This is a genomic window from Leisingera caerulea DSM 24564 (assembly GCF_000473325.1).
Taxonomy (GTDB): domain Bacteria; phylum Pseudomonadota; class Alphaproteobacteria; order Rhodobacterales; family Rhodobacteraceae; genus Leisingera; species Leisingera caerulea.
In genome coordinates this window covers 1-55,777 of record NZ_AXBI01000001.1, presented here as the reverse complement: position 1 = coordinate 55,777, position 55,777 = coordinate 1, and the positions used below count along the sequence as shown (strand labels likewise).

The 55,777-nt window shown below is 59.5% G+C and carries 55 protein-coding genes and 3 pseudogenes (1 of these 58 cut by a window edge); 21 read left to right on the top strand and 37 right to left on the bottom strand.

Translation table 11 applies throughout. The annotated features are described in order from the left end of the window. From CAER_RS30395 to CAER_RS29045, 4 genes and pseudogenes are all read right to left on the bottom strand, one after another. Nucleotides 1-60, bottom strand: a pseudogene (locus CAER_RS30395) (ferritin-like domain-containing protein) (its annotated part extends 111 nt beyond the left edge of the window); the annotation flags it as partial. Between the two features lie 156 nt (nucleotides 61-216). Beyond that, nucleotides 217-384 carry a hypothetical protein gene (locus tag CAER_RS30390; protein WP_245597299.1) on the bottom strand — a complete coding sequence of 56 codons (168 nt, stop codon included), beginning with the start codon at nucleotides 382-384 and terminating at the stop codon, nucleotides 217-219. Next, nucleotides 374-1,342, bottom strand: a complete 969-nt coding sequence (locus tag CAER_RS0100300; RefSeq protein ID WP_027233555.1) for a universal stress protein — start codon at nucleotides 1,340-1,342, stop codon at nucleotides 374-376. The genes CAER_RS30390 and CAER_RS0100300 overlap by 11 nt, the downstream gene beginning before the upstream one ends. Nucleotides 1,343-1,700: 358 nt before the next feature. Further along, nucleotides 1,701-2,117: a DUF1127 domain-containing protein gene (locus CAER_RS29045; protein WP_084299292.1), complete on the bottom strand. Its 417-nt coding sequence runs from the start codon at nucleotides 2,115-2,117 to the stop codon at nucleotides 1,701-1,703. Nucleotides 2,118-2,344: 227 nt separating this feature from the next. On the opposite strand from CAER_RS29045, the gene CAER_RS29440 reads away from it, so the two are divergent. From CAER_RS29440 to CAER_RS29040, 4 genes are all read left to right on the top strand, one after another. Beyond that, complete coding sequence (locus tag CAER_RS29440; RefSeq protein ID WP_154667597.1) at nucleotides 2,345-2,482, top strand: hypothetical protein; 138 nt, start codon at nucleotides 2,345-2,347, stop codon at nucleotides 2,480-2,482. A 345-nt stretch (nucleotides 2,483-2,827) separates the two neighbouring features. Further along, on the top strand, nucleotides 2,828-3,268 hold the full coding sequence (gene rnk, locus CAER_RS0100280; protein WP_051357611.1) for a nucleoside diphosphate kinase regulator: 441 nt from the start codon (nucleotides 2,828-2,830) through the stop codon (nucleotides 3,266-3,268). Nucleotides 3,269-3,510: 242 nt separating this feature from the next. Continuing rightward, a complete protein-coding gene (locus CAER_RS26985; protein ID WP_051357610.1) occupies nucleotides 3,511-4,404 on the top strand; it encodes a mechanosensitive ion channel family protein in 894 nt (297 codons plus the stop codon). A 381-nt stretch (nucleotides 4,405-4,785) separates the two neighbouring features. Continuing rightward, nucleotides 4,786-5,238, top strand: a complete 453-nt coding sequence (locus tag CAER_RS29040) for a hypothetical protein (protein ID WP_084299290.1) — start codon at nucleotides 4,786-4,788, stop codon at nucleotides 5,236-5,238. Nucleotides 5,239-5,589: 351 nt separating this feature from the next. Here CAER_RS29040 and CAER_RS26980 read toward each other — a convergent pair. Further along, nucleotides 5,590-6,748, bottom strand: a pseudogene (locus CAER_RS26980) (IS3 family transposase). 321 nt (nucleotides 6,749-7,069) lie between these two features. Between CAER_RS26980 and CAER_RS26975 the strand changes: the two are divergent. The 3 genes from CAER_RS26975 to CAER_RS0100235 all read left to right on the top strand — a co-directional run bounded on the left by CAER_RS26975 (nucleotide 7,070) and on the right by CAER_RS0100235 (nucleotide 9,113). Further along, nucleotides 7,070-7,498: a hypothetical protein gene (locus CAER_RS26975; protein WP_154667596.1), complete on the top strand. Its 429-nt coding sequence runs from the start codon at nucleotides 7,070-7,072 to the stop codon at nucleotides 7,496-7,498. Nucleotides 7,499-7,585: 87 nt separating this feature from the next. Then, the gene (gene rnk, locus CAER_RS0100240; protein WP_036796613.1) at nucleotides 7,586-8,005 is read left to right on the top strand and encodes a nucleoside diphosphate kinase regulator; all 420 of its coding nucleotides are present in this window, start codon (nucleotides 7,586-7,588) and stop codon (nucleotides 8,003-8,005) included. Between the two features lie 397 nt (nucleotides 8,006-8,402). Next, on the top strand, nucleotides 8,403-9,113 hold the full coding sequence (locus tag CAER_RS0100235) for an IS6 family transposase (RefSeq protein ID WP_008335478.1): 711 nt from the start codon (nucleotides 8,403-8,405) through the stop codon (nucleotides 9,111-9,113). Nucleotides 9,114-9,184: 71 nt separating this feature from the next. Here the strand turns inward: CAER_RS0100235 and CAER_RS0100230 are convergent, their stop codons facing one another. From CAER_RS0100230 to CAER_RS0100200, 7 genes are all read right to left on the bottom strand, one after another. Continuing rightward, complete coding sequence (locus tag CAER_RS0100230; RefSeq protein WP_051357608.1) at nucleotides 9,185-10,633, bottom strand: NAD-dependent succinate-semialdehyde dehydrogenase; 1,449 nt, start codon at nucleotides 10,631-10,633, stop codon at nucleotides 9,185-9,187. 74 nt (nucleotides 10,634-10,707) lie between these two features. After that, nucleotides 10,708-12,378 (bottom strand): BCCT family transporter, encoded by a 1,671-nt coding sequence (locus tag CAER_RS0100225; protein ID WP_027233549.1) that lies wholly within the window; start codon nucleotides 12,376-12,378, stop codon nucleotides 10,708-10,710. A 91-nt stretch (nucleotides 12,379-12,469) separates the two neighbouring features. Beyond that, a complete protein-coding gene (locus tag CAER_RS0100220) occupies nucleotides 12,470-13,933 on the bottom strand; it encodes an aldehyde dehydrogenase (protein WP_027233548.1) in 1,464 nt (487 codons plus the stop codon). Between the two features lie 11 nt (nucleotides 13,934-13,944). Then, complete coding sequence (locus CAER_RS0100215; protein WP_027233547.1) at nucleotides 13,945-14,982, bottom strand: LLM class flavin-dependent oxidoreductase; 1,038 nt, start codon at nucleotides 14,980-14,982, stop codon at nucleotides 13,945-13,947. Further along, complete coding sequence (locus tag CAER_RS0100210) at nucleotides 14,979-15,905, bottom strand: flavin reductase (RefSeq protein WP_027233546.1); 927 nt, start codon at nucleotides 15,903-15,905, stop codon at nucleotides 14,979-14,981. Before CAER_RS0100210 ends, CAER_RS0100215 begins: the two co-directional genes overlap by 4 nt. Then, the gene (locus CAER_RS0100205) at nucleotides 15,902-16,705 is read right to left on the bottom strand and encodes an alpha/beta fold hydrolase (protein ID WP_027233545.1); all 804 of its coding nucleotides are present in this window, start codon (nucleotides 16,703-16,705) and stop codon (nucleotides 15,902-15,904) included. Before CAER_RS0100205 ends, CAER_RS0100210 begins: the two co-directional genes overlap by 4 nt. After that, nucleotides 16,677-17,279 (bottom strand): amino acid synthesis family protein, encoded by a 603-nt coding sequence (locus CAER_RS0100200; protein ID WP_027233544.1) that lies wholly within the window; start codon nucleotides 17,277-17,279, stop codon nucleotides 16,677-16,679. The genes CAER_RS0100205 and CAER_RS0100200 overlap by 29 nt, the downstream gene beginning before the upstream one ends. Before the next feature lie 107 nt (nucleotides 17,280-17,386). Here CAER_RS0100200 and CAER_RS0100195 point away from each other — a divergent pair, with 107 nt between their 5' ends. Next, nucleotides 17,387-18,082, top strand: a complete 696-nt coding sequence (locus tag CAER_RS0100195; protein WP_027233543.1) for a GntR family transcriptional regulator — start codon at nucleotides 17,387-17,389, stop codon at nucleotides 18,080-18,082. Continuing rightward, the gene (locus tag CAER_RS0100190) at nucleotides 18,075-18,362 is read left to right on the top strand and encodes a DUF1330 domain-containing protein (RefSeq protein WP_027233542.1); all 288 of its coding nucleotides are present in this window, start codon (nucleotides 18,075-18,077) and stop codon (nucleotides 18,360-18,362) included. Before CAER_RS0100195 ends, CAER_RS0100190 begins: the two co-directional genes overlap by 8 nt. Nucleotides 18,363-18,594: 232 nt before the next feature. Here CAER_RS0100190 and CAER_RS29035 read toward each other — a convergent pair whose 3' ends face one another. The 6 genes and pseudogenes from CAER_RS29035 to CAER_RS26965 all read right to left on the bottom strand — a co-directional run bounded on the left by CAER_RS29035 (nucleotide 18,595) and on the right by CAER_RS26965 (nucleotide 26,319). Further along, nucleotides 18,595-20,025, bottom strand: coding sequence for an amidase (locus tag CAER_RS29035; RefSeq protein ID WP_084299289.1), 1,431 nt, complete (start codon nucleotides 20,023-20,025; stop codon nucleotides 18,595-18,597). Further along, nucleotides 20,012-22,039, bottom strand: a complete 2,028-nt coding sequence (locus CAER_RS0100180) for an ABC transporter permease (RefSeq protein WP_027233540.1) — start codon at nucleotides 22,037-22,039, stop codon at nucleotides 20,012-20,014. Before CAER_RS0100180 ends, CAER_RS29035 begins: the two co-directional genes overlap by 14 nt. Further along, nucleotides 22,036-23,091, bottom strand: a complete 1,056-nt coding sequence (locus CAER_RS0100175; RefSeq protein ID WP_051357605.1) for a quaternary amine ABC transporter ATP-binding protein — start codon at nucleotides 23,089-23,091, stop codon at nucleotides 22,036-22,038. The genes CAER_RS0100180 and CAER_RS0100175 overlap by 4 nt, the downstream gene beginning before the upstream one ends. Nucleotides 23,092-23,180: 89 nt before the next feature. After that, the gene (locus CAER_RS0100170) at nucleotides 23,181-24,128 is read right to left on the bottom strand and encodes a glycine betaine ABC transporter substrate-binding protein (RefSeq protein ID WP_051357604.1); all 948 of its coding nucleotides are present in this window, start codon (nucleotides 24,126-24,128) and stop codon (nucleotides 23,181-23,183) included. A 189-nt stretch (nucleotides 24,129-24,317) separates the two neighbouring features. Continuing rightward, nucleotides 24,318-25,145 carry a helix-turn-helix domain-containing protein gene (locus CAER_RS26970; protein WP_161631043.1) on the bottom strand — a complete coding sequence of 276 codons (828 nt, stop codon included), beginning with the start codon at nucleotides 25,143-25,145 and terminating at the stop codon, nucleotides 24,318-24,320. Nucleotides 25,146-25,228: 83 nt separating this feature from the next. Next, nucleotides 25,229-26,319 (bottom strand): annotated as a pseudogene (locus tag CAER_RS26965) (IS630 family transposase). A 223-nt stretch (nucleotides 26,320-26,542) separates the two neighbouring features. On the opposite strand from CAER_RS26965, the gene CAER_RS0100155 reads away from it, so the two are divergent. After that, nucleotides 26,543-28,099 (top strand): ISL3 family transposase, encoded by a 1,557-nt coding sequence (locus CAER_RS0100155; protein ID WP_027233537.1) that lies wholly within the window; start codon nucleotides 26,543-26,545, stop codon nucleotides 28,097-28,099. Between the two features lie 130 nt (nucleotides 28,100-28,229). Here the strand turns inward: CAER_RS0100155 and CAER_RS26960 are convergent, their stop codons facing one another. Then, nucleotides 28,230-28,700 carry a MarR family winged helix-turn-helix transcriptional regulator gene (locus CAER_RS26960; RefSeq protein ID WP_084299285.1) on the bottom strand — a complete coding sequence of 157 codons (471 nt, stop codon included), beginning with the start codon at nucleotides 28,698-28,700 and terminating at the stop codon, nucleotides 28,230-28,232. Between the two features lie 150 nt (nucleotides 28,701-28,850). Between CAER_RS26960 and CAER_RS0100145 the strand changes: the two genes are divergently transcribed. The 4 genes from CAER_RS0100145 (at nucleotide 28,851) to CAER_RS0100130 (ending at nucleotide 32,947) form a co-directional block, all read left to right on the top strand. Beyond that, entirely contained in the window at nucleotides 28,851-30,023 is a 1,173-nt protein-coding gene (locus CAER_RS0100145; RefSeq protein ID WP_051357602.1) for an amidohydrolase, read from the top strand. A gap of 30 nt (nucleotides 30,024-30,053) precedes the next feature. Beyond that, nucleotides 30,054-31,091, top strand: a complete 1,038-nt coding sequence (locus CAER_RS0100140; protein WP_051357601.1) for a TRAP transporter substrate-binding protein — start codon at nucleotides 30,054-30,056, stop codon at nucleotides 31,089-31,091. A gap of 111 nt (nucleotides 31,092-31,202) precedes the next feature. Continuing rightward, nucleotides 31,203-31,658 carry a TRAP transporter small permease gene (locus CAER_RS0100135; protein ID WP_245597298.1) on the top strand — a complete coding sequence of 152 codons (456 nt, stop codon included), beginning with the start codon at nucleotides 31,203-31,205 and terminating at the stop codon, nucleotides 31,656-31,658. After that, nucleotides 31,655-32,947, top strand: coding sequence for a TRAP transporter large permease (locus CAER_RS0100130; protein ID WP_027233533.1), 1,293 nt, complete (start codon nucleotides 31,655-31,657; stop codon nucleotides 32,945-32,947). The genes CAER_RS0100135 and CAER_RS0100130 overlap by 4 nt, the downstream gene beginning before the upstream one ends. Before the next feature lie 88 nt (nucleotides 32,948-33,035). On the opposite strand, the gene CAER_RS0100125 is transcribed toward CAER_RS0100130, so the two are convergent. Further along, nucleotides 33,036-33,746 carry a helix-turn-helix transcriptional regulator gene (locus CAER_RS0100125; protein ID WP_027233532.1) on the bottom strand — a complete coding sequence of 237 codons (711 nt, stop codon included), beginning with the start codon at nucleotides 33,744-33,746 and terminating at the stop codon, nucleotides 33,036-33,038. 90 nt (nucleotides 33,747-33,836) lie between these two features. On the opposite strand from CAER_RS0100125, the gene CAER_RS0100120 reads away from it, so the two are divergent. The 4 genes from CAER_RS0100120 to CAER_RS0100105 all read left to right on the top strand — a co-directional run bounded on the left by CAER_RS0100120 (nucleotide 33,837) and on the right by CAER_RS0100105 (nucleotide 38,880). Next, nucleotides 33,837-35,444, top strand: coding sequence for an FAD-dependent monooxygenase (locus tag CAER_RS0100120; RefSeq protein WP_027233531.1), 1,608 nt, complete (start codon nucleotides 33,837-33,839; stop codon nucleotides 35,442-35,444). Further along, the gene (locus CAER_RS0100115) at nucleotides 35,441-35,620 is read left to right on the top strand and encodes a hypothetical protein (RefSeq protein WP_027233530.1); all 180 of its coding nucleotides are present in this window, start codon (nucleotides 35,441-35,443) and stop codon (nucleotides 35,618-35,620) included. The genes CAER_RS0100120 and CAER_RS0100115 overlap by 4 nt, the downstream gene beginning before the upstream one ends. Nucleotides 35,621-35,892: 272 nt before the next feature. Beyond that, the gene (locus CAER_RS0100110) at nucleotides 35,893-37,830 is read left to right on the top strand and encodes an FAD-binding monooxygenase (protein ID WP_027233529.1); all 1,938 of its coding nucleotides are present in this window, start codon (nucleotides 35,893-35,895) and stop codon (nucleotides 37,828-37,830) included. A gap of 126 nt (nucleotides 37,831-37,956) precedes the next feature. Next, nucleotides 37,957-38,880, top strand: a complete 924-nt coding sequence (locus tag CAER_RS0100105; protein WP_027233528.1) for an AEC family transporter — start codon at nucleotides 37,957-37,959, stop codon at nucleotides 38,878-38,880. A 21-nt stretch (nucleotides 38,881-38,901) separates the two neighbouring features. Here the strand turns inward: CAER_RS0100105 and CAER_RS26955 are convergent, their stop codons facing one another. The 5 genes from CAER_RS26955 to CAER_RS0100080 are packed head-to-tail and all read right to left on the bottom strand — an operon-like array spanning nucleotide 38,902 to nucleotide 42,464. After that, on the bottom strand, nucleotides 38,902-40,110 hold the full coding sequence (locus CAER_RS26955) for a benzoate/H(+) symporter BenE family transporter (RefSeq protein WP_051357600.1): 1,209 nt from the start codon (nucleotides 40,108-40,110) through the stop codon (nucleotides 38,902-38,904). Then, nucleotides 40,103-40,990 (bottom strand): beta-keto acid cleavage family enzyme, encoded by an 888-nt coding sequence (locus CAER_RS0100095; protein ID WP_027233527.1) that lies wholly within the window; start codon nucleotides 40,988-40,990, stop codon nucleotides 40,103-40,105. The genes CAER_RS26955 and CAER_RS0100095 overlap by 8 nt, the downstream gene beginning before the upstream one ends. Nucleotides 40,991-41,048: 58 nt before the next feature. After that, complete coding sequence (locus CAER_RS29435; protein WP_152612168.1) at nucleotides 41,049-41,201, bottom strand: DUF1289 domain-containing protein; 153 nt, start codon at nucleotides 41,199-41,201, stop codon at nucleotides 41,049-41,051. Between the two features lie 28 nt (nucleotides 41,202-41,229). Beyond that, entirely contained in the window at nucleotides 41,230-42,087 is an 858-nt protein-coding gene (locus CAER_RS0100085) for an alpha/beta fold hydrolase (protein WP_027233526.1), read from the bottom strand. Further along, the gene (locus tag CAER_RS0100080) at nucleotides 42,084-42,464 is read right to left on the bottom strand and encodes a hypothetical protein (RefSeq protein WP_036796608.1); all 381 of its coding nucleotides are present in this window, start codon (nucleotides 42,462-42,464) and stop codon (nucleotides 42,084-42,086) included. Before CAER_RS0100080 ends, CAER_RS0100085 begins: the two co-directional genes overlap by 4 nt. A gap of 288 nt (nucleotides 42,465-42,752) precedes the next feature. Here CAER_RS0100080 and CAER_RS0100075 point away from each other — a divergent pair, with 288 nt between their 5' ends. Both CAER_RS0100075 and CAER_RS0100070 read left to right on the top strand, forming a co-directional pair. Beyond that, nucleotides 42,753-43,628: a dioxygenase family protein gene (locus tag CAER_RS0100075; protein WP_027233524.1), complete on the top strand. Its 876-nt coding sequence runs from the start codon at nucleotides 42,753-42,755 to the stop codon at nucleotides 43,626-43,628. Between the two features lie 97 nt (nucleotides 43,629-43,725). Beyond that, a complete protein-coding gene (locus CAER_RS0100070; RefSeq protein WP_027233523.1) occupies nucleotides 43,726-44,616 on the top strand; it encodes a LysR family transcriptional regulator in 891 nt (296 codons plus the stop codon). A 29-nt stretch (nucleotides 44,617-44,645) separates the two neighbouring features. Here CAER_RS0100070 and CAER_RS0100065 read toward each other — a convergent pair whose 3' ends face one another. From CAER_RS0100065 to CAER_RS26950, 12 genes are all read right to left on the bottom strand, one after another. Next, entirely contained in the window at nucleotides 44,646-45,344 is a 699-nt protein-coding gene (locus tag CAER_RS0100065; protein ID WP_027233522.1) for an ABC transporter ATP-binding protein, read from the bottom strand. Beyond that, nucleotides 45,337-46,080 (bottom strand): ABC transporter ATP-binding protein, encoded by a 744-nt coding sequence (locus CAER_RS0100060; RefSeq protein ID WP_027233521.1) that lies wholly within the window; start codon nucleotides 46,078-46,080, stop codon nucleotides 45,337-45,339. Before CAER_RS0100060 ends, CAER_RS0100065 begins: the two co-directional genes overlap by 8 nt. Continuing rightward, nucleotides 46,073-47,077, bottom strand: a complete 1,005-nt coding sequence (locus CAER_RS0100055; RefSeq protein WP_027233520.1) for a branched-chain amino acid ABC transporter permease — start codon at nucleotides 47,075-47,077, stop codon at nucleotides 46,073-46,075. Before CAER_RS0100055 ends, CAER_RS0100060 begins: the two co-directional genes overlap by 8 nt. Nucleotides 47,078-47,081: 4 nt before the next feature. Next, nucleotides 47,082-47,951, bottom strand: a complete 870-nt coding sequence (locus CAER_RS0100050; RefSeq protein WP_027233519.1) for a branched-chain amino acid ABC transporter permease — start codon at nucleotides 47,949-47,951, stop codon at nucleotides 47,082-47,084. A 57-nt stretch (nucleotides 47,952-48,008) separates the two neighbouring features. Beyond that, entirely contained in the window at nucleotides 48,009-49,184 is a 1,176-nt protein-coding gene (locus CAER_RS0100045) for an ABC transporter substrate-binding protein (protein ID WP_027233518.1), read from the bottom strand. A gap of 57 nt (nucleotides 49,185-49,241) precedes the next feature. Further along, nucleotides 49,242-50,021, bottom strand: coding sequence for a benzoate diol dehydrogenase BenD (gene benD, locus CAER_RS0100040; RefSeq protein ID WP_027233517.1), 780 nt, complete (start codon nucleotides 50,019-50,021; stop codon nucleotides 49,242-49,244). Then, a complete protein-coding gene (gene benC, locus CAER_RS0100035) occupies nucleotides 50,018-51,040 on the bottom strand; it encodes a benzoate 1,2-dioxygenase electron transfer component BenC (protein WP_027233516.1) in 1,023 nt (340 codons plus the stop codon). The genes benD and benC overlap by 4 nt, the downstream gene beginning before the upstream one ends. A gap of 73 nt (nucleotides 51,041-51,113) precedes the next feature. Then, complete coding sequence (benB, locus tag CAER_RS0100030) at nucleotides 51,114-51,641, bottom strand: benzoate 1,2-dioxygenase small subunit (protein ID WP_027233515.1); 528 nt, start codon at nucleotides 51,639-51,641, stop codon at nucleotides 51,114-51,116. 12 nt (nucleotides 51,642-51,653) lie between these two features. Further along, entirely contained in the window at nucleotides 51,654-53,042 is a 1,389-nt protein-coding gene (benA, locus tag CAER_RS0100025) for a benzoate 1,2-dioxygenase large subunit (protein WP_027233514.1), read from the bottom strand. 70 nt (nucleotides 53,043-53,112) lie between these two features. Then, entirely contained in the window at nucleotides 53,113-54,261 is a 1,149-nt protein-coding gene (locus CAER_RS0100020) for a muconate/chloromuconate family cycloisomerase (protein WP_281172245.1), read from the bottom strand. Continuing rightward, the gene (gene tnpB / locus CAER_RS30695) at nucleotides 54,155-54,574 is read right to left on the bottom strand and encodes an IS66 family insertion sequence element accessory protein TnpB (protein ID WP_209320164.1); all 420 of its coding nucleotides are present in this window, start codon (nucleotides 54,572-54,574) and stop codon (nucleotides 54,155-54,157) included. The genes CAER_RS0100020 and tnpB overlap by 107 nt, the downstream gene beginning before the upstream one ends. A 393-nt stretch (nucleotides 54,575-54,967) precedes the next feature. Continuing rightward, a complete protein-coding gene (locus tag CAER_RS26950) occupies nucleotides 54,968-55,570 on the bottom strand; it encodes a TetR/AcrR family transcriptional regulator (RefSeq protein WP_051357599.1) in 603 nt (200 codons plus the stop codon). A 15-nt stretch (nucleotides 55,571-55,585) separates the two neighbouring features. On the opposite strand from CAER_RS26950, the gene CAER_RS30260 reads away from it, so the two are divergent. Continuing rightward, a partial coding sequence (locus CAER_RS30260; RefSeq protein WP_209320163.1) for a hypothetical protein occupies nucleotides 55,586-55,777 on the top strand: 192 nt, incomplete at its 3' end.

Here is a 55,777-nt window from a genome sequence, read left to right as displayed (position 1 = left end):
GGCGCGCATGTGCTGAGCCAGCCTTTCATGGTCGGACAGAAGATCCCTGACCATTTCGTTCGCTGAAAGTTTCGCATAGGGATCCTGTCAGCCTGGTCCTGCGACCAGTGCCGCCGGATTCACCGAAGCGGGCTTACCCAGCGCCCTTATCCTTTCGGCCAGCACATCCGCCGCGGCGAACATGTCGGTGTATTGAGTCTCGGTCATCTCGTGGATTTAGAAAAACAGCGGGCCCGTCACATTCCAATGGTAGGTATGGGATTTCAGGACCAGCCGGTAAGTCTCCGCCAGGACCTCGGACAGCGCCTCCGTTACGGACGCAGTGTTCGGAATATCAGCCTTGGCATGTTCGGCTGACGGGTTTTGTTTCAGTTTAGTGGTCATAGGTGCCCCCTTGATAGAGTGGTAAGGATTGTTGGCCGTGGACTGGCCGGGTTGACGGTTCTGTTGTCAGCGCGCGCGGGCTGCGAGCCTCTGCCGGGCGGCAGATCAACACGTCGCAGGCGGCATCGCGCAGCAATCGCTGCGTGACACTGCCGGTAAACGCACACCGGATCAGACTGGACCGGTTAGGCCCCAGCGTGATCAGGTCCGTATCCGGGCTCTGCGTCACACGAATGAGTTCTTCCGCCGGGTCGCCGCGAAGCACCTGCCATTCTAAGCCGTGCCTTAGCCCGGCCGTGAGCGAGCCCAGGCGTTTTTCGGCCTCGTCGGCCAGAGCGTCGCGGTGGGCGGTTAGTTCTGTCTGAGCCAACCCGACGCGCAGCATCGCCGCTTCAAGCTGAGGCGGAACCTTGACTGCCTGAACCAGTTCCAGCGCGGCATCGGGCAACAGGCTTGTCACGACAGTCAAGACATCTGGCACATAGTCAGGGCCGTCAACCGCGAGAATGACACGGCCGTAGGGTTTACCGGATGCCTGTTTCACAATCAGAACCGGAACAGTGCCAGCAGCGAGTACTGCCTGTGTCGTCGAACCAAGCAGCTTTTCGAGGATCCGGGTTTTTTGGTTTGCCCGCATCACGACAAGTTCAGGTGCGAACTCATCGCAGATCTCGACAAGCCGCTGGGCGGGCGATCCGGCTTCGATGCGTATCTCAGTGCCGGCCGTGCCGATGCCGTTCCGGCGCAATGCCGCTACGATCCGGCCGCGGGCTGCGAAGTCCGACTGGCAACGAAAAGTATCGGCCAGCGCCCGGGCCACTGCATGGTCGGGCAGCTCCATCACATGAACGATGGTCAGCACTGCTCCAAGCCGGTTTGCTATTTCAAAACCGCGCACCAACACGGCGTCGTCTTGCGGAAACCGCTCCACTGCCGCAAGGATTCGTGTCGCTATCATGGTCCTTTCTCCTGACTACATCTGGCCTGCCGATTGGCACTTTCGGATGTGGCATGCCGATTTTTACATCTGCCCTGAAGCAATAATCCCGCCTAAGGCGGCCGCATGGGCCTCCTTGGCCAACCTCGTGACGGCTTTAACACCGAGTCTGTCTGATCCTTTCAGACCGAAACTGGTTTGCGGGCCGTCGCCGCCTGCAGCTCCGCGCCGCAGACAGAAGTCGCCTGCCGTCCGCCGTCATCGTCCCACCGGACGATACACTCGGCACTTGGCACCTGTGCCCTTGGGCATGCAGCACGCACAGGCTCGGTTTGAAACAGTGCAGGAAACAATTCCTCGAAGTCGGCATTGCAGATCATCATCGGTGTATCCCTTTCATGGACAGTATTGGACACTTGTGATTGCGCGAGCCTACGCGCCACCAGCGCCGGTGGCGGGCAGGCTCGCGTATGCACGCCGTCTGCAGATACACGATTTTAGCGTCCTTCGACCGGTCGTTGCCCGGCCCGACTGGCTTCAGACCCAGTTCACGGTCGTCAAATTCTGCGACCAAGTTCTGAATCTCACCGCGATAAACGCCAATATCACGCAGAAGCCGGTCGTCCATAGATTGGAGCGCATCAATCATGCTGCTGCGCCTCCAATGCCGTACCGCGGCGCGCAGCATTCTTCGAATGGCATCGCCGCCAGCTTTAGCCCGCCGCTTCAGCTGCGCATGAACATAAGGCACGGGGGGTGCAGTGTAGTTTCGATGTGAAAAATATGGATACAACATGTCGTTCTCCCGCTCGGAGGTGTTGAGATCGCAACCTGGACCCCGGCATGGCAGTACCCCTCGGCTGACAAACCACTGAGGATAGATCCGGAGACGCAAAGGCAGGTGCCGTTAGTTTTGTCGTGAGAGACAGATATAAACCCCGAAGCGTGGATAGGCGCGAAGAGCCACCCCGCCCGGGGTTACCGGCGGTTCAGTAGATTTCCTGCGAAGCGCAGAAACCTCGTATGAAGGCTGAACAACAACATGGTTCTGATGTTGCCACACTGAAGGATCTTTTCAAGCCGGAGGCATCGGGTGCGACCTTTTGGCCTGAAGCAGCGCTTTCCGGCCCGTTCCAGCGCAAAGCAACCGCCCGGGATTGACTAATTTACATACCGTACCTAATTCACCAGCATGTTGGTTCACCGAGATCATATACGGCTTGTGTTCCTGAACCGCCCGTTTCCCGGGGCGGCATAGGCGCGACTGCGCCTTTAATTCCCCCCGGGGCTCCTCAAATTCCTGAACGGTAACTGACGCATCGCCGTCGGCGGAGATGCTATGATCTATAGTCATGGCAGCCGAAGTATCGCTACCGCCGCAGGCACATCTCATCCCATTTTCCACCTTGCCCGACGCAGGCAGACAGAAGCCGAACCGCTCCTGACGGAACGCCCTGCAGCGCCCCGCCCCTTTTTCTCTCCGGCCATCAACAAAGGATCAGACCCATGTCTACCGCTATGACCAAGGCACCCAGCACGTCCCATACTGATCAGCCGCATATCATAATAAATGCTGACGAGCTTTCCCACATCGAGGCGCTTGCTGAAGGCGCGTTCAGCCGCAATCCGGCGCTTGCCGATCGTCTTCTGGACGAACTGAGCCGCGCCCGGATCCTTCCGCCTGAGCGGATGCCCGGGGATGTGATCGGGATCGGCAGCCGCGTCGTTTTCAGAGACGAGGCGACCGGCCAGGAGAGAACCGTCACACTTGTCTATCCTGAGGAGGCTGATATCGCGCGTCAGCGGGTTTCGGTGATGACACCGGTCGGTGTCGCGCTGCTGGGACTGTCCGAAGGCGCTGCTTTTCACTGGGACACACGTAATCGCCAGCGCCGGATGCTGACGGTGATCCGTGTGGAAGATACGTCTGACCCCGATAGCCAGTAACGCTTCGGTGTTTTTTGAAGCATGGCGAGGCGTTACGCCATGCCGCAGCTCTCCTGGAGGGCCAAGCTGACCTGATGTGGTCTGCAGGCCGCCATCCGGGTGACATGCAATCAACAGGCATCAATGCCATCCATCAACTGTTTCTTTGGAGTCCGCGAAATGGCCTGCGTCGGCTATTGCGCAATTTGCGTAAACTATAATGAAACCCTGCCGCGAACAGCTGCAGGGCGCGGGGTCCGGTCATGAGCGTGAAGCAGCATATCCGCCGGCTTCTGTGGCCGACCCTGTTGACGCTAATTTGCTTTGGGCTGCTCCTGTCGCCATCGTGGCCGGCCGGATTTTTTAACGATAGCGAAACCCTTTTGCCCGCTGTCACTGCGCTGGCTTATTTTGCAGCGGCGTGGCTCGTTAGCCGGATCACGTCCCTAGCGCTTGATCAGGCGGCAGTGCGGCGGCGGCCCTACCCGCGGCTGCTCAAAGATATAATTGCGGCACTGCTGTTTCTGATTGCTTTTGCCGCAACGGTGTCGCTGTTCATGGGGCAAGGTGCGTTCGGCGCGCTTGCAGGCTCCGGTCTGGTACTGGCGCTGCTTGGGTTTGCGATCCGCAACGTCGTGGCCGACACGCTGTCGGGAATTGCCCTTGGTGTCGAAGGGCCGTTCCGTATCGGCGACTGGATCGATATCGACGGGCTAGCGCGCGGCAAGGTGATCGAGATCGGCTGGCGCACCACGCGCCTTTTGACCCGTGACCGCACCTATATGATCCTGCCCAACAGCCAGATCGCACGGCAGCGCATTACCAACTACTCTGCGCCCAAGCCGGAATACCGCGCCCAGGTCAACATCGTGCTGGATCATAGCATGCCAATCGACCGTGCGCGTGAGGTGATGCTGGAAGCCCTGAGGGGTGCGAAACTTATCCAATTGGATCCTGCGCCGGACGTGCGTGTTCTGGCTTACGAAGAAGGTGGTATTACCTACGCGCTACGCTATTGGCTGTCACGGTTCGACCGCGATATCGACTGCCGCGACGAGGTTTTCACTCTTGTGGACGAGGCGCTGCGCAATGCCGGAACCATCGCCCCCTATCGCCGGATAGAGGTGATCCCGGCCGCGTCATCCGGCGACACGTAGCGCCCTTCATCCTTCACTGACCGCGTTTTGGCCGCAGTCAGGAGGACGCATTCGGGGCAACCTGCCAAAACCGCTGCAACTGGCACGCGACAATTTAGTGATCCCTTCTGGCAAGGGACCACCGGGGCGTACCGCCAAGCGATAAGCGCATATCGGAGCGGTAGGACCGTTGACAGATCAGAGGGTATGTCTGATTCTCCTCCTATGTTGCTACATGAGAATCATTTTCGATTTCTTCTACTGAACCGCCCGGATCCCCGGGTGGTTTGCGTGCGGGCATAGATCCAACCACCCGGGGCTGCTCAATTCCTTGAGACAAGCAAAGGAGCCCTCGTACGCTCCGGGAGGAAGACCATGTTCAGGCCTTGGCCTCACAACCCCATGCACAGCAGAGCTTTTGTTCGATCATTGGCAGAAGGCGCGCCCGTTGGCTTTCGCTTCGCCCTAACCGTTGCCGATCGTGTCGGCATCGAGCGCCTTCTGAGCCATGGGAATCTGAAAGGTTCCGCGAACCCTGAACTGCTTGCCGGATTCCTGCGGCACAAACTCCGCATTTCACGCGGGGCGCCGGAACCTGCGCCGGAGGACCTTGTTACTGCAGGGTGCGAGGTCGCCTACATGACAAATGACAGGGTCATCCGATCAGGTTTGCTTACCTTTGATCCTAACCCAAATGCGGAACACTTGCCTGTCGAAACACTTCTTGGCGCAACGCTGATTGGTATGCAAATGCTACAGAAAGCGCCGCTGCTGAGGGACAACGGAGATATTGATGCTGTCGTCGTCATCGATGTAAACCAGACGCTTGGCAGGGCAAATGCCCCACACCAGTAGCATCGGTTTCCACGTGAAATCTCAACTCTCGGAAAGCCGCCCGGTTACCCATTGTTTCGGGCCCTATTTGCAGCACGCTTTTTGCCTAAATGCTCCAAGAATGCGCTTGGCTCTCGTCGTGCCGAGCACAGGGAAGTGCGGCGCTATGCTTATAATCTTTGTACCACCCGATTGGGCGCGCGGAACCCTGGGCAATTCACCCGGCTGCTGAGTTTCGGTTCTCCACTCCCCGGATTGGGATCAAGCGTAACCCAAGCAATTCCGAGCCGCTCGCAAAGTTCATCCCCTTCATCATCCCCACGGCAATTTGACCGCCTATGGCCGTTGACCTGCCCCCCGCTGGTCCCTCGCTCATGAGGAGAGTCTGCGGGTTTGATTTTGGTAGTCGTCGGTTTCGGGCTTGGCAAGCGCGGCGGGCGCGGAGCCCTCAATTAGCTCAAGCGCCTGCCGCGCTTGCTTTGGCGCTCTGTTCCCCAGCGAAGAGTGAGGCCTGACGTTGTTATAATCGTAGCGCCACAGCGCCAGCTTGCGGCGGGCATCGTCCAGGGTATCGAACAGCTCTTCATTGAGGAGTTCGTCCCGCAAACTGCCGTTGAATGACTCGATGAAGGCATTCTGCTGCGGTTTTCCTGGGTCAATGTAATGCCAATCCACGCCGTTCCTATCGGCCCATTTCAGGATTGCCCGGCTGGTGAATTCCGTCCCGTTATCGCTGACAATGCAAGCGGGTTTTCCGTAGATCCGGACCAGCGCGTCCAGCTCCCGGGCAACGCGCTCGCCTGAAATGCTGGTGTCCGCAGCCAGGCACAGGTTTTCCCGGCAGCAGTCATCGTTCACGGCCAGGATGCGGAACTTCCGCGAGGCGCCGAAGCTGTCTGCCAGAAAGTCCAGGGACCAGCGCTGGTTCGGCCGTGTGGCTTCGGGCATCGGCGTGCGCGACCCCGGGCGCGTTTGCGGCCCCGCCGCCGCTTCACCGCCAGGCCTTCTTCCCGGTAGAGGCGGTAGAGTTTTTTGTGGTTCATGATCATGCCTTTGCGCTCAAGCAGAACGCCGATCCTCCGGTAGCCGAACCGGCGGCGTTTGCCAGCGATCTCCTTCATCTCCTGGCGGATCTCGGGATGGTCGGGCGGGCGTTCGCGCCGGACCGTCTTAGGGTCGACACCGACAAGCCGGCAGGCCCTGCGCTGCGAGATGTCATGATCCCGCATTGCATTGAGCGCTGCCTCTCGCCGCTCTTTCGGTGTCGTCAGCTTTTTCCCAGCAGGTCTTTCAAAACCACGTTGTCGAGCATCGTGTCTGCCAGCAGCCGCTTCAGCTTGGCGTTCTCATCCTCCAGCGCCTTCAGCCGTGCGGCCTCCGACACCTCCATGCCGCCATACTTGGACTTCAGCTTGTAAAAGGTCGCCGGGCTCAGGCCGTGCCGACGGCACACCTCCGCCGTCGGCATCCCGGCTTCCTGCTCTTTGATCATCCCGATGATTTGCGCCACGGTGAAACGGCTCTTACGCATTCGTCTGCTCCTACATAGGTTGGGCAGACTCTACTTCATGGTGAGGGATTTTGCGGGGGGCAGGTCACCGTGGCCGCGCCGCAGCGCGGATTGTCCATCAATAGACCCGGGCGGAGGCTTGACTTCCATATGGCAGGTGACCATCTTGGCGGCATGATTATTCGCGAGTCATATGCACGGTTTCTTCTTCTGAACCGCCCGTTTCCTCGGGCGGCCTGAAACACGCGTTGTCGCGGCCTCCCGAGGTTTCTTCACCCTAAAACCTTGATAGCGGGCTTCCCCCCGCTTGCAGCGGGTAACCCCCGTTTGTGGAGAGCGATCGTGCTTACTTGTGAAAAAACCGGCAGCATGGCCGGTCAGCGGGTATTCTACCCGAACATCGAACCTCATGCCTATTCGCTTACTGACAGCGATGCAAACAAGCTGGAGCAGGTATTGGCCTTAGGCTCCTTGTCCCTGGAGGCGGCAGCAATTTTGCGTGCCAAAAACGACGGCGCAAGACGCATAACCGGGCCGGTCCCCGATGACCTGGTAGTGTCCGGCCGCCGAATTGAATTCATGATCAGCGGAGGTGGCGCCCAGCAGGGCACCCTTACAATGGACGCGGTACCCGCGCAGCGGCTTATCAGGGTTTCTTCGGTCCTGGGCGCGGCACTATTGGGTATGCGGATCCTGCAAAAGGCTCCTTTGCCTCGCGAGGACGGCAGCATTGCCACGCTTGTTGTGCTCAAGGTCTTCAGTTCTTCCTGACCGCTGCCCGTTCCTGCGGATCAATCACTGCAAAAAACCCACGGACACACACCACCGGGTATCCGGTGCTCTAAAGAGGAAAAACTCATGATGACGCCTAACAATGCCCCCCGCCCATCGCGGCGGCAACCCAAAGTCGTGCTTGCCCGCGAGACGCTGGACAAGCTTGAAGCACTGGCTGAGGGGGCCCTCAACCGCACACCTGAATTGGCTGACCGGCTGCTGGAAGAAATCGAGCGCGCCAAAGTCGTTACCACCAGAAAACTGCGCGGTGATGTCGTGGCAATAGGCCGCTCAGTCACCTATCGCGACGAATCTACTGGCCAGACCAAAACGGTGACACTGACGTTCCCGGAAGAAGCCGATATTTCCGAAGGACGCATTTCACTGATGACGCCGGTCGGCGTGGCGTTAATCGGCCTGTCCGAAGGTGCGTCTTTCCGCTGGAAACCGCTTGATGGGGAGGAGCGTTCTTTGACGGTGCTTAATGTCGGCCCGGATGCATAGCATGGCAACGCCCGGCAGCAGGGCAGAGTCCCATACATCGTGATGGGAGAATCCTGAGGTCCGCGGCGCTGTGCAGATGCTCTTATTCCGCCTCTGCCCCGGGGAGCAGCGCACTCCGTGCGAACCCGGGGAGAATTGTTACCTGAACTCTGATGTTCGCAATAATAGGGTATCGATATGTCTCAACTCAGGCTCCCGGAAACCTGCCCAAGCTGCGGTGCAAGCGTGCCGCGCGCCGCTGCGGGGCGCTGCCCCCATTGTCTAACTCGTTTTCGGGATCGAGCCGCATAATCCTGAAACTTGGTTTCACCCTGTGGAACCGGTCAGGATTGAATGCGAAATCTTGGAACGGCATTGCCAAGTTGATCACGGGGTTCCGTCGGGATAGGCGGTCATCATGAAAACCGTGCCGACAATTCGACGCCTGAAGGGCTTTCGTTTTCCCCGCGAGATCATCTCCTATGCCGTCTGGGCTTACCATCGGTTTGCGCTGAGCACGGCAGATGTCGAGGATCTGCTGGCCGAACGCGGCGTGATGGTCAGCCGGGAAACCGTCCGGAACTGGGTGAACCGGTTTGGCCGCCATTTCGCCGATTGCATCAAGCGCGACAGGCCGGGCGCCAGTGACAAATGGCACTTGGATGAAGTCGTTGTTCCGATCAATGGCGTGAAGTTCTGGCTTTGGCGGGCAGTCGACGCGAATGGGAATGTGCTCGACATTCTCGTGCAAAAGCAACGTAATGCAAAGGCCGCCAGCCGGTTCTTGAAGCGGCTGATCGACCGGTTTGGCGCGCCGCGGGTCGTGATCACCGACAAGCTGCGCAGTTACATCAGGCCGATCCGCAACCTCGTGGCGAATGCTGATCATCGGGCGCACAAGGGCTTGAACAACCGGATCGAAGGATCCCATCGGCCAACCCGCAAGCGAGAGAAACTCATGGGGCGGTTCAAGTCACCCGGACAGGCTCAGAGATTTCTGGACGCACATGACCAGATCAACATGTTCTTCCGTCCCCGCCGCTATCGTCTTACCGCCACATCGTACCGCCACGCCCGATCCGATGCCTTTGATCTTTGGAACGGCTACGCACTCGAGATGACCGCATGACGGGCGCGGAGCAGGCCGCATTCAGCCGGGTGCAAATAAGTTGGCAATGCCGGCAGACTTGTATATCTCCCTCATACGCTCAAACAGCAGTATTTCAGCTCCATATAATCCTCGATCCCATATTTTGATCCTTCACGGCCAAGACCTGACTGCTTGACCCCGCCAAAAGGTGCTACTTCGGTAGAGATCAAACCAGTGTTAACGCCTACCATTCCGTATTCAAGCTCCTCCATTACTCGATAGATCCGGGTCAAGTCGCGGCTGTAGAAATACGACGCCAGGCCAAACTCGGTGTCATTGGCTGCATTCAGTACTTCCTCCACTTCCGAAAACCGGAAAACAGGCGCCAACGGGCCAAAGGTCTCTTCTCGTGCCACCGCCATCTCTTGGGTTACCCCGGCAATCACCGTCGGCTGGAAAAAGGTGCCCCCAAGATCATGCCGCTTGCCGCCGACGGTCACCTGCCCACCCTTGGAAACGGCATCGCTGATGTGTTCACCCACTTTTTCCACCGCAGCCTCGCTGATCAGCGGCCCAATGGCAGTGCCTTCAGCAAAACCGTCGCCAACCGGAAGAGCCGCTACGGCCGCTGAGAGCTTCTCCACAAAGGCATCATGGACGGCATCCTGCACATATATCCGGTTGGTGCAGACACATGTCTGGCCGGCGTTGCGGAATTTCGAGATCAGCGCGCCTTCGACTGCAGCATCCAGATCGGCGTCATCGAACACGATGAAAGGCGCGTTTCCGCCCAGTTCCAGCGACAGCTTCTTGATCTGTCCCGCGCCCTGGCGCATCAGGATGCTGCCAACATTGGTGGATCCAGTAAAACTGATTTTCCGCATCGCCGGGTTTTCGCAGAATTCCAGCCCGATACCCTTACTGTCGGTCGATGGCAGCACCGAGAAAATACCCGCAGGAATGCCTGCTTCCTCAGCCAGCTTGGCGATTGCCAGAGCTGACAATGGGGTCTCGCTGGCAGGCCGGACAACCATGGCGCAACCCGCCGCCAGCGCCGGACCAGCCTTGCGGGTGATCATGGCGTTGGGAAAATTCCAGGGCGTTATCGCGCCGACCACGCCCACCGGCTGTTTTAACACCATAATACGCTTGTCGCGCTGATGGCCGGGGATAGTGTCGCCATAAACCCGCTTGGCCTCTTCCGCGAACCATTCGATGAAGCTGGCGCCATACATGATCTCGCCCTTTGCTTCGTTGAGCGGTTTGCCCATCTCGGCGGTCAGGATCGCGGCGAGGTCGTCAGCATGAGCAACCATCAAGTCGAACCACTTGCGCAGAACTGTTGCGCGTTCTTTGCCGGTATACTGCGCCCAGTTCTTTTGCGCGGCCTTTGCCGCGTCAATGGCCGCCCTGGCGTCTTCGACCGTGCAATCGGCCACCTCGGCCAGCACTTCGCCGGTGGACGGATTGTGCACCGGGAAACGGGTGCTGCGTCCCTGCCATTCGCCATTCAGATAGGCGTCCTGCAGCAACAGATCGGGACGGGAGAGTGAGAACATTTCTGAGTACTCCAGTTCAGTTGAGAAAGGTGCGGGATTCCCCCGGCCCGGTATCGTATTGGCCGTCAGCCGGATCAGGCGTGCAGGTCGCCATCCATGGCGGTGCCGTCCGGTGCGCTCTCGGCCGCACCAGAGACCGCAGCCGGATCTTCCAGGAGCGATTTGATCACCCCCCAGGCCATCATCACCACCAGGACCGAGATCGGCAGCGCAGCGGCAATTGCCGCGGTCTGCAGCGCCGACAGCCCACCTGCCATCAGCAGCACCGCCGCCACCAGCCCCTGTGCCGCGCCCCAGATGATCCGGTGGATCTTCGGCGGATGCGCGTTGCCCATCGACAGGATCGTCGTGACCACCAGCGTGCCGGAGTCCGAGCTGGTAATGAACCAGGTGGCCAGCAGAAAGGTGGTCAGCGCCGAGATCGCCCAGGCAAGCGTGCCGCCGTCTGCCAGCAGATCTATAGTGCCGAACAGGGTGCCTCCTAGATTCCAGCTGTTGACCATGGCGATCAGTCCCGCGGTGCCCGCGCCGCCCTCGGCGTTCAGCTCCAGGAACAATGCGTTGCCGCCGAACACCGAGATCCAGATGAATGCCATCGTGGTTGGCACCAGCATGGCACCGAACATGAACTCCCGGATGGTGCGACCCTTGGAAATGCGGGCAATGAACATGCCCACAAAGGGGGCCCAGCTCAGCCACCAGCCCCAGTAGAAAATGGTCCAGCCCCCCTGCCAGGCGACATCTCCCGGTGCCGACGCGGTCCAGAAGCCCATCGACAGGAACTGCGTCACGTAATCGCCTGTCGCGTTCAGAAAGAAGCCGGCCAGCCACTGGGTCGGCCCGGCGATCACAAAGAACAGGATCAGAGCGATGGTCAGCACGACGTTCCACTCCGACAAGATCTTGATGCCTCGGCCGATGCCGGAAACCGCCGACAAGGTCGCCACGACAGAAATGATAATGACCAACACGACCTGGGTGCCCACGCCCGGATCGACACCGAACAGAACGTTCAGGCCATGGGCCATCTGGTTCACCCCCAGCCCCATCGAGGTGGCGATGCCGAAGACGGTCCCGAACACGGCCAGCAGATCGGCCGCATGGCCCGCCGGGCCATAAATCCGCTCGCCCAGCACCGGGTACAGCGCCGACCGGAAGGTCAGCGGCAGCTTCTTGCGGAAGGCAAAATAGCCAAGCGCCAGACCGGTCAGCGTGTAGATCGCCCAACCGTGCAGCCCCCAGTGGAAGTTGGTCACGCGCACCGCATCCACGGCCCGCTCAAGGCTCATGCCGGTATGTCCCGAGGCATCGGCAAACGGGTTGTTGGGATAGCCCCAGCCCGCTGACGTGTCGAAATAGAACAGCGGCTCCGCGACGCCGAAGAACATAATGCCGATCGACACCGACGCCGAAAACAGCATGGCAAACCAGGAGAAGCGGCTAAATTCCGGCCTGGAATCATCATCCCCGAGGCGGATCGAGCCGAAGCGGCTGAACATCAGGAACAGGCAGGCAAACAGAATAATGATGACCGAGCTGATGTAGTACCAGCTGAGCGCGCCTTCGACCCAGGAGCGGATGCCGCCAAAGATCTTGCCCGCGTAGTCCACGTTCAGGATGGTGAACACCACAAAGGCAGCAATCATTGCCTTAGAGGCGATGCTCATGCCGTTGTGCAGTCCTTTGAATGGCCCTTGTCCGGCGACCAGCAGGCCCCCGGGACCGGGTTTGTCGTTTCTCGCCATGGTTTCCTCCCTTAGGCAACGACCGCGTGTGTCCGGCCGCGCGCAAGCGCAGCCGGTGGTGTAAATGTCCTCCGATGGGGTTAGTCCGGCCCTACCGCATGACGAAGGGATCCGGGATCGGATCGTCCGATGTGCGCAGCCAGACCGCCTTGACCTTGGTATAATCCAGAGCCGCCTGCAGGCCGCCCTCGCGGCCGTGGCCAGACAGGCCGTGGCCGCCAAAGGGCGCAATCGGGCTCACGGCGCGGTAGGTATTGACCCAAACGATGCCCGCGCGGATGCCGCGGATCATCCGGTGCGCGCGGGTGAGATCGCGGGTGAAGACGCCGGAGGCCAAGCCAAAAGCGGTCGTGTTGGCAATCTCCAGGGCCTCGGCCTCGGTCTCAAACTCTACCACTGACAAAACAGGGCCGAAGAATTCGTTCGACAGGCAGGGGGCGTCCGGCGCGTCCGAGCAGTCCAGAACCGTCGGCGGGAAAAAGAAGCCCTCCCCTTCCGGCACGGTGCCGCCGGTGACCAGCTTGGCCCCCGCCTTCACCGACGCCTCGATCAGGTGCACCGCATGGTCGCGCTGTTTCAGAGTGCAGAGCGGCCCGACTTCGGTCGCCATGTCATCCGGCGCGCCAATGACCACCGCTTCGGCTTTCTCTTTCAGCCGCGCAAGGAAGGCGTCCTTGATGCCCTTCTGGATCACCAGCCGCGATCCTGCGACACAGCTTTGCCCGGTCGCAGCAAAAATGCCCGACACCTGCGCATTCACCGCGCTTTCCAGATCGGCGTCGTCAAACACAATGAAGGGCGACTTACCGCCCAGCTCCAGCGAGGTGGAGGCGAGGTTTTCCGCGGAATTGCGCACGATATGGCGGGCGGTCTCCGGCCCGCCGGTGAAGGCGACATGAGCGACCGAAGCGTGGCTGGTCAGCGCAGCACCCGCCTCCGGCCCGCCGGTGATCACGTTCAAAGCGCCGGGTGGAAAGCCGGCCTGGTCAAAGATCCGGGCGAATTCGAGCATAGGTGCCGGGCCTTCCTCCGAGGCTTTCAGCACCACCGTGCAGCCCGCCGCCAGCGCCGGGCCGATTTTCACCGCCGACAGGAACAGCTGCGAATTCCACGGCACGATGGCGGCCACCACCCCCACCGGTTCGCGCCGCAGCCAGACCTCCATGTCCGGCTTGTCGATCGGCAAATGCGCGCCTTCGATCTTGTCGGCAAGGCCGGCATAGTAGCGGTAGTATTCCGCCACATAGGCGATCTGGGCCGAGGTCTCGCGGATGATCTTGCCGGTGTCGCGGGTTTCCAGCTCCGCCAGCCGCGGGGCGTTTTCCGCCACCAGATCGGCTAGCCGCATCAGCAGCTTGCCGCGCTGAGTGGCGGTCATACCCGCCCATTCGCTAGAGAAAAACGCAGCTTCTGCTGCCCTTACCGCCCGGTCTACATCCGCCGCCGAAGCGGCAGGCATCTGCGCCCAGGGTTTGCCGGTGGCAGGGTCAAGGCTTGCGAAGGTGGCGCCCGCTTCCTCGAAGGCGCCCCCGATATAGTGCTGGAAAGTCTGCATTTTCGGTTTCCTCACTGAAACGCTGGCATGACGTCGGTGATGAACCGCTCAAGCGAGGCCTTCTTGCGCTCGAAGCTCATGCTGGAGTCGATCCAGAACGAGTATTCATCATAGCCCAGGGCCTCGTATTTCTTCAGCCGTTCAATCACCGCCGCCGGTTCCCCGATCACCAGGTCGCGCTCCATTGCCTCAGGCGAGTAGAACGGATGCGCTGCAATTTCCTCGTCACTCAGCGGGTCGATCAGGCCCTGGCGGATCTCGCGCTTGTTCATGAACCAGGCCCCGAAGTAGCAGAAGAAGCGGTTGAGCTCCTCCGCCCCGCGTTTCACATCCTCGGCGCTGTCCGCGACATAGGTGTGCTGCAGCAGCATGATCTTGGGCCGCGGCACATCGGCGTGCTTGGCACAGGCATCGTTGAACTTGCCCATCAGGTCAGTGATTTCCTCATCACCCTTCCACAGCGGCGTCACCTGCACGTTGCAGCCATTGGCCACGGCGAACTCGTGGCTGTTGGGATCGCGCGCCGCGATCCAGATCGGCGGACCGTTCTCTTGCACCGGTTTCGGGGAAGACGTGGTTTTCGGGAAGGAATGAAACTCCCCCTCCTGCGCATAGTCGCCCTGCCACAGGCCCTGCACCGCCGGGATCAGCTCCCGCATCCGCTGGCCCGCCTCCCAGGCGTCCATGCCGGGCATCATGCGCTCGTATTCAAACGAATAGGCGCCCCGGGCGATGCCCAGGTCCAGGCGGCCTTCGGTGATAATATCGGTCATCGCCGCCTCGCCCGCCAGCCGGATCGGATGCCAGAACGGCGCAATTACCGTGCCAGTGCCCAGCCGCACGTGCTTGGTGTGCCGCGCCACATCAATCAGGTTCAGAAACGGGTTCGGCGAGATGGTGAAGTTCATCCCGTGGTGTTCGCCGGTCCAAACCGCATGCATGCCGCCGTCGTCGGCAATTTTGCACAGCTGGATGAACTCGTCATACAGCCGCTTCTGATCGTCTGCCGCGGAAATCCGCTCCATATGCGCAAAGAGGGAAAATTTCATGCGCCCTTGCTCCCTGTCGCCACGGGGCGGACCTGCCCGGTGGTCTGATTGCCATAATACACCCCGAAATTGCCCATCCGGGCCTCACTGGCGAACCGCTCCAGCATGGTGCACATCGCCGCATCGGCAATGTCCATCAGCGTGGATTGGGTCAGTGCCGTGAAAACACCCTTGGCCGGTGTGCCGCCGGCCGATTGGCACAGAAACGAGATGTGCTGATGTTCGCGCGCTTTGTCTTCGTAGACGGAATAAATGAACCCCGGCTCCGCCTCGACGCCGGTGTCCGCAATCAGCTTGGCCAGGGCGGCAGAGGCGCCCTCCTTGCCGACACGGATTTCAGGCAGCGTCAGCTTGCCCTGGTCGTTGCCCAGGAGCAGCACCTTGCCCTCATGCTCGATCAATGCCGAGACGATCAGCTTGGCGCCCTGGGTCAGGGCCTCGGCCTCCGCCGCTGCTGTCACATAGGCGCCGCGGGCATAGCCGAGACCCGGCGCAGGCGAGGTTTCAAACGCCTCCACCCGGCCGATCAGGATCAGGTGGTCGCCCGCCTCCACCCGGTTGTGCATGGAACAGTCGAACCAGGCGGAGACACCCTCGAACACCGGGCTGCCCTGCGGCCCCTGCTGCCAGCTGACGGCGGCAAAACGGTCCTCGACCGGGCGGGCGAAAGTGTTGGAGACGCCCTTCTGGTCCTCCGCCAGCACATTGACGGCAAAGCCCTCGGCCTGCTCGAACGCGGCGTAGTTGCTGGAGGAGTTGGCGATGCACACCAGTACCAGAGGCGGGTCCAGCGACACTGAGGTGAAGGAGTTGGCAGTAAAGCCGATCGGGTTTCCGTCCGGATCGTGCGTTGTCACCACGGTGACGCCGGTCATGAAGGTGCCGAAGGCGTTTCGCAGGGCGCGCGGGTCGATCTCGCTCATGTCGTTGCTCCTTCGGTGTTCAGCCAGTCGTGCAGGGCCGCGTTGACCTCTGCGGGGGCAGTCAGGTTGACCATATGCCGGTGGCCTTCGATGACAACCGCCCTGCCCTGCGGCGCGGCATCCGCCATGGCTTGCGCCATCGCGGGTGTCGAGTTCGGATCGCCATCGCCGGTCAGCGCCAGCAGCGGGCAACGGATACCGCCGAACCCATCGGCATAGGTGCTGTCGCCGCGGGCAAAGGCGGTATAGGCGGCGGCGTAACCCGCCAGGTCCACGCCCGACAGCCATTCGGCCACCTGCGCCCGTGCCGCCTGGTCAGCCTCACTCTCCCCGAACCATCGCGCCAGCGGTGTTTCCAGATCAAAGCTGCCAGCGCGGATTTCGGCAGCGCGCGCTTCAACCGCGGCCCTGGCCTCCGCCGATCGCCGGAACACCCCATTCAACAACGCCACCCGGGCCACGTTCTCAGGATGGCTGGCGGCATAACCACCGGCAATCAGCGCCCCCATGGAGTGACCCGCGAGATACACTGGGCCAAGGTCCAGCGCTTGGATCACCGCGTGCAACCAGGCCACGTAATCCGGCAGTTCTGCCGCTTCGGGCAACAGGTCACTGCCACCATGACCGGGCAAATCCAGTGCGATCACCTCATGGGTTCCAGAAAGCGCAGTGATCTGCGGCGCCCAGGCCGCCGATTGCATCCCCACTCCATGGAGCAGCACAACAGGCGCACCCTGCCCTGACCGCTGGCAGGTGACAGCCCCGAAAGGCTTAGACAGCTGCAGGGTTGTCAGCGTCATGGCCCAGCTCCTTCAAATCCTGGTAGCGGTCCCCGATGCGGTGATGCGGCCGACCGCCGATGGAGGCTCCCAACGCGATCACAATCTCGTCCGGCGCCGGCGCGTCCGCGACGGACAACTGGATGGTCAGGTAATGGCTGCGCCGCCCGCCGTCGTTCTTGTCCATCAGCGGAATTTGCAGGGGCGCATTGGCCGGCCCGCGGGTGTTGGTGAATGCCAGATAAGACTTCGCCCCCACCGCCTCGCGGAAGTGGTTGCCAAACCGCAGGGTGTGGATGAGAGCAGAGGCATGCTCTACCTCGCCACTGACCCCGACGATGGCGGATTTCCCGTAGCCCTCGACCTTGTCGCCGCCGCCTGCAGCCTCCAGGATCATCGCGGTCAACTTCTCGCCCAGCCCCGGCGCGCAGTCATGGATTGCCGGACGCAGATCCTCGACAAAGCCCTGCCCTGCCCAGGGATTTTTGATCACCGCCACCGCAGCAATCATCTTGAACGGGGTTTCCGCTGCCTTGCCGCCCTCAATCAGGGTCTCTTCGACATGCAGTAGCGTCTTTCGGATTTCGGCGGGCATGGGCAGATCTTTCCTGTTTGATTCCATTCTGCGTAATATGGTATACCATCATACAGTATGTCAATGCACACTTGTTCCACCCTGTCCCTGTTGCTATTGGATGCAATATGACCAACCCCATCATGAGCAAAATAGACCACCACCCGCAGACCCTGCGCGATATCGTGCAGGAACGGATGCGCGAGGCTATTGTCTCCGGAAAGTTTGCCCCAGGTGAACGGCTGGTGGAGCGCCCTCTGTGCGAGCAGCTCGGCGTCAGCCGCACCGTCGTGCGCGAAACCATCCGCTACCTGGAGGCGGAGGGGTTGGTGGAAATCCTGCCCGGCAAAGGGCCGATCGTGGCGCAACTGGGGTGGGAAGACGCACGGCAGATCTACGACATCCGCCAGATGCTGGAGACCGCCGCCGCCACCGAATGCGCCCGCAACATCACGCCGCAGCTGGCGGAAATGCTGAACTCCGCGCTGCGCAGGCTGCAAGAGGCCGTTGCGGCAGGTGTTCCCGGTCCGATGCTGAACGCCACGACCGAGTTCTACCGGATCATCTTCGAAGGCGCCGGCCACAACGTAGCCTGGGAAATCGTCCAGCGTCTGAACGGCCGCATCAGCCGGCTGCGGGCGGTGACGCTCTCGACCGCAGAGCGGCGAAAACCCGGCCCCGCCCATATGCAGGATATCTGCAAGGCTATCACGTCAGGCAACGCCGAGGCCGCCAGAGCCGCAGTCCAGAGCCACCTGACGGAAGCGGCCGCTGTTGCCAAGCGGACGCTCAACCAGGAAGAGGCCAAAACTCGCAATGCCTAAAGCCTATTGGATCGCCAACGTAACAATCACGGACCCCGACCGTTACAGCGGATACCAAGCCGCTGCCCCGGCGGCATTCGCGGATTTTGGGGCACGATTTCTAGCAAGGGGTGAAGCGGAAACTCTTGAAGGCCGCGACTGGCAGCGAAGAGTGATCATCGAATTCGATAGTCTGGAGCAAGCCCGCGCCTGCTACAACTCCCCGGCTTACCGCACGGCAAGAGCCGAACGCGCAGGTGCTTGCGTTGCAGACATTGCTATCATCGAGGGCTTGATTTGAGTATACCTTCAATGAGAATACGGGCGTAAAGGTTCGGCAAACATTTGGAGCAGTACCGTTGAGGTCACTGGTCATTAGTTTGGCTGGTGCCAATGAGCTCAATACCTTGCCTTAACTCGAGGGTGATCGTGCAACGCATTCATACTGTTTGCAGGAGATGAGAAAGAAAAGCCGCGTGGCTGGAGTGTTTGCTCTAATCAGAGTCCCAGTGGGCGATTTCGATTTGAAGATGTTAGAAGCCTCTAGTTGCCGTCCGGACTATTCGCTCCACTGCCGCCGCAACACGGAAAGCGCGCTGATCATCATACGGCCGGGTGACAATCTGAATACCGACCGGAAGCCCGCCCCCATCGCAGCCGATTGGAACCGCCAGAGCAGGTAGTTGCCCTAACATATTGAAATGGGGTGTTGTCACCCAGTCATAGTCACTGTCAAGTTCGGCCCCGTTCACAATCATTCGTTCCCAAGGGCGCTGCTCAGCACCAACGCAGTTGGTCAGGACCACTGGGCAAATAAGCGCGTCAGCCGAGTGGAGAATAGCAGAAAGCTCGGCATAGAGTCGCTTCTTGGTCTCAAACGCACGAGGGATCGCTGTGCATGGGCAGTTGCGCGCGGCAGCTCCGACACTTGTGATATAGTCACATACATCTGCGCCATGTTGCTGAAGCATTCCGCTCAAGCTTTCTGCGATCAGACTAACAGCGTAGTCCTTTGCGTCATCAATCACGGTACCTGGCCAACTGATACTAGGTTCCTCAACGGAAATACCCGCCTGCTGCATTCGTGTGGCAAAGTCGCGGATGACACTTACGATGTTTCTGGCAGGAGATGACTTGCCAAGATCAAGCGAAAGCGCGACACGGAGTGGTTCTTCGCCCAAATTGGTGAGCGGCAGCTCTAAACGCTCACGCAGTGAGCCGATGTCGGAGGGATGTCCACCGCTGATCACGTTTAGCAGCAACGCGCAGTCTCCTACACTGCGCGCCAATGGTCCAATCGCATTGTAGGGGTCATGCCCCTCTGCCGGGTCGGGCACACGACCGGCAGGCGGTTTGTAGCCTACGACCCCGCAAAGCGAGGCTGGCACCCGGATTGACCCTGCGCTGTCCGAACCAATTGCCAGTGTACTAGTCCCTGCAGCAAGACTGGCAGCAGCGCCGCCAGAGGAGCCTCCTGGTGATAGCGCCGGGTTCCAGGGGTTTCGTGTCACACCCCAAAGCCGTGTTGCAGTAATCCAGCCGAACGCCAGTTCCGACGTTGTTGTGCGTGCATGGATTATACCTCCGGCTTGCCGGATCCTGGCAACAACGGGATGGTCGCGGTGTGCCAGATTGTCTCGGTAAACAAGACTCCCGTAGGTAGTCCGGGCACCTTTCTGATCAATAACGTCTTTGACAGTGACAGTTAGCCCTTCCAGCGGGCGCAAATCCCCTGTGCGATCAAGATAGCGCCGTTCGGCCTGCCGCGCCTGCTGCATCGCGGTGTCAAAGAAGGTTTCAGTGAAGGCGTTGATAACCGGCTCTACCTCTGCCGCTCGATTTATTTGTGCTTGCAGCAGTTCAACAGGTGACAGCTCCCCCGATCGGAACAATGCGAGTGCTTCTAGCGCGCTCAGCCTGCATAAGGCTGTATCCGGCGCTATCATCTGGTTAGCTAATTGCATCGTTTTTCTGCTTTGTGCGTTGTTGCAGCTTGCGGCTTGCCTGGCCGATCAGTCTGTCAGTGATTATTGATAGGAATGCGATGCCCAGCCCAGCGACGATGCCCTCTCCGGGTTGCACCTTGGCGATTGCCACCAGCGTGTCGTGTTCTAGTCCGCGTGTGCCTACCAGCGCAGTGATCACCAGCATCCCGAAGGCGAACATGACTGTCTGATTGATCCCCAGCATGATATCTGGCAGTGCAAGCGGGAGCTGCACATGCCACAGCTTCTGCTTGGCTGTGCATCCGGACATATCTGCCACTTCGATGTTAGAGCGGCTGATATTTCGGATGCCCTGTTTTGCATATCGCACTCCGGGGGGCAGGGAATAGGCTACTATGGCGATGAGGCCGGCGAATTCACCTACTCCGACCAGCATTACTACCGGTATGAGGTAAACAAAGCTCGGCAGTGTCTGAAGGGTGTCGATAATTGGCGTGACGATCCTGTCGGCGCTTTCGTTCAACCCAGCCCAGATGCCAATCGGCAATGCCAAAACCAGCGTGACGACCACCGAAAGCGCGACTAGGTAGAGCGATATCATTGCTGCGTCCCAGTAGCCTGTGATGGCAATGAAACCCAAAAGACCAAGGCTGACCAGTGCCAGTCGCCGTCCGCCAGCCCAATAAGCAAGCCCAGTGACAATTGCTATGAAACCACTCCAGGGAACATCAAGAAGGAAGTTTTTTATCGGGCGCATTGCATAGCCAATCACACCTTCCCGCACCGCCTTGATCTGAGTGTAAAAACTGTCGCTTACCCAGAGTATGGCATCGTTCCAGAAGCTACCTGTCGAAACGGTCAGTATCTCAGGGTAGGTTTGCAAAGCGGGAAAAAAATACCCTGAGAAGTATGCGGCTGGTGTGAACAGAACCATTATCGTGGTCAGTTTGTGTTGTTGCCAGAAAAAAGCCGGCGCTGGCTCGGTATGGTTCGGTCGCCGCAGAGCAATAGCTCTGGAAATCCGGTCCAATGCGATGGCCATAAGGGTTATGGCAATTCCGGCCTCGACCGCATTGCCAATCTTCAACGCTTTGAGCCCTTGATAGACCTTGCCGCCCAAGCCGCCCGCGCCGATGACAGAGGCGATGATCACCATTGCGAAAGTTAGCATGATGACTTGGTTGAGCCCGATCAGCAGATTCTGCCGAGCTGCTGGGACCATCACCAGCCACATCTTTTGACCCCGGGTGCAACCACTCATGGACCCAAAATCATTAATATTGGACGGAACCCTCTGAAGCGCCAGTGTAGTTACTCGTGCCATAGGTGGCATCGCGTAGATCACTGTTGCAATCATCGCCGCCACTGGGTTGAACCCAAAAAGCAATAGCACCGGCACCAAGTAGGAAAACGTAGGGATGGTTTGCATCACATCGTAGATCGGCATTAGCACAGCATTGGCACGAGGACTGCGATACCCCCAGACGCCCAGCATAAGACCTAGCGCGAAACTGACCAAGACTGCGACTAGTACTGAGGACAATGTCAACATTGCCGGCAGCCACAGCCCGAAGAGCAGAAAATACATCAGCGAAGAGAACGTAAGAAACGCCACGCCCGAACCGGCAGCCCACCAAGCGAAAAGTGTCATCGCCAGAACTACCGCCGGCCAGGGAAGCGAGGGGATGACGGTCATGCTGCCGTCATCGTGGTAGACAGTGAAGCCTTCCGCTAGCAAACCCTGTAGCCCCCGCATCGGGATAGCAATGACATCAGCGATGTCGCGCGTGACTTCAGCCAAGTTGACACCGCCAATAGAGAATTCGTTGACTAGGTATTTCACTGCCACGGTGACTGAGGTCGCAATTTCCCAGACCCGGCTCTCGGGATAATCGTGCAGCCAGCTTCCTTCTTCCACCGTCATCCAAACCAACAGGGTGAAGAGAAGTGTGCTTGGCAGAACCAATGCTTTCCAACCCGGGTAGGCAATCCTGCCGCTCGCTTTAGGAGAAATATCACTTATCCCACTCATGCCGCTATCCCCAGGTTCATCAGCACAGCCGCAACCTGCCGTGCTTCAATAGCACCGATGATCTGTCCAGTCTCATCGGCTACAGGCAGCGGGTCACCGCTATCCAGCACTTTGCCTGCGACATCGCCGACAAGAGCATCTGCGTTTACTGGGGCACCAGCCAGCCCTGCTTGGACCTTCCCCATAATGGTGCGCACCCGAACCACCTTGCTCCGCGGGATTTTTTCTGTGAATTCGGCGACGTATTCATTGGCGGGCTGCATGATCAGCTCCTCGGGAGTGCCTATCTGCACTACGCGGCCTCCCTCCATAATCGCGATCCGGTCAGCCAATCGAACCGCCTCGTCAAAATCATGCGTTACGAAGACGATGGACTTGTGCAGCAGGTTCTGCAGGCGCAGGAACTCGTTCTGCATTTCCATCCGGATCAGAGGGTCAAGCGCTGAAAACGGCTCATCCAGGAACCAGATATCAGGTTCTGTGGTAAGGCTTCTGGCAATGCCAACCCGCTGCTGCTGGCCACCGGACAATTCATGCGGCCAGTAGTTTTCGCGACCGGACAGCCCGACCAGTTCCATCATCTCGCGCGCCCTGGCGAGACGTTCGTTCTTGCGCGCGCCCTGTACCCGAAGCGGAAAGGCAATATTGTCCAGCACACTCAGATGCGGCAGCAAGGCAAAATCCTGGAATACCATGCCCATTGTGTGCCGGCGTATCGTAGTCAGTTCATCGCGCGAAGCGGTCGCAAGATCCGTTCCCTTGACCTTAAGGGAGCCTAGCGTTGGTTCGGCTAACCCGGTCATGCAGCGAAGCATCGTCGACTTTCCCGAACCTGAAAGGCCCATTATCACAAAGATTTCGCCCTTGTTCACATCGAAACTCACGTTTCGAGCAGCAGAAATAACCCCTTCTTCCTTTAGAATATCTGATGTTAAGTCCTGGCCATGCTTACCGGCGACCTTCTTCGCCTTTTCACCGTAGAGTTTCCAGACAGAACGGCATTCAATTAGTGTTTGCCGGGCTGCAGATATAGAATTCTGATTTTTTGGCATTTTCGCCTCGTTTCGGCAGGGAGCCCGTACAGGCAAGGATGGCCCGGCTTTCAGCGCGGCCGGGCCGGAGTTCTAGAATTGAGGCGCCTCTAATTAATCCACGCTTTCCAGATAGTTTCATTTTCAACCATCCAGCTGGCAACGGCTTCGTCCAATGAAATGCCGTCCACGTCGACTGCCTTCAGAATGGTTGCAACCTGGGCATCTGCAAGCTCAAACTTGTCGATGATTGTTTTGGCACCAGCATCACTGTCGAGAAACTCCGCGTTCGCGTAGATCCACAACGCCCCAACCTGCACATTGCAGTCATGTGTCGCTTCAGCGTTTAGTCCCCAAGCAGGGTCAAGGTAACAATCTTGGCTGTATTCAGGGAATTTCACAAATTCACCCTCACCACTCATAAAATACCAATGCGGCGTATATCCCCAGCCGATTACCGGTTCTCCGCGCCGGGCAGCCGTCGAGATCGTAGCCACGAGCGCTGCCGCGCTTCCGGAAGCAATAGGCTCAACATCTATTCCAAAGGCTGCTGCCATCTCTTGAACTGGCATGATCCAGTCAGCCGGGCCCTCAATAAAACGGGCCTTCGGAGCAGTTTCGGCTGTAGCCAGCGCCTCAATGCAAGCTGGCTGTTTCAGTGCCTCCCAGTCAGGCAAGCCGGGGCAGTGCGCCTTAAGCGAAACCGGGTACCACCAGCCTTCGGCGGAACTCACTCCAGTAACACCCGCATTGACGGCTTTGCCGCTTTCGGTTGCACCTTCGCAAAGCTCCCAGGTGGATTGCCAGCAAATGGCGAATTGGAGATCGCCTGTTTGAATACCCGAAAAACTGGCCGTGTAATCCGCCTCGACATACTCCACCCTATAACCCGCTTCAGTCAGCGTCCCGCCGAGGATTTTCGAAATTACGTCAGTGGAAGTGTCGCTGACAACCGGAACCACTATTGGTTCGGTACGGTTAGTGGCCAGCACTTCAGTGGCCGGTATTGCTGCGGTTGCAGCCATGACGGCTGCCCGGGCTAAAAATTTCGGTTTCATGTCAAGTTCTCCCTGTTGATATAGCCGTCACGCGGAGCCGCATACCACGGTCCTGCGGTCACAACGGGGCTCTCCTCCCATTCGGATGATCGCTACGCGTATTCAGCCCGACGAAAGTTGCAGATTGATCGCCAGAGCTGAAGTCGCGTACTGCATCTAAGATAGAGACAAGGTGCGACAGCTGTAGTCTCAGAAATGTGACCAAGGCCGACCGACAAATCCATGGTTGTCAGCTCTACTGACATTAAGCGTTGCTTCCCGGATTTCATCCGAAATGGCCGGATCATCTTCATTGAATAGACCTGATGCCTTCAGCGCCTGGCGGAGATCGATAGTTTGCCCTAGTGGTTCCCAAACGACGTGATAGCAGGCTATGTCCCGCGTTGCGGCGCTGCTGATTCCAAGGCTTAGGCCAGTGAGAACCGAAGTTTGATCGCGTTGGGCAGGGTAGAGAATAGTTGTCCAGATCATTTGGCCGGCGTTCATTTCACGCTCATGCACGAATATCCGTTCACCGGTGTGGAACGCGATTCCTGTGTATTTTAGCGTGCGCCGTGATCGGTGCTTGACGGAAGCATAGTTTTCCACATTTTTTATGTAAATATATCCGCGATCGCGATACACCTTCATAAGCGACCGCTGTATTTTCCCTGGAAACTCAATTGGACGGTAGTAACAATGATAATAGCCAATGAACGGCAACATCTCGGTTAAGCTGTTGGGATTGATCCGATACAGCTTTGCAATATATTCACCAAAAGGATCCGCCTCATGCTCCAAAGGACGCCGCACCGCAATGAGCTGACGGAAATCCCGGGTGTCCATTAGGATTTCGTGCTCTTCCACTCCAAAGTGGTCGCAAATCTTTAGCATATTTCTGTGCGATGGTCGGCTTTGGCCGTTTAGGTATCGATGAAACTGTTGGCGGTTAATCGAAAGACGTTCGCAAAGGTCAGAAATAGAACGCGAATAACTGCACAACAAACGCAGATTTTCCGAAAAATTGTTTACTGCCATATTCATGCTCTCCAAAACGGCATCCTGCACCAGTGTAAGCGAGACCTGAACCCCAACTCCTAGTGCTTCGAGTCTGACGCTTGCTACCTGTTGCCCCGGATTTCATCGAGGTCGTTCAGTGCGCGGCGATCTAGGGCGATGATGTCTTCAGCCGTTTTGGTCCAGATGAAGGGCTTCGGCTTGGCGTTGTGCAGCAGCAGGTGTTGTAGATTGCGGCTTCAAGGTCGTCGACGCTGGAATAGCTGCCGCGCCGGATGCGTTTGGACGTGATCTCGGCGACGAACCGTTCAACGAAGTTGAGCCAGGATGCGCTGGTGGGCGTGAAATGCAACTTGAACCGCGGGTGCTTTGCCAGCCAGGCCATCATCTCGGGCGTCTTGTGGGTGGCGTAGTTGTCGAGCACCAGATGCACCTCACGCGGCGCCGGGACGGCCCTGTCGATGCGGCGCAGGAACTTCAGGAATTCCTTGACCCGGTGGCGCGGCAAGCATTCGCCGATCACCATGCCCGACTTCACGTCGAGCGCCGCGAACAGGGTGGTTGTGCCGTGACGCTTGTAGTCGTGGGTCATGGTGGCGGCGCGGCCCTTCTTCAGCAGTAGCCCCGGCTGGGTCCGGTCAAGCGCTTGAATTTGGGATTTTTCGTCGACGCAGAGCACCACCGCCCGCTCTGGCGGATCGAGGTTAAGCCCGACGATATCGGTGTCCTTTTCTTCGAACATTGGAACGTTCGAGACCTTGAAGGACTTGGTCAGATGCGGTTTCAGACCCGTATCGGCCCATATGCGGCCGACGCTCGACGGCGAGATGCCAACCGCCTCGGCCATGGTCGAGCGGCTCCAATGCGTTGCGTTCGGAAGGGTCTCCTGCACCGTCTTGGCAATCACCTTCAGGCGCACCTCCCGAGGCAGCGGCGGCACCCGCGACGGCCGCGTCTTGTCGCGCTTGAGCCCGGCCAGGCCATCGTCGAGATACCGCGCCTGCCAGCGCCAAACGGTCGGCTTCGACGCCTTCGCGCGCCGCATGATTGCGAAAGTACCGTGGCCGTCCGCCGTCGCCAACACGATCTCGGCCCGCCAGACCAGCTTGCGGGGCGTGTTTCGGGCGGCAACAATGGCTTGAAACTCGGCTCGGCCATCAGGGCTCAGATACAGGTAAAGGTCACCACGTCTCATCCCTCGACACTGACACACATCATCACCGATGGGAATCCTATGTCAGGTGTGGAACACTAGCACTTTTGGTTTTAGGTGTTTAGTCCCGGGGTGTGGTGGCCTATCCTCAGGCCGCTTGCAGACCTTCAGTGTGAATCGGCGTGCAAAATTGGCTCTGAAGCAGATTTGGTGCAGCCCAACCTGCTAAGCGCTATATATTGGCAGGTTTTGGAGGAGGTTGCCGATGGCGTCACAGTTTTCACGGCGGGATTTCCTGCCAGCAGGTCTCAAGGCCGACCAGGTTGAGCTTGTTGGGAACACGGTCCGGATCCACTCGCGTTCCGCCAAAGCCACGGCGGCGTGCCCGCGCTGCGGCACGGCTTCACGCCATGTTCACAGCAGGTACCGCCGACGGCCTGCCGATCTTCCTGCGCATGGCCGGAAGGTGGAACTGGTCCTGCTGGTTCGCCGCTTTCGCTGCCGTGCTCTGCATTGCCCAGCCAAGATATTTGCCGAGCGGTTTCCGGCGGACGTGACCCGGCCACATGCGCGGCGCACCTCCCGTCTGCAAGGACTGGTCCGGCACCTCGGCCTGGCACTCGGCGGGCGTCCGGCACAGGCGCTCGCCGCACGGCTCCTGCTGCCGGTCAGCAAGGATACTTTCCTCCGCAGCATCCGGGACACGGCTGAGGCCTCAAACAGTGATCTCCGCGTTATAGGTATCGACGATTGGGCTTGGCGAAAGGGGCAGCGATACGGCACTTTGATCTGCGATCTGGAGCGGCGCCGGGTCATTGATCTCCTTCCGGACCGGGAACCGGCCACGGTCGAGGCCTGGCTGCGGGCCCGTCCAGGGATTGAGGTCGTCGCCCGCGACCGCAACGGAGGCTATGGAGGTGCCGTCTCTCGGGCCTTGCCAAAAGCGGTTCAGGTTGCCGACCGCTGGCACCTGTTAGAAAACGTGAGCACAGCTTTCCTGGCCGCTGTGCAGCGTAACATGCCTGCCATCCGCAAAGCGATCGGAGCAAAGACACTGGACCCAAAGCTGCTGACAGCCGCTGAAAAGCTGCAATACGAAGGCTATCTGCGCCGCCAGCAAACCAACCGGATGGTTCGCCAGATGGCTGATGATGGCGTACCGATCCGGCGGATCGTTCGCCAGACAGGGCTCAGCCGCCAGCTCGTCCGCCAGATTTTGCGCGGGGAACGCGAGGATGTTTTCCGCATCCGTGAGAGCAGTCTGACTCCTTGGCTGCCGCGGCTGGAGCGGGAATGGGCGGGCGGCTGCCGGAACGGCGCCGAAATCTGGCGCCGGCTGCGGGCCGATGGTTTCCAGGGCAGCCTCCGCGTCGTCGGGGAATGGGCCACGCGCCAGCGCCGTGCCGGGCGGGCCGCGCCATCGGGAGCAGAAAAATCGCCGCCCGCGCGCAAGATTGCCCGCCTCCTGACCCTGGGCCGGGATCATCTGTGCAAGGCGGATGCCATCCAGGTCGCAAGGATCGAAGCTTCGCTGCCTGCTCTCGCCACAGCCCGAAGGCTGACCGACCGGTTTACGGACATGGTACGCAATGCTCGCGAAGGCGCGCTGGAAGGATGGCTGAATGAAGCGGAAGACGGGCTGCTCGGTGCCTTTGCCCGCGGGCTGCGGCGAGATCAGGCAGCGGTCGCCGCGGCGCTTCGGGAACCATGGTCGAACGGGCAGACTGAAGGGCAGATTAACCGCCTCAAAACGCTCAAACGCCAGATGTATGGAAGGGCGAACATCGACCTGCTCAAAGCGCGGCTCGTTCAAGCGCTCTGATCTGAGGGAGGCCGAAGTTGCACCAAAACTGAGTCAGAGCCAAATTCAAACGCTGAAACCGGGTCAGTTTTGAACGCTCATTGACAGTTTACTGAAGGATTCTTTGGGAAAAAACGCCAGAACAGGTTGCCTAATCAACAGCCAATGCAGTTCGGTACTCTTCCGAGGTGATCCAGCTGCCGAGCCGGTCGAGAATTCCGTCAAGCGTTGCAAGCTCCTGGTCCGACAGAGGTTCAGTCAGAATTACCTCAAGACGGTCAGATAACTGGCGGGCGATGCGACGAATATTCTGCCCTTTGGGCGTTGTAGTCAGCAGAAACACCCGGGCATCTTCAAGAGAGTTCTCCCTTACAATCAGGCCGTCGCCCAACAGGGTTCGAATGATCCTCGACGTAAGGCTGCGCTCCAATCCCGTCGCCTTGGCTATCTCCGCAAATGTGGTGCCAGGTGTGTCGTCAATTAGCCTTAAAACCCGCAATTCCCGGATCCGGAAGCCCGTTTCGCGCAAGAATATCTCGTCATTGGCACCGATCGCTTCCTGCGCCACGAGCTCGAGCCGGTAGGTCAATCTTTCGTTTCTGAAGGCTTTTTTCATCTTCATCTGGATCCGTTATTTACTGAGCCACGGTGCAGGAAAGGTATCAAGCGATACCCTGATTTCACCAAGCAATAATCTTAAACTATAACCACTTTGCAAATTTAATCTCACATCGCAACCATCTTGCCTTGAGACATAATGGAGGCCCGTCGCATGTTCGCAGAGTGGTATAGCATCCAGAAGCCCATTTCTGAGAGCTGGCTGCACGATCTTCACAGCCATCCCGAAACTGGCTTCGAAGAAACCAAGACCGCTGCCTTCGTAGCCAGCCGTCTAACGGAATTCGGCTATGAAGTTGCCACTGGCCTCGGCGGCACTGGTGTCGTCGGAACCTTGCACGGTGCAGGCGCCAGTGATGCTGCACCGGGCCGCCGCATCGGCTTTCGCGCCGAACTGGATGCACTGCCGATGGCAGAAGAGGCGGACGTGCCTTACCGTTCAAAAGTGGAGGGGAGATTCCACGGCTGCGGCCATGACGGCCACACCGTCACCGCGCTCACTGCGGCGGCCTATCTGGCGCACAGCCCAGATTTCGACGGCACCGTGCATTTCATCTTCCAGCCTGCCGAGGAATTGCTTACCGGTGCCCGCGCAATGCTGGCCGACGGCCTGTTCGAGCGTTTTCCCTGCGACGAGATCTACGCCCTGCACAACCTGCCCGGCCTGCCGGCGGGCAAAGTCAGCATACCATCAGCTGCAGCAATGGCCTCAGCTGACAACATCGACGTCACCATTCGCGCCAATGGTGCCCACGGTTCGATGCCGCATACTGGCGAGGACGCCATCGCGGCGGCCTCTGCCTTCATCGGTTTGGTACAGCAAACGTCGACCCGGGTCATCGATGCGCGGGAAGCCGGTGTGATCTCCTTTGGCGTTCTCACGGGGGGCACGGCTCGCAATGTGTTGCCTGCTGAGGTCTCCATCGAAGGAACAATGCGCACCAACGCGCCCGAGGTACGCGACAGGCTGGCCACCTTGCTTCAGGAAGCCGCCACTGCGGCCGAGCACCTCTACGGCGTCGCGGTAGAGCTTCAGGTCACCAAAGTTGCTCCTGTGACTTTCAACAATAGTGACGCCGTCGCCGCAGTGACGGCCTCGGCCAAACGGGTCGCCGGTGCAGACAAAGTTATTGCAGATGCCCGAAATCTGATGGCCTCCGAGGATTTCTCGGAATTTCTGAACCGGGTGCCGGGCAGCTACTTCTTCATCGGACAGGACGGCCGTGCACCGCACCACCCCGAATTCGTCTTCGACCCGGCGGTCATTCCGCTGGGTGCTGCGATTTTTGCCGACCTGGCCAAATGCCGGACCCGCAAGCCTGAATAACCACGATCATACATCCAAGGGAGGAAACAGATGATCAACCCTGCCATCAAACTGCTCAAGGGCGCCGCGGCGGCTGCCGTAATTCTGACCGCTACGGTTCAAGCCGCCAGCGCGGAAAACTTGACGATGTCGTCCTGGGTGCCGCCGACCCATTTCGTGCATACCGACTTTCTCGTGCCCTTTACCGAAAAAGTAGCTGAGGTCACAGAAGGCCGTGTCACCGTGACCATCCTGCCCGCGCCGCTGGCCAGCCCGCCGCAGCACTGGGAGCTGGCTCGCAATGGCGTCGCCGACATCACTTGGGGTAATTTCACTTACGAGCCGGAGCGTTTCGTACCGCTGTGGTTCGCGGAATTCCCCAACGCCGGCACCAACGCCGAGGCACAAAGCCGGGCGCTTTGGCAAACCTACGAGAAGTTTCTGGCCGGCAATCCTGCTTTTGACGGGGTCAAGATGCTGGCCGTAGGCATGTTTGGAGGCGGCCAACTGCACCACGGCAGCGCCGCTGTGACCACACCCGAGGATGTGAGCGGCCAGAAGTTCCGCATGGGAGGCCCGATCCAGGAGCAGCTGCTGACCAAACTGGGGGCGGTTCCGGTCGCGGCGCCCGCCACCAAAGCCTACGAAATGCTGGAAAGCGGAGTCATCGATGGCTCGCTGCACACCATGGAATCCGTGGTCAACTTCAGGCTCGAGGACAGCCTCAAGCATCACACAATTTTCCCCAACGGTTTTTATGACGCGACCTTCTTCGTGATCATGAACGGCGCCAAATGGGACCGGCTCAGCGATGCCGACAAAGCGGCGATCGAAGCCGTCACCGGTGAGGCCCTGTCGGCGGCATGGGGCAAGAACTTCGATCTCCAAAACCCAGCTGCATCGGAGAAGCTGGCTGCTGAAGGTCACGAAATTGCCGAAGCCGCACCCGAGCTGATTACCGCGGTGAACAATATCTACGACGAGATGGTGTCGGAGTGGACCGAGAAGGCAAAGGCTGCCGGCGTGGAAGACCCGGCTGCGATGCTTGGCTTCTACAGAGAGACCTACACCGAATTGGCTGCGGAATAACCCTCTCCGGGCAAACCACTCGGGGACGGTGCGGCCGTCCCCCTTTCTGCAATAGGAGGCCGCAGGATGCGCTCTTTGGCTTTGAAAATCCGCCGGACAGTAGAAACGGCAATGGCACTGTTTCTGCTGGCCATGGTGGCTCTCACCTTCACCGATGTGATCGGACGCCGCCTGTTCGGCGAACCGGTTTACGGCGCAAATGACATTACCGAACACCTGATGGCGCTGACAGTCTTTGCCGGCTTGCCTTTGGTGACCGCCGCGGGGGCGCACCTGACAATCGATCTTCTCGACAAACTGCTGGACCGCCCCGGGTTGGCATGGTGGCGCGTGCTGACCGGGCTTCTGGTGGCAGCTGTGCTCGGCATGATGGCCTGGTTGTTCGTCAAGCACGGCCTCAATGCCTCGAGCATTTCTGAGGTCAGTCAAGCGCTTCGCGTGCCGCGCGCACCGCTCTATTTCTTCATGGCACTGAGCTGCGCGCTGTCTGCAGTGGCCGCCTTTGCCGTGGTCCTCGGCAGGCCGCTGGCCGACGCCGAAAACACCCATAAGGAGGAAGTGTTATGATTGCCGGTTCTCTGTCCATGGCTGCGGCCATCCTGCTTGCCTTCCTCAGGATCCCGCTGGCCTTTTCGCTGCTCGCTGTTTCGGTCATAGGTATCGGGCTGGCGATTAACTGGAACATTGCGCTGCAGCTGGTGCCGCTGACGATCTCGGACGCAGTGCTGTCCTATGACCTTGCCGTAGTGCCTATGTTCATCCTGATGGGCAATGTCATCTCCAAAACCGGCATCGCCCACGATCTGTTCCGCGCCGCATATGCCTTTGTGGGCAACGTGCGCGGCGGGCTGGCGCTTTCCGCCATGGCCGCCTGCTCCGGCTTCTCCGCCGTCTGCGGCTCCAGCTATGCCACCGCCGCCACCATGGCCAAGGTGTCCTATCCCAGCATGAAAAAATACGGCTACTCCGACGAGCTGGCGGCCGGCACCATTGCCGCCGGCGGCACACTCGGCATCCTGATCCCGCCCTCGATCATCATGGTGGTCTACGGAATTCTGACCCAGACCAACATCGGCGACTTGTTTATTGCCGGAGTGGTGCCGGGGCTGATCGGTCTGGCCGCCTACATGGTGGCAATCCGCATCATTGCGGCCCTTGACCCAAGCCATGCCCCGCGCGGGGAAAGCACCCCCTGGCCGGAAAAGCTCCTGGCGCTGTCCGGCGTCTGGCCTTTCCTGCTGTTGTTCGGGCTGATCATCGGCGGGCTTTATGCCAAGCTGTTCACCCCCACTGAGGCCGCTGGCATGGGAGCTGGTCTTGCCATCCTGATCGCGGCCTTTCACGGGCGGCTCGGCTGGAGCGTGCTGCGCACCATCATCATCGATACCGCCTATACCTCGGTATCGCTTTACACTGTGCTTTTCGGCGCACTGATGCTGTCCAAGCTGCTCACTCTGTCCGGGCTTGCCGCGGGTGTTTTGGGGCTGGTCGAGTCGACCGGGCTCGAAGGCCTCGCGCTGATCTTCGTCATCATGGCGGTGTTCCTTGTTCTGGGCTGCGTGATGGATTCTATGGCCATCATTCTGATCTTCGTGCCCCTGTTCGCACCGGTGGTGGTTTCCCAAGGCTTTGACCTGGTCTGGTTCGGCATCATTGTGATCGTGGTGACCGAAATCGCCCTTGTCACGCCACCCGTCGGTATGAACGTCTTTGTTCTCAAGGCCGTGCTGCCAGAAGTCCCGGTGGTAAAGATCTTCAGAGGGCTGGTGCCGTTCATCATCGCCGATGTAGCCAGGCTGGCTCTGCTGATCGCCTTCCCTGCCCTGACGCTTTGGCTGGGAAGTACGGTAGGGTGAACTCCGAGACCCGTTCAGGTTCTCCTTGCCTGAACGGGACTTTTACTGTGGAAACTGCCGCAGGCCGGCCGCCAGCTTTGCAGCAATGTCAGCTCGAGGCACCAAGGTCTCTGCACAGCGAGAACAGCCCCGCACGCGAATTGATCCCCAGCTTGCCATAGGCGCGCTTACGGTAGGTGATCACGGTATTGGGCGCGACCTCCAGAGCCGCTGCGATCACCTCCGCCTTCTGCCCCGCCAGAATACCCAGGCAGACCGCCCGCTCCCGCTCACTCAACGCGTCCAGAGCCGGTGGAGTGGCGCTGCCGGCGGTACTTTCGAAATGCATCAGCGCCAACCGGCCTGCAATTCGTGCTAAATCCGCGTCGCAGTCCGGCTGTGCCCCGCCCGTCTGGTACAGGCTTACGAACAGCCTCAGCCGCACTCCGGCGGCCAGCACAGTGGTCTTGGCCCGCAGCCCCGGCGTGTCAAAGAATATCCGCCGGTAGTCGCTGCCCATCGTTTCAGCAATCGTCTCCAGCCGCCTCAGCCGGACTGTGCCTGGCTGCGCCTGCACCAGTTCAGGCAAAAGCGGATCCTGCAGATACCAGCCATCCAGATATTGCGCTGACAGTTCCTCGGCTAGCGCTGCACTTCGGTAATGGCGCGAGAACAGGCAGCGCGCATTCCCTTCAGTGATCGCAAATACCATGACCTGATCGGCCCCCAACGTTTCCATGAACTCTGAAAACGCCGGCGCAAAGCCGCCGCTGCCCAGCAGCGCAAGACAAGTATCGATATGCCGGATACAGGATGCCATCGCCACAAGCTATCATGTCCCCCCTCAAGGAGGACAGACAGGACACCTGCCGGGCAGCTATGTTTTTCCCAATCAAGGAGGAACTTACCTATGAGACCGGCAGGCCGCGGCGACACCGACTCGCTCTACTTCACGTACCCGCATTTTGATCCGCCGGAATACCGCAGCAATCTATCAGATGATGTTCCGGTCGCAATCGTGGGCGCCGGTCCTGTGGGCATGACAGCAGCACTCGCCCTGGCCCGCCACGGCGTGCCATCGGTGCTGTTTGACGCTAAGTCCACCTTCAACGACGGAAGCCGCGCCATCTGTGTCGCCCGCCACAGTTTTCGCATCTTCGAGCGCATCGGCGCAGTAACGCCCTTCCTGGAAAAAGCGCTGCCCTGGACCACAGGGCGCAGTTTCTACCGCGGCCGCCAGATCCTCGAGTTCGCAATGCCTGACAGCCGGGCCGAGAAGTACCGGCCGATGTACAACATCCAGCAGCAGTACATCGAGCAGTATCTTTGGGACGCCATCGCCCGCGAGCCGCTGATCGAAACCCGCTGGCAAAGCCGGATCACCGGGGCCAGTGATACCCGCGATGGCGTCACCCTAACGGTCGAAGACCCGCACGGCATCTATACGCTCAACGCGGCTTGGGTGCTGGCCGCGGACGGCGCCCGCAGTGCCATCCGCAAACTGCGCGGCCTTCGCCTGAAAGGTGAGAACTACGAGGGCCGCTATGTCATCGCCGATGTGCAGATGAAGCACGGTTACCCAACCATCCGCCGGGCACTGTTTGACCCTGACTGCCGCCGCGGCGGTACAGTCCTGGTACACAAGCAGCCAGATGATATCTGGCGCATCGACTACCAGCTTCACGATGGCGAGGATGAGAAGAAAGCCATCCGCGAGGAGACTGTGCGCGCCTCGGTCAGCGCAGTGCTGCGGGAGATTGGCCATGACGGCGACTGGGAGCTGGAATGGTGGAGCGTCTATTCCGCCAACACGCTGGCGCTGGATGACTACCGGGACGGACGCGTGTTCTTCGTCGGCGACAGCGCCCATATCGTGCCGATCTTCGGCGTGCGCGGCCTGAACAACGGCTTGGCCGACGCCTATGACATCGCATGGAAACTGGCCTGGGTGCTGCAAGGAAAAGCCGGGACAGCGCTTTTGGACAGCTACACGCCGGAACGCCGCGGCGCGACGCTGGATGTCTTCGCCAATGCATCCAAGTCGGCCCGATTCATGACCCCGCCCAGCCCCGGCTGGCAGTTGATGCGAGACACGGCGCTAAACCTCGCGCTAAGCCATCCGTTCGCAGGCGGGCTGGCCAACCCCCGGCAGATGACTCCCTACAGTTATGCCGCCAGCCCTGCCGTCTGGGCCGACGATACGGGCTTCGAAGGTGGCCCGCAGCCTGGCACGGTGTTGCCCGACGCCCGCACTTCAGACGGGTTTCTCTCCGGCCTTCTGGGCCCCGGCTTCAGTCTCGTCACCTTCGGGGAGGCGTTGGCCGAAACTGCTGCTGAGCTGGGCCTGACACATATCGTATTGCCACCGGGTTCCGACGCCGCGCGGTTGCTTTCTGCCTCTCCGGACAGCGCCTATCTCATCCGGCCCGACACCCATATTGCCGCCCGCTGGTGCCAAGCCACACCTGGAGCGCTGCGGCAGGCTTTCGCCCGCGCCACAGCAGGAGAAATCAAATGACACCGGAAGACCTCGAATCCGTTTTTGAAACCCTGGCCCGTGCGCTGGACGCCGCAGGAGAGGAACAGCACGCTGCACTGCTGGCGAAACTGGTTCTGCTGTTGTCCCGCGATTTGGATGACCCCGGCCTGGTCTGCCGGCGCATCATGGAAGCGGGCAAGAACCTTGCCGCTTAGCGCTGCCACCTTCAGTCCGGTGCGGTGCCCCCGCAGGCTGGCTTCGTCGCGCAGCCGGCGGGCATACTGGAATTTGCGAAATCAACGGGGACTCTGATCTTAACCGCATCACCTCTCGGCCCGGTTTCTACGCTGGGGAAGAGCAACCAGTAATAACAGCATGAATGCGCTGGCCAACCGGAATGGTATGTATACATACCTTACTTGAGGGGGGCGCTGAATAGTACAATCAGTAATAACCGTTCAGAAAGCGGTGAAGCGGAGAGTTGGCCATGCAGTACTACGTTGACGGGTTCAAACCTGGTGATCCCGATATCAAACCATCAGCACCAGGCCTTGGTCGTGCCACCTCGAACGCAAACGATATCCCGCAAAAGGTCGATGTACTGATTGCCGGGTGCGGACCCGCAGGGCTGTGCCTCGCGGCACAGTTGGCGGGTTTTCCGGAAATTTCGACCATGATTGTCGAACCAAAACACGGGCCTATGGAAAAAGGGCAAGCCGATGGCGTCAGCGTCCGCTCGATGGAAATGTTTCAGGCCTTTGGCTTTGCGGAAAAGGTAAAGCGCGAAGCCTACTGGGTGAACCAGACGGCGTTCTGGAAGCCCTCCCCCGCCGATCCGAGCCATATCCACCGCGTAGGGATCGCTCAGGACGTGGCCGATGATCAGTCAGAGATGCCGCATACAATCGTGAACCAGGCGAGGATACACCAGTTGTTCCTCGACGTGATGAAGAACGCCCCAACACGTTTGGAACCCCATTACGGGCTGCGCGTCAATGACCTGGCGATTGACAGCGGCAGCGACGATCACCCCGTTACTGTTACCTTGGAACACGTAGCCGAAGATGGCAGCGCAGGTGACACTGTTACAGTGCGCGCGAATTATGTGGTCGGTTGCGACGGCGCGCGCAGCACAGTGCGCAAATCAATCGGTGGCAAGTTACACGGCGATGCGGCGCATCAGGCCTGGGGGGTTATGGATATTCTGGCGAATTCAGATTTCCCGGATCTGCGCAGGAAGTGCCTGATCCAGTCAGCGAAGGAAGGCAATATCCTGATCATCCCGCGCGAAGGCGGCTATCTATTCCGGATGTATGTCGAACTCGACAAGCTCAATCCGGATGAACGGGTGTCGAACCGCAACCTGACAGCCGGCGATATTATCGCTGCGGCGAACCGGATCATGGCCCCCTACTCCATCGACGTCAAAGAGGTGGTCTGGTGGTCGGTCTACGAGATCGGCCACAGGCTGACCGACAAGTTCGATGATGTCCCCGCGGATGAGATTGCCCACCGGACACCCCGCGTTTTCACCGCCGGGGATGCCTGCCACACCCACAGCCCCAAGGCGGGGCAAGGTATGAATGTTTCCATGGGCGACACCTTCAACCTCGGTTGGAAACTTGCCCATGTTCTGACCGGCCGGTCAGACCCGGGCCTGCTGCATAGTTACTCGGCCGAACGTCAGCTGGAAGCCAAGCGGTTAGTTGAGACCGATCACAAGTGGGCGCGCATTATGAGCGCTCCGCCGGGCGAATCCGAACTTGATGGCAGCGAAATGCCCCGGTTTCAAAAGCAGTTCATCGAGAACCTGGAATTTACCGGCGGGCTTGCCGTTCACTACGAACCTTCAAGGATTATCGCCGCGTCGGCGCACCAGTCGCTTGCCACGGGCCAAATCGCGGGCAAGCGCTTCCATTCGGCGCCGGTTCTAAGGCTATCCGATGCGAAGCCCATGCAGCTGGGCCATGTTGCCGAAGCGGACGGGCGCTGGCGCATCTACGCCTTCGCAGGACAAGATGACGATGGAACCGAAGGCGGTGCGATTCATAACCTGTGCGCCTATCTGGAAAATGACCCTTCGTCACCGATCCGGCGGTATACCCGTGCAGCTGAAGATATCGATGCCCTGATCGACCTGCGCACCATCTTCCAGCAGGATTTCAAGGCGCTGAACTTTGAGGACATGCCGGGCCTGCTTCGGCCTGGAAAGGGCCGCTACGGGCTGCGCGACTTCGAGAAGATTTTCTGCGTCGATCACAAGCGGGGTGACGACATCTACGCGATGCGCGGCATTGACTGCAAACAGGGCTGCATGATCGTCGTCCGGCCGGACCAATACGTGGCGCACATCCTGCCGCTTGACGGCTTCGCTGCACTTTCAACCTTCTTCGACGGCGTCTTCAAACCGCAAGATGAACAATAAAGGGGCCGCCGCCGCCCACCGCGCCGCGCTTTTTCAAATGCAGCGCAGGCACCTTGGTGCCAGCTCCGACTCTGCGCCCGGCAACATGCACGCGCGCCCAAGCGGCGCCTTCCAGAGTGATTCGCCATGACCGATGTCCTGCTCCTAATGCTGCCGATCTTCACGATGATCGGGATCGGCAGCCTCTTCGTGTCCCGCAGATGGTTTCCCGCAGACGGCCTGCCGGTTCTGAACCGGTTCGTGATGAATGCCTGCATTCCAGTGCTGCTGTTTTCCGCCATCGCAAACGGCGAAACGCTGGCGGATTTCTCCTGGCTCAACGCATTCGTCTTTGGCGCCGCATCGCTAGTGTCGAGCGCGGTTCTGTGGGCCGTCCTGCGCTTTGCCCTGCACGAACCGGCCCCGCAGCGCATTATCCTGGCGCTCGGCGGGGCGGCCGCCAACACCATTTTTCTCGGCTTCCCGATTGCCTCGGCCTTCATACCCGGCAGCGCGGCCAAGGTCTTTTCCTGGGTCGTGTTCGCCGAAGTTGCGATCATCATCCCGGTCGTGACTACACTGGCGCTGCTGGCCGAGAACACATCCGGTCAGAACGCCTTTGGCGCCGCTTTGAAAGCACTGGCGCACAGCCCAGTCGTCTTGGGCCTGGCCGCCGGTTTCGCCTTCCTCGCGACCGGCCTCACCCTTCCGGAATGGTTGGACCGTGTGGTCACGTCAATCGTCGCCGCCGCACCGTTCATCGCGCTGTTCGTGATCGGGGGCAGTATCCTGCAATTCCGGGTGTCGCGCAGCGGACCGCGTGTCGCGGCCGTCACCGCGGCCAAGCTGATCATCCACCCGTTTGTGGTCGGCGGTGCCTTCTGCGCTGTATTCGGCTGGCAGGACCCGGTGGCGCGGGACGCGGTCCTGTTTTCATGCATGCCGCTGTTTCTATCCTATGCGGTGTTCTGCGGCCGCCACTCAGTCGGTGAAACCGGCGCGTCGGCCATTGTTCTGTCAACGCTTTTCGGGGCCGTCACGGTGCCCGTCATCCTTGCCCAGCTGTACTGAAACCGCAAGCAAAGGGGCCGCTCACGCCGCCAGCCGGTCCATCATCCAGCGGCCAAACCGCGTCAGGAAATGAAACACGATGCCCGCCACGACTCCCCAGAATGCCGCGCCGATCCCGAAGAGCGACACGCCGGATGCGGTGAAAATGAAGGTGAGCAGCCCAGCCTGGGCATCTTCGGACGCCATCATTGCGGCGGTAAATTTCAGGATCGGTTGCAGCAGCGCCAACCCCGCCAGCAGTGCGATGACGGAGGATGGCAGCATGATCAGGATGTCGACGATGCTCCCGGCAAAGAGCCCGCCGAGGCAGAAGAACAATCCGCAGGCAACACCCGCAATGTAGCGGCGCTCCGGGTTTTCGTGACTGTCTGGCCCTGCGCAGAAAGCTGCCGTGATTGACGCAAGCGCGGTGCTGATTCCACCGAACACCGCGGCGCCCGCGGAGGCAAGTCCTCCAAAGATCATGATCGGATTGGCCGAGACCGCGTAGCCGTTGGCCCTCAGAACCGCCATTCCTGGCAGAAATTGCCCGCTGAGAGTCGTTATTAGCAACGGCACTGCAAGACTGAGCATCGCAGACGTCGAGAATTGTGGCACTATTGCTTGCGGCTGCGCCATCGACAAGCTCACCGATGTGATCGATGTTTCATAAGCGATGGAGGTGAGCATAAGAGCCAGCCCCAGCAAGGCGAGCACGGCATAGCGCGGCACGGTGGCGGTGCAAATTGCGAAGGCTGCGATGAGAACGGAGACCACCACCGGATCTGTGGCCAGCCCGCCTGCAGCCTTGAGGCCGAAACCGAACAGGATACCCGCCATCATGCCGTTTGTTACGGCGGGAGGAAGAACTTTCACGAGCCGATCGAACAGGCCGGAAATACCGATGAGGATCAAAGCCGCCGCGACGGCAATGTAGGCCCCCGCCATCTCAGCAGCAGGCAGAGTAGGACCGAACCCGATCAGAAGCACGGTTCCAGGCGCGGACCAGGCCATAGCGACAGGGGCACGGAACCACAGGCTGAGGACGATGCTCGACAGGCCTGCCGCGATCGAGATTGCGAAGACCCAAGATGTGAATGCTGACCGGGAAATTTCCATGGCCTCGGCAGCACTGAGATAGATCAGCAGAGGACCGGAATAAGATACAAGGACTGCAAGGAAACCGGCCCCGACAGCGGAGCCGGAAATGTCCCCCAGGCGCAGTCGCTGGTATCCAGCCGTATCAGACAATTGTGGCCACCGCAGTATTTTCGGTCTCACCCCGGTTCATGCTGTCGGTGGGCAGGCGAAGCCCGAGGATGCGCCGCGCTTCCTGCCAGGTCGCGACGGGGCGGTTGTTCTTTGCGCAAATTTCCGCGGTTCGTCGAACCAGAGCGGCATTGGAGGGGGCCAGCGTGTTCCGGTCGAGGCGGACATTGTCCTCAAGCCCTGTACGCGCGTGCCCGCCCGCAGCAATCGCCCATTCATTCAGCGTGAGCTGATTGGCCCCGATGCCGGCCGCGCACCATGGCGCATCGTCACCGAAAAGACGGTGAACGGTGCGGATGTAGTAGTCAAACACATCCCGATCGACCGGCATGGCGTTCTTCACCCCCATCACGAACTGAATGTAGGGTGTGCCCGCAAGCTGGCCTTCATCGGCCATCTGTCTGGCTTTCAGGATGTGACTAAGATCGAACGCTTCGATCTCTGGCTTGACGTCGTAGGCCAGCATTTCCGAAGCCAGCCAGGCCACCAGATCCGGCGGATTCTCGTAGACACGGGTTGGGAAATTGTTCGACCCGACCGAAAGCGACGCCATGTCAGGCCGCAAGGGCAGCATCCCGCCGCGTGTCTTGCCCGCACCCGACCGCCCGCCGGTCGAGAACTGGATGATCATGCCCGGGCAGTGTTTCTCGATACCTTCCTTCAGGGCCGCGAATTTCTCAGGGTCCGATGAGGGCGTCTCATCCTCATTGCGCACATGCGCATGAACGATGGTGGCACCCGCCTCAAAGGCTTCGTGGGTCGATTCCACCTGCTCCGATACGATGATTGGAACAGCCGGATTGTTGGCTTTGGTCGGCAGGCTGCCGGTAATCGCCACGCAGATGATGCAGGGGTTTGTCATTGTTTTGTTCCGGTTTTGCCGCGTCACGGGAAATGCGGCACGTCAGGTTTGGATCCGTTCAGGAGCGTGCCTTGCGCGATGCGGAGGCCTTGCCGGCCTGCCTCATACTCTCGATGGCGGCGCGTTCTTCGTCGGTGAAGAACATCCATGCGGCCTCTGCCTTTTTGTGCTTCTTGCATCCTGGACAGGGGTTGTCGGCATTCTTGCACATGGCTCCTCCTCCCGTGCTGATTTGAGTGTCAGGCCGCCTTCGCAGCTGGTTTGGGCATTTTCCCAAGAGCTTCGACGAAGAAGGGACGGAACCCGTCCGGGTGTTCGCTCATCGGGAAATGTCCGAGCTTGTCCATCACAGCGAGCGTCGCGCCAGGGATCGCCTTGGCTGTCCGCTCGGCATCCTCGGGTGTGCATGTCAGGTCGTAAGCCCCGACGATGATGTGAACAGGGGTATTTGCCGTAGCGATCGTCGGCAAACGCGGGATCAGGCTGTCGTCCTTTGTGTAAAAACTCAGATCGCCACGGAAAACGCCGGGACCACTTTGCATGAACATCCACAATGTGTTCCAGCGCTCGGCATTTGGCGCGAAGGGGGAAATGTTGGCCGAAACAAGCGCTGCGCCCATCTCGCCGCCATGGGCATCCGGGCGGTGGAACCAGTCGATATCATACCAGGCGGGCTGGAAATCAGAGGCTTCTATTGCGATAAAACCGCTGAATTTCTCGGGATGCAAAGCCGCGAGTTGCAGCGCGATGCGCCCGCCCATAGAGCAGCCAGCCAGAACCGGGCATTCCAGCCCAAGACCGTCGATGACCGCGAGAACGGTCTCGATATAGGCTTCGGTGGTCAGCAGGTATTCCTGGGTCTCAAAGCCTTCAGGCGGCAGCGATTTTCCGTGCCATGGCATGTCAAAAGCGATCAGGCGGTTCGAAGCGGTGATCTCTGTGTCGTTCATCAGATGACGCCACTGGCGGGTATCAGCCCCGGCGGTGTGCAGACAGATGACCGGACGGCCCTGCCCTGCTTCCTCGAAATAGATCCGGCGGGGCGCGCCGCCCACGGTGACGGTGACATAGCGGCCGGTGATCGGTTCGATACTCATGCGGCCAGCTCCTTTTTTGCGCGTGCCAGCGTCAGCACTTCCTTGAAGAAGCGCAGGTTTTTGACGAGGCTCAGGATGTCGCCATCAATCCGGCCCCGGCCGATCTTCACCAGCCCGAAAATGTCGTGAAACCCCGGCTCGGGACGGGCCTGCCAGAACTTTTCCAGTGCTTCGGCATCTGTGCGCAGGGCAAATCGCCAGGGTGTCTTGCGGCTCGGACCTTCTACGACGGACACGATGAGCCCTTTATCGAAAGACAGGTAGTACTCGCTGCCGTCGATCTCGATCAGCACCGTTTCGGAAAACAGACAGCCGAGGCGCAGCAAGTGCGGCGTCGCCTCAAGGCTTTGCTGAATATGCTTGAAGGTATCGATCACCTCAGCCTCCCATGCGATAATTTACTGAAGCGTTGGTGCCACGAGCCAATACAGTGAAGCCATACCATCCCGGGTATGAGGCAATACTCTCAGGCCGGGCGCATCTTGAATGCCCTTATAACTGCTTGATTTAAAGGACACTCCGAGGGCTACAGCCGTTTGCGGTATTGCCCGATACCGCCCCAGGCATTGGGATGAGGAGCGATTGGGGGGAAGTTCGATCGCAGACGAGGGACGGTGGAGCGTCCTGTTTTCGAACCCCCAGACAGCCAGGAGGAGGAATTATCCATGGGCATCGTCAACCAAGAAAACATTACGGAGGTTGTGATCGGCAGCCTCGGCCAGCACGGCGATATCACCGACCGTGAACGCGAGATCGCGACAGGTATCATCAAGCACATGCATGCTTTCATCAAAGACGTGAAACTTCAGCATCACGAATTTCTGGCCGCCTGTGATTACCTTGCCCGCGCTGGACAGCTTTGCAACGACAATCGCCAGGAATTCATCCTGCTGGCCGATATCCTGGGCATCGAAGTCCTGGTCGACATGATGACCAACCCGGTCGAAGGCAACGAGAGTGAATCGACCGTGCTCGGACCGTTCTACCGCGAAAACCCGCCAGTCCTGCCCAAGGGCGCTTCGACCATTCAAAAGCACTTCGACAACGAAGAAACAGCCTACTACGAAGGTTACATCCGCGACGAGAACGGCAACGGCATTCCTGGTGTGACGCTCGATGTCTGGGAGGATGCACCGAACGGCATCTACGAGAACCTCGATCCTGACCAGCCCGAATACAACCTCCGCGGCCGGTTCGAAACTGACGATAACGGGCACTACGCCTTTGTTGCCGTCCGGCCTGTCCCCTACCCGATCCCCGACGACGAGACCGCAGGGGAACTGCTGCGCTTTATGGGCCACCACCCGAACCGCCCTGGCCACATGCATTTCATTATCTCCAAAGACGGTTACCGCCCGTTGATTAGCCAGATCTACGATGCCGACAGCGAATGGCTGGAGAACGACAGCGTGTTTGCCGTCAAAGAAAGCTTGATCGGCAAGTTCAAGCCGGCCCCCAAGGAACTGGGCACTGATCTGCACTTCGAGTTCGACTTTGTGCTTAAGACCGGTGCCGCCGAGCAGGCCGTAGCCGCCGAGTAAACCACTTCACCTCCCACCAAACTGACCCCCGATTTTCGGGGGTCTTTTTTCACTTGGAAGGATCGCCTAACGTGAAGACTTGGGGGAGTGCCTGAAAATGAACTTCAAACAGCTGTCCTATTTCATTGCGGTGGCAGAGGAATTGCATTTTGGGCGGGCAGCTGAGCGTCTCGACATGGCGCAACCACCACTCAGCCGCCAGATCAAGCAGTTGGAAGAAGAGCTTGGTGCGATCCTATTCAATCGCGGCCGCAGCGCGATAACGATGACCCAAGCAGGGGAAAGACTGCTTGAGCGCGGGAAATCAATCTTGGCCCAGATTGAAGATACCCAGCTGGAAGTGCGCCGCTTGGGCCAGGGAGCCGAGGGACGTCTGCGCATCGGCTTCGTTGGATCTGCAACCTTTGGCATTCTTCCGAACATCATTCGGTCATACCGGGCAAATTACCCGGAAGTGAACCTTAGCCTTATCCCCATGAACAATGCCGATCTGCATAGGGCTTTGGTATCGCGTGAACTCGACGCGGTTTTCGCCCGCCCAACGCTTAAGGATCCTGAGTTCCTTTCGAAACACCTGGTCGAAGAACGGCTAATCCTGGCCCTACCCGATATCGTGGACACGGGGGCACGCTCGGTCGCGAAGCTTGAGCGTCTGAAAACGCATCATCTGATCCTCTATCCCGAGAAACCCCGCCCGAGCTATGCGGACATGGTTCTAAAAGCTATCGAAGACGCCGGTTTCGAAGCGCCGCTACGCATCTGGTGCATGGATCTGCAAACCGCACTCGGCCTGGTTGCCGTCGGCGAGGGCGTTTGCATCGTGCCGGAGTCAGTTGCAAACGCCCCGCGGAAGGGCATGAAATTCCTCAGGATCGAACCCGAGTTCGCGCGCACCGAACTGTCTGTCAACTACCGGCTGGACGAGCAAGGCCTGCATGTGAAGAACTTCGTCAACATCGCGCAAAAGGTGGCCCGCAAGGTTTTCTAGTTGGACGGCCGGTGTACCAGGCGGCCCAATTACACACCAAGCCAGGTATGCTGCGCGTCCTCGTCTGCCTTGATCTCTTCTGCACTGCCAGTCCAGACGACCTGGCCTTTGCCAACCACCACCACGTCATCGGCAAGCGAGGTTGCAAAACCAAAGTTTTGCTCCACGATGATCATCGAAAGCCCGGCTGCCTTCAGGTCCTGGAGCTTGTCGTGGATCAGTTTCACAATGATCGGCGCCAGGCCCTCGGTCGGTTCATCGAGGATCAGGAGGCGGGGATTCATCAGCAAACCGCGTGCAATCGCCAGCATTTGCTGCTCGCCGCCTGACAGTTGGGTGCCGCCGTTGTCCATCCGCTCCCCAAGACGGGGAAAAAGATCCAGAACCCGTTCCATCGTCCATTCGGTCTTGGTTCCGCCAAATCGCTTAGCCGCTATCTCCAGGTTTTCGCGCACTGTCAAAGACGGGAAAATGTCACGCGTTTCAGGAACGTAAGCGATACCACTCTTGGCGATGTCGAATGGTTGCCTCGCGATCGGTTTACCCTCGAAGGCGATCTCACCGGACTTGATCGGAAGGAGACCCATGATGGTTTTCAGCGTGGTGGATTTTCCTGCGCCATTGCGGCCCAGGATGGCCAGCACCCTGCCCTTTTGCGCTTCCAGCGAAAGGCCATAGAGAACTTGCGTTTCGCCATAACCGGATTCGATTGCCCTCAGTTCAAGCATCTTCCCAGCTCCCCAAATAGATTTCCTTTAGCAGGCTTGACCCGCGGGCCTCCTCCGGCAAGCCGTCAAAGACAACTTCGCCGTAGTTGAGCACAGTGATCGTGTCCGCCACGTCGAAGGCGAGGTCCATGTCGTGCTCGATGATGAGCATTGTCAGGTCACGCGGCAGATTGTTCAGCAAGTCGTGAAACCCCTTCGACATCTCTGGCCCGACACCGCTAGTGGGTTCGTCCATCAGCAGAACAAGCGGCCTTGTGGCGAGCGCGACGCCAACTTCGAGCTGGCGGCGCACGCCGTAGCTGATCTCAGATACTTTGGCGTGAATGAACGGCATCAGGTTCACCTGTTCCGCCACCTCCTCGACGATCTCGCGAACGTCGGGCTTTGCCAGGCTATCTGCCCAAAGCTGCGTCGCGTTGCCGGTATGCACGGCAGCGGCAAGCCCAAGATTTTCCTCAACCGTCAGACCGTCGAACAGAGTATTCTTCTGGTAGCTGCGCGACAGGCCGCGGCGGGCGCGTTTAGCAACAGGCAAGGCGGTGACATCTTCGCCAGCGAGATGAACCGATCCGTTGTCGGGTGTGAGTTCACCCACCAGTTGGTTGAACAGCGTTGTCTTGCCTGCGCCATTGGGGCCCAGGATCACGCGGCGTTCTCCCCGCTCCAATTTCAGCGATACATCGCGGGTGACGTGGACGGCACCGAAGCTCTTGTCCAGATTACGCGTCTCAAGCATCGGTCAACACCTCCTCGGACTCCTGTTTGCGCGTTGCATCAGCCACACGGCGTTCGACCCGGGCACCCCAGCGGGCTTCGATCCAGCCGAAGATACCGTTTGCGCGGCTCATCACCACGGCGATCAGAATTACGCCGACAACAAGATGCCAGTGTGCCGTAAGCGAACTCAGTTCATGCTTGAGCAGCACAAAGGCGGCAGCGCCCACGAGCGGACCAACCAAAGTTCCTAAGCCGCCAAGGATAACGACAACCAGTGCCTCGCCGGACACAGTCCAGCTGAGAAGCCCGGGCGAGATATACATGATGTGCTGCGCAGCAAGCGCGCCGGCGAGGCCGGCAATCATGCCCGACAACCCAAACACATCCGCCTTGATCCGCCAGATCGTCAATCCAAGCGCGCGCATCCGCTGTTCGTTGTGCATGACGCCCGTCAGCGAACGGCCAAGCCCTGAACGCAGAATGAGAACAGATGCGCCATAGACCGCGCCAAGGATGGCTAGGCAGAAGAACGCAAAGCTGCGGCTGTCATTCAGATCAACTCCGATAAAGCTCAGATCCAACCGGGAAATACCACCTAACCCATCGTCTCCGCCAAAGATTGGGGCTTCGAACACGTAGGAATAGGCCATTTGGCCGAAGGCGAGTGTCGCCATGATGAAATAGATTCCATGGCTGCGTGAACAGATTGCGCCGATGATCCAGGCGGCGGAACCGGTCAAAGCGATGGCGCCAGCCATGGCCACGGGCGGCGCGAGGCCCGCCTTAGCAGACAGGATGGCGTAGGCATAAGCGCCAACACCCATCAGTGCGCCGTGGCAAAGCGATACCATGCCCCCAAAGCCCGCAACGATGTCGAGAGCCAGCACAAGCATGGCCAGGATCAAGATTTCGGTCAGGATTTCCAGCCCGAAGTACTCGGCGGTAAAGGCCTGAAAGAGGGCACCTGCGGCCAAAAGCACGAGGGCCATGTAGCGAAGAGCATTGTGACGAAACATCGGCTTATCCTTTCGCAGGAAACAGGCCCACGGGCTTGATCACGAGGACAGCAGCCAACAGGGCATAGATGAGGATAGAAGCGAGCTGCGGAGCCAAAACCGCGCCGAAGGTCTGAACGAAACCATAGATCAGCGACCCGGCGATTGCGCCTTTAAGCGAGCCCAGACCGCCTATGACAATCACGATCAAAGTCGGGATCAGGATCTGTAGACCCATATCCGGCGTAACGCTCAAGAGCGGCGCCGCGACGACCCCCGCAAGACCTGCCAGCGCACATCCGACGCAGAAAACGATGAAGAACAACCGTTCAACATTGATACCGAGACAAGACGCCATGGCATCGTTGTCGACACCGGCCCGGATCATCGCGCCGATTTGCGTACGGCTCAGCACAAATGCGAGCGCTGCGAAGATGGAAAGTCCGAGAACGATGATGAACAGCCGGTAGGCCGGATACTCGATGCCCAGGAACGTCAGCCGACCAGAAAGCAGCGCAGGCGCGTCGATAGCCAACGCCAGATCGCCCCAGAAAATCCGTGTCAGATCGAGCAGCACAAAGATAAGCCCAAAGGTCACGAGCACCTGGGCCATAGGACCGGACTTGCGCATCCGTTTGATAAGTCCGGAATAAAGCAAAATGCCAACCCCGGCCACGGCGACAGGCGCAAGAAAGAACCCCATCCAATATCCACCGATGGCGGCCAGAGAGGCGGCAAAGTATGCCCCCAGCGCATAGAGCGATCCATGAGCAAGATTGACGAAGTGCATCAGCCCGAAGATGACCGTCAGGCCGATGGAAAGCAGAAAGAGCAGCATGGACAGTTGCAGCGCATTCAGCGCCTGAAGCGTCCAGAAACCAAGATCATGTGCCATGAGAGGCCCTCCTCGGAATATGGGCCCGGCCACACGGGGGGCGGCCGGGCAGCATTGTCAGTTGGAGACAGGGGCCATCTCGCAGCCGTTGGCTGGGTCGGCCTCGGCGGGCAGCTCGGCCAGCACCTTCTGGGTCAGCCCGTTTTCACCAGCCACGGTTTCGTAGACGTAGACCGGCTGGACGATATTGTTGGTGGCCGGGTCGATCGACAGCTTGCCGCGCGGCCCGTCAAAGCTGACCTGGCGCAGGGCTTCAGCCAGCGATGCCCGGTCGTGAGCACCGGTTTTGGCCGCCTCGACCAGCGCCCGGGCCGCATCATACCCCTGCACGGCGAACTCCGACGGCAGACGACCGGTCTTGGCCTGGAATGCCGCGACAAAGGCGGCATTGGCCGCGTTGTCTAGCGTCGGCACGTAATGCAGCGCGGTGATTACACCCTCGGCGGCCGGGCCTTCGGCGTTGACATACAGCGGCGAGGTCAGGAAGCCGGAGCCATATAGCGGCAGATCCGCCTTCAGCCCGAAGCTATCGTACTGCTTGACGAAGGAGATCGCCTCGCCGCCAGCATAGAACACATAGACCGCATCGGCGCCGCTTGCTTTGGCTTGCGCCAGATAGGGACCGAAATCCTGGGTTTTCTGAAACGGGGTGAATTCCTGCCCGGCGATCTCTCCACCCGCGGCGGTGAAAGTCTCAACGAAGCCCCCGATCATCTGGCGGCCCGCCGCATAGTCCGGGGCCAGCGTATAGACTTTGCGGATGCCCTGATCGTACATCCATTGCCCCATCGGGCGGTTCACCTGGCCATTGGAAAATGACATGCGGGTGATATAGGGCGAGCAGCTTGCCCCGGTGGCATCATCATTACCGGCATTGGCCACGATCAGCGGCACACCGGCGCCATGCACCATGTCGCGCACGGCGCCCAGAACACCTGAGCTGACGATGCCCGCCACAACATCAACCTTGTCTTGCAGGATCAGCTTCTTGGCCTTGCCAAGCGCTACGGGCGGCTTCACTTCGGTGTCCTCGCGGACAATTTCGAAACCCGTGCCGGCTTCGCTGCCGAACTGTTCAAGGGCCACGGTAAAGCCCGCTTCGATATCATTGCCGAGCGCGGCATAGACGCCTGAAAACGGCAGCAGCAAGCCGACCTTGATGTCCTCTTCGGCGGCTGCGGGCACAGCAAGGCTGGTGGCGAGCCCGAGGGCCGCCAGGATTGCGCGTTTCATTGTAGTTTCCTCCTGTTGGTTCTTCCGGCCCCTCCTCAGGGCCTGTCCAGCTCGGCGCTAACCGAGATCACCGCCCCCCACCGGCACCGTTACACCGGTGATGTAGGATGCGTCATCCGACGCCAAGAACAGGATCGGACCGGCCTGTTCGTCGAGTGTTCCATAACGTTTCATCAGCGATGACTGCACCGTCTGGTCGACGATGGTCTTGTACCAGTCATCGCGCTGTTCTTCCTCGGCATTGGGATTGCGTGGCACTATGCGCGGCGGCGCCTCGGTGCCGCCGGGGGCGGCGGCAACCACACGGATGCCGCGCTCGGCCACTTCCCAGGCCAGGCTCGCCGTGATCGCATTCACACCGCCCTTGGCCGCCGCGTAAGGCACGCGGTTCAACCCGCGCGTGGCGATGGACGACACGTTGACGATCACGCCCGAGCCTTGCGGGAGCATGTGCTCAATCGCGGCCCGGCAGCAGTACAGCGTCGGGAAAAGCGACCGGCGCACCTCGGCGTCGATCTGCCCGGGCTCGTATTGCTCAAACGGCTTGGCCCAGATCGTTCCGCCTACATTGTTGACCAGGATGTCAATCCGGCCCCACAGGTCCATAGCGGCCTGCATCGCCTCCGCGCAGCCCTCCCAAGTCTCAAGGTCAACCGAGACTGCCTGCGCCGCACCACCCCCTCCGCGGATCGACTCCGCGGCCTCCTCGCGCGCGGGGGAACGGTCCACGATCAGCACCCGGGCGCCCTCGGCAGCTGCCCGTTCGGCAACCCGGCGGCCAATGCCCTGGGCCGCGCCGGTCACGACCATGACTTTTTCATCAAACCGGCGGCTCATGCGGCTTCCGCCTCTGCTTCGGTCGGGTTGAACTTCTCAAAGTAGAAATTCGCAGGCTCGACCCCCAGCTTGCTGAAGTGGCCCCGCACCGCATCGACCATCGGTGGCGGACCGCAGAGGTACACATCGCAATCGCCGCCGTTCAGATCGCCGGCAGTGACATGATCGGTGACAAAGCCCTTACGCTCATGTGCTTCTTCTTCGGCGGCCAGAATGGTAATGACGGTGACATTGCCGATCTTTGCAGCCAGGTCCTGCACGCGGTCCAGCTCCACCAGATCGGCAGCGCGGGTCACCGCGTAGTACAGCACAATGGGATGATCCGTCCCCTGTTCCGCCGCCTGCTCCAGCATCGACAGGAATGGTGCCAGGCCGGTGCCGCCGGCCAACCACAGCTGCGCGCGCTCCATGGGGCGCAAGTAAAACGCGCCCATCGGTCCGGTCAGCGTGACGCTGTCGCCGGCCTTGGCCTGTTCGCCCAGGTAGCTGCTCATCACGCCGCCGGGTAGATTGCGGATCAGGAACGTGGCCTCATCGGCACCGGGTGCGGAGGAGAAGGAATAAGAGCGGTGCTTGCCGGTCCCCGGAACGGTGACGTTCACATACTGGCCGGGTAGAAAGCTGACTGGTTTGGCCAGTTTCACTCGCAGCCCGAAGGAGGTCTCCGATAGGGTGTCGACGCCCAGCACCTCGCCTTCGACAGATTCCGGTGCGGTCTTGCAGGCAGCGGAGGGCACCGGGACGCGCACCACGCAGTCACTTTCCGGCGTCATCTGGCAGGTCAGCGCAAAGCCCTGTTCCGCCTCTTCGTCGCTCATGGACTCGTCCATATAGAATTCCAGCTCGTATTCGCCCTTTTCGACGAAGCACTTGCAGGTGCCACAGACGCCATCCCGGCAATCCATCGGCAGGTTGATCTTTTGACGGAAGGCCGCATCGGTCACCTTCTCGTCGTCATCGCACTGGATGACGCGGGTGACGCCATCCTCGAAATTCAGGGCAACGTTATAGGTCGTCATGGCATGCTCCTCCCTTGGCCGCGCACCCTGACGTGGATGCGCGGAGCTCTCTAAGTTCCCGAATTTCCCGGGATCAGATGTGGTAGACGTCGATCACGTGGTGAATGTGATCGTTCTTAAGGACCACCTTCTTGTCGGTGATAAGCGGATTTGGGCCGCTGCTGTCGATCGCGTAGAACGACGTGCCCCAGTGCTGGTCGGTTTTGCCGTAGCGATAGCTCAGCGTTTGCCAATTGAAGCGCACCTTGATCTGCGTGCCCTCCCGGCTCAGCACTTCAATCCCCGAAAGGTAATGGTTGGTACGCGGTTCAGGCAGCGATGTTGCAGAAGACCGGTCAGTCTTGATACGGAACACGCGGTCCTCAATGCCCTGTTTGTTGGGATAGTACATCAGCGACATCTCATTCTGCGGATCTTCCGTCAGATTGTCGTAGTCATCCCAGGCGGGCATCCAGAACGGGCAGTCCGCGTCATAGAATGTCAGCCAGGTGTCCCAGTCGCGGTCATCCAGCGCACGGGCCTCGGCATAGAGGAAGGCCTGGATGTCTTCAAAGCTCATCCCCGGGCTGGTGTTGGTGCGTTCAAGTGTTTCAGTGCTCATGTCTTTTCCTCCTCACTCAGCCGCGGTGCGTGCATCAGGCGCAGTGGCGCGTTCCTTGGCGATGGCTTCGCCCATGCGCTCGGACCAGTTGGTATGCTGAATGACAAATAGACCTTCGTCTTCGGTGCGGGCCCCGGAAAGAACCGGGTTGATCCCGAGGGCCTTGGCATCGTCATCAGGGCCCTCGATCCACTGGGTGGCGCCACGGGTCAAGTCATTCCATTTGGCATGTGCCGCGCCCGCGTAACCGCGCTGAGTGGCCCGGAATTCCTCGGTATCGTCCGGGGTCGCCATGCCGGAGGCGTTGAAGAAATCCTCGTACTGGCGAATACGGCGGCTGCGGGCCTCTTGGCTCTCGCCCTTGGGTGCAATGCAGTAGATCGTCACTTCAGTCTGATCGACACTGATCGGGCGGAAAACGCGGATCTGCGAGCTGAATTGATCCATCAGGAAGACATTCGGGTACAGGCAGAGGTTACGCAGAACGCCCACCATCCACTCTGCCTTGGTCTTCCCGTATTTCTCGGTCCATTCCTCGAGGCGCGGATAGTTCGGGCGGTTGGTCGGGTCCGCCCATTCGGTCCAAAGCAGGATATGGCCGTTCTCATATGCGTGGAAACCGCCGCGCTGCTTAGCCCATTTCGAGGCATCTGTCGCCTTGATGTTGTCTTCCTTGCCATCGTCGGTACGGTGCGCGGTGGTAGCGACGTAGTTCCAGTGGACAGCGGATACGTGATAGCCATCGGCGCCGTTCTCGGCCTGCAGCTTCCAGTTGCCGTCATAGGTATAGGTCGAGGACCCGCGCAGCACCTCAAGCCCTTCGTCAGCCTGGTCAACGATCACGTCGATCATCTTGCGCGCCTCGCCGAGATAGTCCTCAAGCGGCTGCACATCGGCGTTCAGCGAGCCGAACAGGAAGCCACGGTAGTTCTCGAACCGAGCAACCTTTGTCAGGTCGTGGCTTCCGTCCTTGTTGAACTGCTCGGGGTAACCCGCGCCCTTGGGGTCCTTGACCTTCAGAAGCTTGCCGGTGTTCGAGAACGTCCAGCCGTGGAAAGGACAGGTGAACGTTTTCTGGTTGCGGCGCTTAAACCGGCAGAGCTGCGCGCCACGGTGCGAACATGCATTGACCAGTGCGTGCAGTTCACCGTCCTTGTCGCGGGTGATAACGACGGGTGTGCGGCCCATGGTAAGTGTAAAGTAATCGCCCGGCTCTGGGATCTGGCTTTCATGGGCCATGTAGATCCAGTTGCCTTCAAAGATGTGCTTGATTTCAAGCTCGAACAGTTCTTCGTCGGTGAAGATATCCCGACGGCAGCGGAAGACGCCGTTTTCGGGATCATCTTGGATCGCACCGTCGAGGCGGGCCTCGAATTCCTCGAGATTGGATTGTGTGAACATCAGTCGTCCTCCTCCTGACAGCCGCAACGCTTTGGCAGCGTTTTGACTGGCTTTGATGTCATGCCGCTGGTTATTGCCCGGCGGCGGCTTTCATGTTCCGGCCGCCTTCACGGCGGAAAAATGCGACCTTGTCGGGGTCAAGCGTTGCGCCGATGCCGTTGCCTTTCGGGATTTCAACGCAAAAGTCGCGGTAAGTGATCGGTTCAGCCAGAACCTCGTCGGTCAGCAGCAAGGGGCCAAAGAATTCAGTGCCCCAGTGCAGGGTCTCAATGGTGGAAAAGAGCTGGAGAGCGGCTGCTGTCCCCAACCCGGTTTCCAGCATCGTGCCGCCATAGAGGCCGCGCCCTGCCGCCTGCGCGATGGCAATCACCTCAGACGCCCGCTTCAGTCCTCCGGACTGCGCCACTTTCACGGCAAACACATCCGCAGCATTCGCCTCGGCTACCGCCAGGGCATCCTCCGGACCATTCAGGGCCTCGTCTGCCATAACGGCAATCTCGTAGCCGCTGGTCAGTTCCGCCAAGGCGCGACGGTACCGGGCCGGAACAGGCTGTTCGACCAACTCGCAACCCGCGTCCTGAAGACCCTTCAGGCCCCATCGGGCGTCCTGCAGTGACCACGCAGTGTTCACATCGACGCGGATACTGGCGGCATCGCCAACGGCTTTCTTGATCCTGGCCACATGAGCCACGTCTTCCCGCACGGAGCGTTTGCCGATCTTCAGCTTGAAGATGTTGTGGCGGCGGGTCTCGATCATCTCCTGAGCTTCCGCGATATCCGTTTCGGAATTGCCGGAAGCAAGTGTCCATGCCACTGGGAGTTTGCCATGCACTGCACCCCCGAAGAGCTGCGAGACCGGGACGCCGAGACGCTTACCAAGCCCGTCCCAAAGCGCAATTTCCACCGCCGTCCTGGCGATGCGGTTGCCCTTGACAAATTTTTCGATCCGCTGCACCGCTCCGTTCACGTTGTCACCGTCGCAGCCCAGCAGCACGGGTGAGATATATGTGTCGATGGCAGACTGGATGCCCTCGGGGCTTTCGGCTCCATAGCTCAGACCGCCGATGGTGGTGCCTTCGCCAATTCCCTCGGAGCCGTCAGAGAACTTGATCTTAACCAGAACCGCCGTTTGGACCCGCATTGTAGCCATGGACAGCACGTGCCCCCGGATGGTCGGTATATCGAGGATCATCGTCTCGATCTGGTCGATCTTGGTCACGGGTTTCACCACATCTGCAAGTTACGTTGAGATGCAGGTTGCCCGCTGCGGCAAGATTCTGTCGATGATGAGTGGGGTCTCGAGTGATACCCTTCCGGCGACATTCATGTTTCGCAGCACGCTCGGTTGCAACTGCTGGTTTTGTCCAGCGCAGATTTCGCCAGTCGATCTCTTCCAGCAGGTATCCAAGATGGGCAGCGGAGATTTGCACCGCTTCGCCGGTCCCGCTGGCCGGCCAGTTTAACTTCCCCGCTTCCAGCCGTTTCGTGTAGAGCGACATGCCGACGCCATCGTGCCAAAGCAGTTTGACCAAGTCGCCCTAGCGCCCTCGGAAGTAGAAGATTTCACCCGCATGCGGGTCGCGTCCAGGACCCTGCTGCACTGTCAAAGCTAAGGTGTTCATGCCGCGCCTAATCTCGGTCACGGTGCCCCAGAAAGCTCTCCTCCACATTCCGGACCTTGTCGGCATCGCTCCAGTGCCGCCGACGCAGCGTGTTCGCGGCAGAAAGGACTTCGATCTTAGGCCTGAACTTATGGTCGGCCATAAGGTCGAATTTATCATCAGCGCCAAGATCTCGTCAGACGGCCTCCGCCGGAGGCATACGACAAGCGAGCTGCGCCGTCGCATCAAACTTCATAAGTCCTTGGCGCCTGAACTGAACGATCGCGCAGATCAGTGCTCAATAACCCGCATTTTCAAGTTCGCTCAACCTGGCCTTGGCGCGTAAGCGGCGATAAAGATCTCTACTGCAAGTTCCGCCCGCTTTACTGCCTCGTCGGCATTGGGTTTGCCTGCAGTGGCAAGCAGCCTGTCAACCATCAACCCGGAAAAGCTGAGCTGGATGAACTGCTCTGCCGCTGCGGCCGCGCAGTCGAGCAATAGCGCACCGCATAAAGTCTGCCGCTTCAAATAACGTTCAATTAAGCCGCGGGCAAAGCCTGGGCCTGCGGCATGAAACGCTCGGGCGATCTTTGGCTGGCGATGTGCTTCAGAAATGCAGATTCGATAAAGTGACAGAAAATCTTCATCGCAAGTAAAGTTGACTAAGCGGGTAGCCAGTTTTGTCAGGGTCAGCCGCAAGTCGTCGCAATCGGCAACGATACCTTCAACATCACTCATTAATTTTTTACAGTCTCGTTCAACAATCGCCGTAAACAAAGCTTCCTTACTGTCGTGATAGGCATAGATTGTAGCCTTGGACACTCTTGCGGTTTTTGCAATCTCGTCCATGCTAGCCCCAGCATAACCGCACGCAAAGAAAACCGCGCGCGCCCCATCGAGAACGGCTTTCCGCTTTCTTAATGCCATTTTGCTTGTCTCCACTTGAAATCAACAACCCAAGGGGATGGCGGGTCGCCTGGCCAAACAAATCGGGTAGTGCTTCACTTTCACAACCATCTGAAAACACAAAAAGTTTCCAGTACCGGCTGGAAGCTGGGCGCAAGCTCAACTGTCAGCAAGGCAAATTCCTTGCACTTAAAGCAGCAAATTATGCTGTTGTTGTTGCTGATTAGC

Bases quoted from the DNA above. Each gene is read 5' to 3' on its own strand.
- CAER_RS30390 (WP_245597299.1), bottom strand. From the start codon at position 384: ATGACCACTAAACTGAAACAAAACCCGTCAGCCGAACATGCCAAGGCT.
- CAER_RS0100300 (WP_027233555.1), bottom strand. From the start codon at position 1,342: ATGATAGCGACACGAATCCTTGCGGCAGTGGAGCGGTTTCCGCAAGAC.
- CAER_RS29045 (WP_084299292.1), bottom strand. From the start codon at position 2,117: ATGTTGTATCCATATTTTTCACATCGAAACTACACTGCACCCCCCGTG.
- CAER_RS29440 (WP_154667597.1), top strand. From the start codon at position 2,345: ATGAAGGCTGAACAACAACATGGTTCTGATGTTGCCACACTGAAGGAT.
- rnk (WP_051357611.1), top strand. From the start codon at position 2,828: ATGTCTACCGCTATGACCAAGGCACCCAGCACGTCCCATACTGATCAG.
- CAER_RS26985 (WP_051357610.1), top strand. From the start codon at position 3,511: ATGAGCGTGAAGCAGCATATCCGCCGGCTTCTGTGGCCGACCCTGTTG.
- CAER_RS29040 (WP_084299290.1), top strand. From the start codon at position 4,786: ATGCACAGCAGAGCTTTTGTTCGATCATTGGCAGAAGGCGCGCCCGTT.
- rnk (WP_036796613.1), top strand. From the start codon at position 7,586: ATGATGACGCCTAACAATGCCCCCCGCCCATCGCGGCGGCAACCCAAA.
- CAER_RS0100235 (WP_008335478.1), top strand. From the start codon at position 8,403: ATGAAAACCGTGCCGACAATTCGACGCCTGAAGGGCTTTCGTTTTCCC.
- CAER_RS0100230 (WP_051357608.1), bottom strand. From the start codon at position 10,633: ATGTTCTCACTCTCCCGTCCCGATCTGTTGCTGCAGGACGCCTATCTG.
- CAER_RS0100225 (WP_027233549.1), bottom strand. From the start codon at position 12,378: ATGGCGAGAAACGACAAACCCGGTCCCGGGGGCCTGCTGGTCGCCGGA.
- CAER_RS0100220 (WP_027233548.1), bottom strand. From the start codon at position 13,933: ATGCAGACTTTCCAGCACTATATCGGGGGCGCCTTCGAGGAAGCGGGC.
- CAER_RS0100215 (WP_027233547.1), bottom strand. From the start codon at position 14,982: ATGAAATTTTCCCTCTTTGCGCATATGGAGCGGATTTCCGCGGCAGAC.
- CAER_RS0100210 (WP_027233546.1), bottom strand. From the start codon at position 15,905: ATGAGCGAGATCGACCCGCGCGCCCTGCGAAACGCCTTCGGCACCTTC.
- CAER_RS0100205 (WP_027233545.1), bottom strand. From the start codon at position 16,705: ATGACGCTGACAACCCTGCAGCTGTCTAAGCCTTTCGGGGCTGTCACC.
- CAER_RS0100200 (WP_027233544.1), bottom strand. From the start codon at position 17,279: ATGCCCGCCGAAATCCGAAAGACGCTACTGCATGTCGAAGAGACCCTG.
- CAER_RS0100195 (WP_027233543.1), top strand. From the start codon at position 17,387: ATGACCAACCCCATCATGAGCAAAATAGACCACCACCCGCAGACCCTG.
- CAER_RS0100190 (WP_027233542.1), top strand. From the start codon at position 18,075: ATGCCTAAAGCCTATTGGATCGCCAACGTAACAATCACGGACCCCGAC.
- CAER_RS29035 (WP_084299289.1), bottom strand. From the start codon at position 20,025: ATGCAATTAGCTAACCAGATGATAGCGCCGGATACAGCCTTATGCAGG.
- CAER_RS0100180 (WP_027233540.1), bottom strand. From the start codon at position 22,039: ATGAGTGGGATAAGTGATATTTCTCCTAAAGCGAGCGGCAGGATTGCC.
- CAER_RS0100175 (WP_051357605.1), bottom strand. From the start codon at position 23,091: ATGCCAAAAAATCAGAATTCTATATCTGCAGCCCGGCAAACACTAATT.
- CAER_RS0100170 (WP_051357604.1), bottom strand. From the start codon at position 24,128: ATGAAACCGAAATTTTTAGCCCGGGCAGCCGTCATGGCTGCAACCGCA.
- CAER_RS26970 (WP_161631043.1), bottom strand. From the start codon at position 25,145: ATGGCAGTAAACAATTTTTCGGAAAATCTGCGTTTGTTGTGCAGTTAT.
- CAER_RS0100155 (WP_027233537.1), top strand. From the start codon at position 26,543: ATGGCGTCACAGTTTTCACGGCGGGATTTCCTGCCAGCAGGTCTCAAG.
- CAER_RS26960 (WP_084299285.1), bottom strand. From the start codon at position 28,700: ATGAAGATGAAAAAAGCCTTCAGAAACGAAAGATTGACCTACCGGCTC.
- CAER_RS0100145 (WP_051357602.1), top strand. From the start codon at position 28,851: ATGTTCGCAGAGTGGTATAGCATCCAGAAGCCCATTTCTGAGAGCTGG.
- CAER_RS0100140 (WP_051357601.1), top strand. From the start codon at position 30,054: ATGATCAACCCTGCCATCAAACTGCTCAAGGGCGCCGCGGCGGCTGCC.
- CAER_RS0100135 (WP_245597298.1), top strand. From the start codon at position 31,203: ATGGCACTGTTTCTGCTGGCCATGGTGGCTCTCACCTTCACCGATGTG.
- CAER_RS0100130 (WP_027233533.1), top strand. From the start codon at position 31,655: ATGATTGCCGGTTCTCTGTCCATGGCTGCGGCCATCCTGCTTGCCTTC.
- CAER_RS0100125 (WP_027233532.1), bottom strand. From the start codon at position 33,746: ATGGCATCCTGTATCCGGCATATCGATACTTGTCTTGCGCTGCTGGGC.
- CAER_RS0100120 (WP_027233531.1), top strand. From the start codon at position 33,837: ATGAGACCGGCAGGCCGCGGCGACACCGACTCGCTCTACTTCACGTAC.
- CAER_RS0100115 (WP_027233530.1), top strand. From the start codon at position 35,441: ATGACACCGGAAGACCTCGAATCCGTTTTTGAAACCCTGGCCCGTGCG.
- CAER_RS0100110 (WP_027233529.1), top strand. From the start codon at position 35,893: ATGCAGTACTACGTTGACGGGTTCAAACCTGGTGATCCCGATATCAAA.
- CAER_RS0100105 (WP_027233528.1), top strand. From the start codon at position 37,957: ATGACCGATGTCCTGCTCCTAATGCTGCCGATCTTCACGATGATCGGG.
- CAER_RS0100095 (WP_027233527.1), bottom strand. From the start codon at position 40,990: ATGACAAACCCCTGCATCATCTGCGTGGCGATTACCGGCAGCCTGCCG.
- CAER_RS29435 (WP_152612168.1), bottom strand. From the start codon at position 41,201: ATGTGCAAGAATGCCGACAACCCCTGTCCAGGATGCAAGAAGCACAAA.
- CAER_RS0100085 (WP_027233526.1), bottom strand. From the start codon at position 42,087: ATGAGTATCGAACCGATCACCGGCCGCTATGTCACCGTCACCGTGGGC.
- CAER_RS0100075 (WP_027233524.1), top strand. From the start codon at position 42,753: ATGGGCATCGTCAACCAAGAAAACATTACGGAGGTTGTGATCGGCAGC.
- CAER_RS0100070 (WP_027233523.1), top strand. From the start codon at position 43,726: ATGAACTTCAAACAGCTGTCCTATTTCATTGCGGTGGCAGAGGAATTG.
- CAER_RS0100065 (WP_027233522.1), bottom strand. From the start codon at position 45,344: ATGCTTGAACTGAGGGCAATCGAATCCGGTTATGGCGAAACGCAAGTT.
- CAER_RS0100060 (WP_027233521.1), bottom strand. From the start codon at position 46,080: ATGCTTGAGACGCGTAATCTGGACAAGAGCTTCGGTGCCGTCCACGTC.
- CAER_RS0100055 (WP_027233520.1), bottom strand. From the start codon at position 47,077: ATGTTTCGTCACAATGCTCTTCGCTACATGGCCCTCGTGCTTTTGGCC.
- CAER_RS0100050 (WP_027233519.1), bottom strand. From the start codon at position 47,951: ATGGCACATGATCTTGGTTTCTGGACGCTTCAGGCGCTGAATGCGCTG.
- CAER_RS0100045 (WP_027233518.1), bottom strand. From the start codon at position 49,184: ATGAAACGCGCAATCCTGGCGGCCCTCGGGCTCGCCACCAGCCTTGCT.
- benD (WP_027233517.1), bottom strand. From the start codon at position 50,021: ATGAGCCGCCGGTTTGATGAAAAAGTCATGGTCGTGACCGGCGCGGCC.
- benC (WP_027233516.1), bottom strand. From the start codon at position 51,040: ATGACGACCTATAACGTTGCCCTGAATTTCGAGGATGGCGTCACCCGC.
- benB (WP_027233515.1), bottom strand. From the start codon at position 51,641: ATGAGCACTGAAACACTTGAACGCACCAACACCAGCCCGGGGATGAGC.
- benA (WP_027233514.1), bottom strand. From the start codon at position 53,042: ATGTTCACACAATCCAATCTCGAGGAATTCGAGGCCCGCCTCGACGGT.
- CAER_RS26950 (WP_051357599.1), bottom strand. From the start codon at position 55,570: ATGGCATTAAGAAAGCGGAAAGCCGTTCTCGATGGGGCGCGCGCGGTT.